The organism is Marinifilum caeruleilacunae, from assembly GCF_013141825.1.
Taxonomy (GTDB): Bacteria; Bacteroidota; Bacteroidia; order Bacteroidales; family Marinifilaceae; genus Marinifilum; species Marinifilum caeruleilacunae.
The window spans coordinates 1-57671 of the sequence record NZ_RZNH01000001.1 but is presented as its reverse complement, the minus strand read 5'-3'; the positions used below and the strand labels follow the sequence as shown (position 1 = coordinate 57671).

Sequence of the window (57671 nt, the reverse complement as noted above, 5' to 3'; positions counted from 1 at the left end):
TACGCCAGGTGTTCCTATTGAGGCTAATGTAGCTGTTACAACGATTAGAAGCTGATCGTAGATATCTAATGGAACTCCGAATACTTGCGCAATAAAAACTGCAGCAATTGCCTGGTAACAGCTTGTTCCGTCCATATTAATGGTAACTCCTACAGGGAGAACAAAGCTTGCCACTTCGTTGGATACTCCCATTTTCTTTTCGACACACTCTAGTGTGATCGGTAATGTAGCTGCACTCGAACTGGTAGAAAACGCGAGCAATTGAGCGGGAGAAATTGATTTGTAAAAATCGGTATATTTAATTGGTGTAAAAATTCGAAGAAATAATGGATAAATCAGGAAAATCATGATTAATAAGCCTGCTACAACAGTAAGTGCATACCACGCCAAGGCTGCAAAAAGATCAGCATCACCAGAAAAATCGACAATTAGACCAGCAATTAGTGCAAAAACGCCATAAGGAGCAAAGAGCATGATAATGTCAATGATCTTGAGAATGATAGCGTCTATCCCATCAAAGAACTCTTTTACCACCTTCACTTTCTTTTCTTCGAGTATTACCATAGCGATACCAAACAAAATCGCAAAAAAGATAATCTGCAACATTTTGCTATTGTCTGTAGCTGCTTTAAAGAAGTTGTCAGGCACTACCTCTACCAGAAACTGGAGAGGAGACTCTTCTTTGATGTGATCAGCCTGATCTTTTTTGAGACTTATTGCAGAGCCGAATCTTTCTTGTAGCTCTGCCTTCTTGTGTTCGGGAAAAGTGTTGCCTGGTTCGAAATTGTTTACCAGTAAAAGTCCAAAACTAACGGCAATTACAGTAGAAATCACGTAAAGTGAAATGGTTTTAATTCCAATACGCGAGAGTTTCGAGATATTGGAAAGGCTAGAGATCCCTTTAACAAGCGATACAAAAATTAATGGAACTGCAATAAGCTTCAGAAGGTTCAGGAAGATTGCTCCCCAAGGTTTGATCCAATCTATTGTGAACTGGTTAAAATCAAAATATACTGCTAACATTCCTGCGAAAATACCAAGGGCCATACCAATTAGTATTTTTGCATAAAGAGGTAATCTTTTCCACATACTCAAAATTTTTATTGAGCTTTAAAGGTAATTGTATGCATTAAAAAAACAAAACCCGAAAGCCAATTGACTTTCGGGTTTGATATGTTTTATATGATTTTGCTATTAGCAAGAACATCCGCTTCCGCAGCTTCCGCTATCGCATCCGCCTTGTGGAGCGTAAGCAGCCTGCTTTTCTTCTCCTGTAGCATCTCTAACTTCGATTACTTCACCTTTGAAATAAAGATCGTCGCCAGCTAATGGGTGATTGAAGTCCATTTTTACAGTTGCATCAGCAACTTCCAAAACGATACCGTTCATTCTACGACCTGAACTGTCTTGCATAGGAACAACGTTTCCTTCTTTAATCATTTCAGCATCGAATTCACCGTTTACTTCGAAAATGTTCTTTGGAAGATCGATAACAGCTTGTTCTGAAGCTTCTCCATATGCTTCTGCAGTTTCCAATTTAAAATCAAAAGTTTCACCTACTTTTAATCCCATTAGGTTTGCTTCGAATTTTTCTAGCATTTGACCTGCTCCACATAAGAAAGTTAATGGAGTTTCAGCAACTGCTTTTTCAATGATTTCACCAGCTGGATCAGTTTTCAATTCGTAAATTACTGATACCATTTTATCTTTTGCAATAGTCATAATATCTTTTTTTAATATTGTGTTTCTGTAGATTTTATTAATAATCCGATACAAAGAAAGTACATTTATTTCTTTATTCAAATAAAATCGGAGTTCTTAGTCTAATATTAACAGATTTTAGTATTTATTTGTAATGCGCAGGATTCAACGCATCCGGACGCCAATTGTATAGAAATGATTTTACTCGATCAAAATCATATCCTTTATCTTTCTCTAAATTTCCTGTACTTTGTGTATGCAATCTGTTTCCTTGTTCATCCAAGACCAGCATTACGGGAAAACCAAATCGTTGCGGAAAGCCCAAGTCTTTTAAAACCTCCTTGTTTTTATTCTCTTTACTATAGTTTACCTCCAGAAAAATATAGTTGTCGTTAAGAAGCTTTGTGATCTCCTCTTCGCCATGTAAATACTTGTGCATTTTAATGCACCATGGGCACCAATTCCCTCCTACCTGAATTAAAACATGTTTTCCCTCTTTTTTTGCTTTAGCAACAGCTTCAAGAATGTCTTTCTTGGCATCGGCCTGTGGGTTGTAAATTTTCTGTCCCATTACAATGTTGGTTAGAAATAACATCAGGCTAGCCACTAAAATCAATTTAATTGTCTTCATAATGTCAGATTTATAATTGTTCGAAATTAAGTAATAATTCATTTGCCTTGCTTAATCTGATCGTTTTTAACAGTGAAATAACACATGGGCCTATAAATTGTAGAATTAGTAGCTTGATACAGGGTTTATTAAGCTGATATGTTATAAAAATACTTACAAATCCTATTCTCTTAGCCTAAGAAATCATAGCTTTACGCAGAATATAATTGAAATTAATTGTATGAGCGAACAAGCTAAGATTGATCTTAATTTTGATAAAAATCATATTTGGCATCCATATACTTCAATGAAGGATCCGCTGCCCGTATACCCTGTTGTATCTGCAAATGGTGTGAAGTTGAAGCTGGAGAACGGGCAAGAGTTGATCGATGGTATGTCATCATGGTGGTGTGCTGTGCATGGCTACAATCACCCTGTATTAAATAGAGCTGTTGAAAATCAGCTGAAAAATATGTCTCATGTCATGTTTGGCGGAATTACGCATCAGCCTGCTGTTGATCTTGCCAAATTACTTGTAGATATTACACCTCCTTCATTGGAAAAAGTTTTTTATTGCGATTCGGGCTCCGTGGCCGTTGAAGTTGCCATGAAAATGGCTTTACAATATCGATTTGCTACAAAAAACTTCAAAAAGAATAAATTTCTGTCTATTCGTTCAGGTTATCATGGGGATACTTTCAATGCAATGTCGGTTTGTGATCCTGTTACTGGAATGCACGAAATTTTTAGTGGTGTATTGCCAATCAATTTTTTTGTAGAGGCTCCTTCTTGCAAATTTCATGATGCTTGGAAAGATGAATCATTTGTTCCTATGTTGGAAATGCTTAAAAAGCATCATGAAGAACTCACTGCCATAATTGTTGAACCAATTGTTCAAGGTGCAGGCGGAATGAGATTTTATCATCCTGAATACCTGAATAAATTAAGGTACTATTGCGACAAATATGATATTTTACTGATATTTGATGAGATTGCAACCGGATTTGGACGAACTGGGAAGATGTTTGCATGCGAACACACCAATATCGAGCCTGATATAATGACCGTCGGCAAGGCTATTACTGGTGGTTACATGTCTTTTGCAGCCACATTAACCAATTTAAAGGTAAGCGAAGGCATTTCAAATGGAACACCAGGGAACTTTATGCATGGTCCAACCTTTATGGGAAATCCGATGGCGTGCGCCGTCGGTATAGCCAGTGTTTCTCTGCTGTTGAGTGATAACTGGCAAGAGAAAGTTATGCGTATTGAAAGGATACTACAGCAGGAATTGCAAGCAGCTATTGACTTTGAGAAAGTTGCAGATGTTCGTATTTTAGGAGCCATTGGTGTTATTGAAATGAAAGAAGCTGTTGATTTGGCATCTCTGCAAAAGAGCTTTGTGGAAAAAGGGATTTGGGTACGTCCATTTGGTAAAAATGTATACCTAATGCCTCCGTTTATCATCAGTGACGAAGATTTGAATTTCTTATGCAAACAATTGATTTCTATCGTTAAAACTATCTAATTTTAAGATGAAGCCTTTATTGAGAAAATATTCGGAAGAATTAGAAAATTTAGAGAGATCTGGGAATTTACGATCACTAAAAAAACTCTCAGATCTTGACTGTAAAGTCAATTTGTCCTCGAATGATTATCTGGGTGTAAGCAAAAAAAATATACCAAGGCCAAAAGGAAATTCATTTGGTTCAGGTTCTTCCAGGCTTTTAACCGGAAATTTTTCTGAATACGACCTACTCGAAGAGGAATTGGAGAAACTCTATGAAAATTCTGCCCTCTTCTTCAACTCTGGTTATCATGCAAATATTGGAATTCTATCTGCGTTAAGTGGAAAATCGGACCTTATATTGTCCGATAAACTAAACCATGCCAGTATTATTGATGGAATCCGTTTGTCGAATGCAGAATATATACGTTTTAAACATTTGGACTACAGGCACCTGGAGGATATTCTTATAAATAAACGTGATCAATACGATCGTGTTTTTATTGTAAGTGAATCGGTTTTCAGCATGGACGGAGATGAAGCGGATTTAAGCAAACTGGTTGAATTAAAGAAGAAATACAATTGTTTTCTATACCTGGACGAAGCACATTCTCTTGGAGTTAGGGGTACAAAAGGACTCGGACTAGCCGAGGAACAAAACTTCATTCAAGACATTGATTTACTGGTAGGTACTTTTGGCAAAGCGATGAACTCTATTGGTGCTTTTGTCATCTGTGATCCAATTATTAAAAAATACTTGATTAACAAGATGAGATCATTAATTTTTACGACTGCCTTACCGCCTATCGTAATTAGTTGGAACTACATCATGTTACGCACCATAGTAAAAATGCGTATGGAACGGGAACATCTGACCTTTCTGGCAGATAAGCTCAGGAATAAACTGATAGAATTGGGTTTAAAGACTGATGGTAGCTCTAATATTGTTCCTGTTATTATTGGTGATAGCCAAAAATGTGTAAATTTAGCAGACCATCTGCAGAAAAAAGGCTTTTTGGTGTTTCCAATCAGACCACCTGCAGTTCCTGCTGGTACTTCCAGGTTACGCTTATCCTTATGCGCAGATATGGATTGGGAAGATATTCAGGATTTACCAATGCTTATAAAAGACTTTTGCCATGAAAACTAAATGGTTACACAAGAACTCAAAAGAGAAATGCATCCTTTTTTTTAATGGATGGAGTTGTGATGAAACGCCGTTTTCTCAACTACTTAGCAAGGAGTATGATGTCCTGATGTGCTATGACTACAGAGATATTCTACAGACGAAAGAAATCAAGCGACTTTTTGAGAACTATGAAGGGATCTATTTGCTTGCGTGGTCGTTAGGAGTTTATGTTGCGAATCTATTAATGAAGGATCGTAAAAATTTATTCACAGATGCAATTGCAATAAATGGGACTGTCCATCCAATCGATAATTTAAAGGGCATTCCACCCGCTGTTTTCCAGGGAACAATATCAGGTTTAAACGAGAAAAACCTTGAAAAATTTTGGATGAGAATGTGTGGTGGCAAATCGGCATATCAGCACTTTCACGCAAATTTACCGAAAAGAGATTTAGATGATCAATTGAAGGAATTACTTGAATTACAGTCGATAATTCAAAATCACTTTACCGATTGGTCGATTTATAATAAAGCATTAATTGGAAATAAAGATTTTATATTTTCCGCTGATAATCAAAGAAATGCATGGAGCAAGGATACTGTTTCGATAGAAAGAGATTACCCTCATTATTGCTTTGATAATTGGAATACGTGGGATGAGATTATTGAGGATTTAAGTTGTGGAAAATCAGAAGATAAATAAAGATAGTGTACAAAAAAGCTTTGTAAAAAGCATAGAAACTTATCGTAAGCACGCCATTGTTCAGGAAGCAATTGCCTCCAGGTTAATCAATGAACTTTTACGAATTAAAAGTGGTCATTTTCAGAATGTTCTGGAAATTGGTTGTGGACCGGCAGTTTTAACCGAGAAGTTTTTCAATCATTTTCAGGCAGATAAATATCATGCTAATGATATTGTTTTGGAATATCAGGAAGTGCTGCAAAGAATTGATTCCAGTATTCATTTTTTTGGTGGGGATATTGAAAATATGGAACTTCCAAGCAATTTGGATTTGGTGATTTCCAGTTCTACATTTCAATGGTTTAGCGACTTAGAAGCCTTTCTTTCCAAGGTTTATGATGTGTTGTCGTCGGAATCGCTGTTGGTTTTTAGCTCTTTTGGGCCTGACAATTACCGTGAAATCAGGGATGTTGAAGGTAAAGGCTTAAATTATTTATCCTTTGGTAAACACGAACGCTTACTTTCTGATAAGTTTGAAATTATATGGAGCGATAGGGAAACTATCACCAGGTATTTTTCAAATCCGCTTGGCGTTTTAAAGCATATGAAACAAACTGGTGTGAACGGCATACCTGGTAAAGCATGGACTAAGAGCGATTTAAAAAGATTCGAAGAAGATTATGCCGATTTGTTTGGAACAGAATTGGGAGTGCCTCTTACCTATCAACCAATTTACTTTATTGCGAAACCTAAAAAATAGAATTGATGTCGATATATTTTGTTGCCGGTATTGATACCGATGCTGGAAAATCCTTTGCAACTGGCCTAATGGCCAAGTATTTACACAGCAAGGGAGTTGATGTAGTTACCCAAAAATTTGCGCAAACTGGCTGTAAAGGCATATCAGAAGATATTCAAACTCATCGAAATTTGATGGGGATTGATTTAATGGATGTGGATCGTGATGGAACAACCTGTCCTTTTGTGTTTGATTATCCTGCCTCTCCTCATTTGGCAGCAGAAATGCAAAATAAAACCATTGATTTGGAAAAAATTGAACATTCAACTAAAACATTAAACGATAAGTTTGAACTTGTTTTATTAGAAGGAGTTGGAGGTTTAAATGTCCCGATCACTTTAGACTATTCTTTACTCGATTACCTGGAAGAAAAGAGGTACCCAACCATTTTGGTGAGCTCATCAAAATTAGGCAGCATTAATCATACATTGCTTAGCCTGGAAATTTTGCAAAAAAGAAATATTCCTTTGCATGGATTAATTTACAATCATTTTCCTGCAGATTCCGAATTTATTCTAAAAGATTCGGTCAAGGTATTTGAACACTATTTGAATAAAATGAATTTTGATTGTCCAATCGTTGAAATTCCGGTAATTGAAAATTTTGAAAGTGCAAGGGTGGATTTTTCAAAATTTTTCTAAGCGATCTTAAAAAAACACAAAGTGACATCGCTCACATGATTCGACTGAAAATTTAAAGCAAAATTCACAAAGTATTACAGCCATTCACTAAGAAACAATCCAAACACGAAATTCTCAGGAAGTTAAGCTTGGGCTATATTGCACGAAATGTCAAGATAATCAGAGATATATAGCAAAAATAAGCCGATCGAACCAGCTCACATTCTGTGCAAAATCAACTAATTTTTGCCGTTTTGGGAGCGCTTTGACAATTTTGACACCATAAAGAGACAAAAAGGTCTTATAATGCTTGTAAGTTCAAGTAATTTTGTATTTTTTTGTAATCCCTTATTTAAAAAGATTCCACATAGCGAATTTGAAGAAAATTTGGGCAAAATTAAAAAATACAATAATTGAAATGAGATCACATAAAGTTATCGAAATAAGAAATCTTACTCCATCGACCTATATCATTCGAATGGAGAAAAATGACTTTACATTTAAAACTGGTCAGTACATCACTTTGGGATTTTCTGGAAGTATCGATAGAAGAGAATATTCTATTTATAGTTCGGAAAATGATGAACATTTGGAAGTTCTGATTAAAGAAGTTGAAAATGGATTGGTATCAAAGAAATTAAAGCGTTGCAAACCTGGCGATAAGCTTGATATTGACGGACCTTTTGGGCATTTCTCCTTGCAAAATGATGAAATTAATAAGAAGAAATTTTTATTCATTGCAACCGGAACCGGAATCTCTCCTATTCATAGTTTTATTGCTACACATCCGGAAATGGACTACCGCTTGTTGCACGGCGTTCGTAAAGAAGAAGAAGCATATGAAAGAGATTCTTACGAAAATGGCAATTATATTTTGTGTACATCAAGAGAAAAAACTGGAGATTTTCATGGTCGCGTAACGGAATATTTAAAGCAGAACCCTGTTTCTTCGGATACAGTTTGCTACCTGTGTGGGAACTGCCATATGATTTATGAAGCTTATGATATCCTTGAAAAACAGGGGGTTCAGCTAGGCCCTATTCATACCGAAGTATATTTTTAAACTTAACAAATTTAGGTTGATAAGCGTTAGGCCTGTAGGCAACTCAAGTCTTATCACTAGTAATTGATAATTATTGAATAATGAAATATCACTTAGTATCATTAGGCTGCCAAATGAATGCTTCCGATGGCGAACGTGTTCGTTCGGTTATTGAAAAGATGGGATATCAGTGGACTGATCGTGAGGAAGAGGCAAACCTAATTGGAATACTGGCCTGTTCGGTACGCCAAAAAGCAATTGATAAAGTATATTCAAAAATACACAAATGGAATCTTTGGAAGAACAAACGAAACCTGGTGACTTTTGTTTCTGGTTGTATTTTACCTTCTGATTTAGAGAAATTTCTAAAACTGTTTGATATTATTTTTCAGATGAAGGATCTTCCAAAATTGCCTGAAATGATTCAGCAGTATGGAATCTCTACACCGGTTGGTTTGCAAAATGGCTTTGATTCGCAGAATGAAAACATTTCTGAATTTTGGAACGTGAAACCGCACTACACTTCAGAATTCGAGGCATTTGTGCCCATTCAAAATGGATGCGATAAATTTTGTTCATTCTGTGCTGTTCCTTACACACGTGGTCGTGAAGTGTCCCGCCCTTCGGCTGAGATTGTTGGAGAAGTGAAAAGTTTGGTGGAAAGAGGCTTTAAATCGATTACCCTATTAGGACAAAATGTGAATTCTTATGGACTTGACAAAAAGGGTGAAGAGGTTGATTTTCCTGAACTTCTAAGGCAAATTGGAAAATTGGGTAATGAATTGCAAAAGGAATTTTGGGTTTACTTTACTTCCCCTCACCCACGTGATATGACTGATGAAGTGATTGAAGTAATTGCAGAGTATGATTGTTTAGCCAAACAGATCCACCTGCCTATTCAATCGGGTGATGATAAGGTTTTGATTCATATGAACAGAAAACATGGATTGGAAAAATATCGTCAAATTGTAAACACCATTAGAAGATTAATTCCGCAGGCTACCCTGTTTACAGATATTATTGTTGGTTTTACCGGGGAAAACGATGAGCAGTTTGAAAACACCCGAAAAGCCATGGCAGAGTTTAAGTATAATATGGCATATATTGCCATGTACTCTCCTCGACCCGGAGCCTTAAGTCATCGTTGGTTCGACGACGTGAGCCTGGATGTTAAAAAGCAACGCCATCACCAGTTAACCGAGGACTTAAAAGTACATTCGAAGGCCTATAATGAGAGCATGTTAGGTAAAACTTATAGAGTTTTGGTGAAAGGAAATGCGCGTCATGATGGTTACCTTGCTGCATTAACCGAAGGGAAAATCAATGTTCGTTTCTTATCGGATGATAAGGCCTTAATTGGAGAATTTGTAGATATTAAAATTACATCGGCTGCTGATTTTTCTGTAGAAGGCGAATTGGTTGTTGTTAATGAAAAAGTAGCATGAAAAAAGTAGCTTTTAAAACATTGGGCTGTAGATTAAATCAGTATGAAACAGATGCCATTGCATCCCAGTTTCAGGATAATGATTTTCAATTGGTTCCATTTGACAAAGAGGCTGATGTATATGTTATCAACTCATGTACAGTAACTCATCAGAGTGACCATAAATCCAGAAATTTCATCAATCAGGCCAATCGAAAAAATCCAAATTCAATTTTGGTTGTGACCGGTTGTATGGCCAACAATGCTAAAAACGAACTCGAAAGTCGCGAGGAAATCAATTACGTGGTTGAGAACGATAGAAAAAGCTCTGTATTCTCTTTGGTTGAAGCACATTACAAAGGTGAGATTTTACACCCATCGAAATTAAATACTGATTTGTTTTCTTATGGTTCAACAGAGAAGGGTTTTCACACTCGAAGCATGGTTAAAATACAAGATGGTTGCGATAATTTTTGCACATTTTGCATCATTCCTTCGGTACGAGGAAGGGCTGTAAGCAGGCCAATTCAGGACATTTTGGATAATGTAAGAGATGTAATTTCCAATGGAGCAAAAGAGGTGGTTTTAACTGGAGTTAATATTGGTCGTTACGAATTCGAGAATTATAAATTTGATGATATTGTTGAGCAAATTCTGGAATTGGAAGGAGATTTTCGCCTTCGCATATCATCCATAGAACCTGATGGTTTTGGAGATAAATTTTTAGGCCTGCTAAATCATCCAAAAATGACTCCTCACCTTCATCTTTGTTTGCAAAGTGGATCAGATCCTGTTTTGTTGCAAATGAGAAGAATGTACACCATCAAAAGATTTAAGGAGATTGTTGATAGAGTGCGTTCGGTACGAAGCGATTTTAATATCACAACAGATGTTATTATCGGATTTCCTGGAGAGTCGGATCAGGATTTTGATGCAACATGTAACATTATTAAAGAGTTACAATTTGGCCATGTTCATGCTTTCAAATATTCCATAAGAAAAGGAACAAGAGCTGAAAGAATGACAGAGCAGGTAGATGAAAAAATAAAGACAAAACGAAGCGAATTGCTCAGAGGAATATCCGACCAGGTTAAAAAGCAATACCGAACAGAATTTATTGGTAAAGAGCAAATTGTTTTGGTAGAAAAAACAAATGGCAAAATAGCCAAAGGATACGGAGAGCACTATATCCCGGTAGAATTTTCAGGAGAAGAGCTCAAGAAAAATCACTTTTATAAGGTTAAAATCAAGAGTATGACGGCTGAAGATGAACCTGTATTAACCGGAGAGCAAATGATATAAAAAAAGACGCAATGCTGCGTCTTTTTTTTGTCTATATGCTTATGTTTTAATGAAATACCAGAATAGGCATGTGTGTTTTAATAAATAGTTTTCTTGACATCTGACCAAAGAATAACCTTTGCAATAAATTGTGTTTTCTTGCCAGAATCGCAATTAAACCAATATCATGATCATGAGTATACTTCTCAATCCCTTCCATTTTTTCGTCTTCATGAATAATTCTGCAACTCACATCAGAATCGCCAAGCGCTCTTTTTAAGTATTTGCGAATCACTTGCATGCGGTGCTCTTCCATCGGATCATCAGTCGATTTGTCATCAAAATGTACGCAATGGATTTTCATATCGTAAGGCTGAGTGATGTACTTCAGGTTGGCTATGGCTCTAAAATCGGCCTTATCAAAATCGGTAGCATACATGATATTGTGAATCTTGTCAAAATCTACTTCATCACCCTGGTCGGAGAGTATTAACATTGGAACATCGGTTTCCTCTATTACATTCGAAACCACACTACCCAATAAATTGGTTGTGCCAGCTGTCTCTCCTCTACTGCCCATAATCATTAAATCGGGTTGGTATTTTTTACAGATATTCAATATTTCTGATGACGCAGTGCCTCCACTTAATTCATAATCTACCTCAATCCCTTCTATTTTATCCTTTTCGAGTCGATTTCGAATATCATAGTACAATTCCTTAATTTTTGCTTTGGCATTCTTTTCCACTTCTGATAGTACTTCCACTACCGTTGAATTGTAGGTATAGCTATCGGAAAATGGCACTGTTTCTATTGCCGAAGCAAAATAAGTGTGGAACAGTAAAATGTCAGCATTAAATTTTTTGGCAATGCCAACTGCACAATCGCATAATTTTGGAGAAAAATCCGAGAAATCAACAGGAACCAAGATGCGGTTCACATCAATATTCTGATGTGGAAAAGCAGCATCTAAATCTTCCTGAGCATAGCTTAAATCGAGCTCTTCAATAATTTTTAAAGCACGATTTAGGTCTTCTTCTTTAATTCTAACCTTTACTCCGCCACCAATGGCAGATTGAATTAGATTTAAATTCTTCAAATAGCACTCTACTCCTTCTGATTCCAGACGAGTTTGAAGCAACTGGGCTCTTGAGTAACTATAGGTCGCTAATGTTATCATCCTGTCCTTCATAAGCCTGAGTTTAGTTATACTGTTACTAATAAGTTACAAAAAAATGGGTGTCTTGCCAAGCAATGCAAGGAATACAGACTGAATAAAAACAGTGATTATGCCGCTGATTAAGTTGCTTAGCATTTTGAAAAAATCAGTTCAAGCTCTTTTCTATTCATTTGGTATTGCTTACTTTTGCAATTCGTAGCCGAATAAAGGATTGATATTCTTGAAAAATCAAAAAAGAATAGTTAATTTTGCGGCTCGATAAAAACACTTAATTATTAAGTATTAATTAAATTATTTAAGTTATGTTGAATCATTATGAAACCGTTTTCATTGTAACTCCCGTTTTATCTGAGGCTCAGGTAAAGGAAGCGGTAGAAAAATTCAAGACTCTTATTACCGAAAATGGCGGTAAGATTGAAAATGAAGAGAACTGGGGACTGCGCAAGCTTGCTTATCCAATTCAGAAGAAAAGTACTGGTTTTTACCAACTACTTCAATTTGAAGCTCCAGGTGAATTAATTGAGAAATTGGAAGTAAACTACAGACGTGATGAAAGAATCATGCGTTTCTTAACTTTCAAGCTTGATAAATACGCTTATGAGTATTCAATTAAAAGAAAAGGAAACCTTAAAGAAACTAAAGAGGAGAAATAAGCTATGGCACAGAATCAATCAGAAATCAGATATTTGACCCCACCTTCAGTTGAGATCAAAAAGAAAAAATACTGTCGTTTCAAGAAAAACAAGATCAAGTATATCGATTACAAAGATCCTGAATTCTTGAAGAAATTCTTGAACGAGCAGGGTAAGATTTTACCTCGTCGTATCACAGGTACTTCTTTAAAATATCAAAGAAAGGTAGCTACTGCTGTTAAGCGTGCACGTCACCTAGCATTACTACCATACGTAACTGACATGATGAAATAATCTTTAAAGAAGGAGGAAACGAAATGGAAGTAATCTTAAAACAAGATATCCATACTTTAGGATATAAGAACGATATTGTAACTGTTAAGAACGGTTACGGAAGAAACTATTTAATTCCTAACGGTCTTGCAATTTTGGCTACAGAGTCAGCTAAAAAAATGCATGCTGAAAACATGAGACAAAGAGCTCATAAAGAGGAAAAAATCAAAAACGAAGCACTAGAAGTTGCTAAGAAATTAGAAGGTGTTACTTTAAGTTTAGGTGCTAAAACTAGTACTACTGGTAAGATCTTCGGTTCTGTTAACAACATCCAAATCGCTGAAGCATTAGTGGAAAAAGGATTTGAAATTGACAGAAAAGTGATTTCTATCAAAGACGCTGTAAAAGAGATCGGTAAATATACCGCTTCAATCAAACTTCACAAAGAAGTTAAGGTTGAGATCGAATTTGAAGTAGTGTCGGAATAATTCGCTTCACAACACAATTAATTTAAGTTTTTAACAGACAGACTTAAAGCTTTTCAAACAAACAGATATAAGCCACACCGATTAACGCTCGGTGTGGTTTTTTCATGCTCTTAATTCTAGCGTTGTGATCCAAAATTTTGGGTCCAGTAATTCCCAACTCTTCCAACACCCATTTCCTTATAATTGCCATTCATGATATTGGCACAATGCCCCTGACTGTTTAACCAGGCTTCTATTACCTGCTGTTCGCTGGTATAACCATAAGCAATGTTTTCACCGGCCGTAGAATAATTGTACTCCACCTCTTGCAAACGAGTTGTTAAGGTACTTCCATTTGGGGATTCATGCGCAAAAAAATCATTCTCATACATATCTGTACTATGATTAGTGGCTGCTTGCTCAAGTTTATTGTTCCAGGATACGGCATCAACCGGTGGATAGTAAGTGTCGCCACAAGTAGTTCCTGAAGCTCTGACATCGTTCACCAGATCCAGTAATAATTGTGCATCAATTTGAATCGGTTGGGATATTACTTCTTCTTCAATAATTTCAGTTTCATCGCTACTACACGCACTTAATCCTAATAAAATTGCAGCAAAACCTACACATAATAAATTTCTCATTCTCGAAATGTTTATCAATTAATAATGTAGGTTGATATTGTAAGGTTGGTAGCTCAAATATAATGGTTTTTAATAAAACTTAAACACTTTGCTTCTTATTTAGAATTCGATGAACTTCCTATGAATATTAGGCTTCAAAGTTTTTTGCTGAATCAAAATTTATGTAAATTTGGTCTAATTACGACTACTATTTTAAAGCATATTTAATGAAGCATTTTTACTCTACTCTATTACTATTAGCAATACCAATTCTTTGTTTTGGACAAAGAGATTACTCCTATATGCCTTCCAAAAGGAATTTTAAAGTAAAATATGTGAATTACGATCATAAAAATCGGAAAACCTATACCGAGGTGTGGCAATTGGCTGGAAAAACCAAAGATGACAGTGGAAAAATTCGTTATAATATCGAATCTGAGATTACTACGGTGAAACAAAACACTTTCTATCAATATTTTCATTTTACCTCGAAAGATTCTAATTTTTACATTGGAGCGGAAAGGTATCTGGATCCTATTAAATTAGACTCCTATCAAAAAATGGTGGTTAAAATAGATGCGGACAGCGTTGTATTGCCACTAAAACCAATCAAAGGCAAAATACTTCCGGAAGCCACTTGTCAGGCAGATATTTTGCGAGGTACTGGTTCTGTGCTGATGTCGATGACAGTATTACTTGTGAACCGAAAGGTTGATGCAATAGAGACCATAGAAACTCCAGCAGGGAAATTTAAGTGCTATAAAATATCTTCGGATAAAATATCCTATTCGGGAATTTCCAGGAATAAAACCAGGTTAATTGAATGGTACGCCATTAATGTTGGATTAATTAGGATGGAAGAATATCATAGAAAGGGTAAATTGCAAACTTACAAACAGATAGAAAGCATCGCTGAAGATTTCTTTATTCCTTAATAAGCAATACTTCTCAATTAATGTAGGTAGGACCATACCAGGCGAACTGCTTGTCCGTAATAGGAACTTCCAAAAAGGTTAAGATGATTTAATACGTGATACAAGAGATAAATGTTTTCGCGGTAATCGTAACCTTGAGGCAATGGTTTTTTCCTGCGATAAGCATGATAAAACTGCTCTGTGAAACCACCAAATAGTTTGGTCATGGCTAAATCAGCTTCTCTATGTCCGTAATACACGGCGGGGTCAATTAAAACTGGGTTCGATTCCATATCGCACAAGTAATTGCCTCCCCATAAATCTCCGTGTAAGAGACAAGGCTTTTCCTCGCTACCTTCCAGAATTTCCTCTATCCTATTTTCCAGTACGATGAATCCATTTTTCAACTCATTGCCAACAAGCTTTTTTTTCTCTGCTAGCTTATATTGAAAGAGTAATCTTTTATTGTAATAGAAATCCAACCAGCTTTCTTCTTCAGTTTTTGAAGGAATGTTGTGCTGTGGTGTCGATCCGATGTAGTTGTCTTCTTTAAAGCCAAATTTAAATGAAGTACGGCTGTGCAAATCGGCCAATTGATCACCAAACTTCGTGAAAAAATTCTGATCTTTTCTTCCTTCTTCGATGTGTTCCAATAGCAAAAATGTGTCATCGACTAATAGCACTTCGGGTACTCTTATGCAATTGGTTTTACGTATCTCGTTTAAACCATTTGCTTCTTTGGCAAAGGCATCAGGACGAATTGAACCTGTCTTAAGGAAACAGGTTCTTCCATCCTCTAATCTGATCAAATTAGTTTGAGCAATTGAGCCACCTCCAACCGATTTCTGTTTAGAAATGTTGCATTTGGCCCAATCTTGTATTTTCTCAATAATTTGAAATTCTATCATCTATCAATTTGCTTTAATAAACCTTCACATGCATCTTCCAGAATGTCTAAAACCAATTCAAATCCATCAGAACCTCCATAATACGGATCAGGAACAGAATTGTAATGAGTATATCTAATGCAGTAGTCTGTCATCGACGAAATTTTATTTAAATCTTCTTGATTTCTTGCCATTCCTTCCAGATCTGCTACATTTTGTGGATCCATACCAATGATTAAATCAAACTCATCAAAATCGGTTTTTGGATTAAACTGACGTGCTATACTAGTTAAATCGTAATCTCTTTTGGCAGCATGTGTTCTCATTCTGCTATCCGCTCTTTCTCCTGCATGCCACCCTCCTGTACCTGCCGAATCACATGTATAATCGTCGTCAAGCATATTTAGTTTTAAATAGCCATTCATAACAGCCTCTGCACTTGGCGAACGACATATATTTCCTAAACAAACAAAGAGTAATTTCTTTTTCATTTAATTGATTTTAGTTCGTTAAAAAATCAAAGATGTTGCCTAATTGACTGGTTGTTCCTTTATACAATTCGGTATAAGAACACCTGCTGCATGTAATTGTTGTAAACTTTTTATTCTGAACATCGAAAATTTTAGCAAATCGACCTCCTGTAGCTCTAAATTCATCGGTTTCAAAATTTCCATACCCACATTTAGGGCAAACATACTTTGATGTATCCATTTTTATATTCGTTTATTTTACCTCTATATTAAAAGTAATAAAAAAGATAATGATCTCGAATTTAAGATTTGCTAAATAAATAACATTTTTTTAACAGAAAAATTAAGACACAGGAGTCTTGTTTAATTAATTTTTCCTAAGTTTGCTTTTAGAAACTTCAAAAATGAAAAGGAATTACACACATAGCGAGGCTAAAAATACCAACCGAAACTCTTCGGTTGAAAGCAGCATGTGTACTACTTTAAAATCCTTTTTAACTTATTCCCAAGCATTTACAACTAACAACAATTCAAAATATTGTTGTTGTTGCTGTTGTTGTTAGTAGATTAAACAAATCACTGACAAATCCCTTTTAGGTTTACTTTAGAGTTTTCCTTAAATAACTGTATATCTATACATAATAAAATCAAAAAAACAATGAGTTACTTAAGTAAGGTTATGGATGACTTACAATCCGCCAGAAAAAACAATGAAATTGACATGCCATCTCGAGACTTGTCGCAAAGATTTGTGGAAGAAGCAATGAATACCTTGTTCCCGATTAGTGCAAGGAGAACTAAAAGTTGCTGTGCTGAAGAATCTTTGCTGTATCAGATGGAATCTACATTGAAATTGTTGCTTCTCCCGGTTAATTTTAAGTTGAACGATACCATTGAAAATATTACACAGGAATTTATGGTGCAATTGCCTTCGGTTTATCGCGCTTTATTAAAAGATGCTGAAGCGATTCAAAAGTTCGATCCGGCAGCAGATACCATTGGAGAAGTAATCATTGCATATCCGGGTTTCTTTGCCATTATGGTGTATCGATTAAGCAATGTATTATACAAACTTGGAGTGCCAACTGTTCCACGATTAATGAGTGAGTATGCGCATACAAAAACCGGTATTGATATTCATCCGGGTGCTACCATTGGCGAATCGTTCTTTATCGATCACGGAACAGGTGTAGTAATTGGAGAAACTGCCATTATTAAAAATAATGTAAAAATATATCAGGGAGTTACATTGGGTGCTTTGCAAGTGAAAAAAAGCCTTGCTAAAAAGAAACGCCATCCAACTGTAGAAGACAATGTTATTATATACTCCAGTGCCACAATTCTTGGTGGAGATACTGTAATTGGAAGAAATAGTATTATAGGAGGAAACGTATGGCTCACATCAAGTGTGGACTCAAACAGTGTGGTATATCACAAACACGAAACCAAGGTTAGAACTAACCTTGACGAAAGCAAGATTATTAATTTTCAAATTTAAATAAAGATGAGACTGAACAATATTTTGGAAGGAGTTGGTAATACTCCAGTATTAAAATTGAATAAGGTATTTAACGGTGCAGATGTATGGATGAAACTTGAAAGAGCAAATCCGGCAGGCAGTATTAAGGACCGTATTGCATTATCGATGGTTGAAACTGCTGAAAAAGATGGACTGTTAAAGGAAGGATCGATTATTATTGAACCAACTTCTGGAAATACAGGTGTTGGATTGGCAATGGTAGCTGCCGTAAAAGGCTATAAGTTAATTCTGGTTATGCCTGAATCCATGTCGGTAGAAAGAAGAAGTTTAATGGCTGCTTATGGTGCTGAATTTGTACTTACCCCAAGAGAATTAGGGATGAAAGGTGCAATCGAAAAGGCAGAAGAGCTTATCTCCAAAAATGAAAATTCATGGATGCCATCACAGTTTGACAATGAAGCAAATGTAGAAATACATAGAAAAACTACTGCAGAAGAAATAATAGCGGATTTTCCAGATGGAATTGATTATTTGATTACCGGTGTAGGAACAGGCGGACACATTACTGGTGTTGCCGAAATTTTAAAGCAGAAGTTTCCAAAACTTAAAGTGCTAGCTGTTGAACCTGAGGCTTCGCCAGTGATTAGTGGTGGTGAACCTGGACCGCACCCACTTCAAGGAATTGGAGCTGGTTTTATTCCAAAAAATCTGAATACAGACCTACTTGATGGTGCCATTCAGGTTAGTAAAGATGAAGCATTTTCGAAGGTTAAGGAATTGGCTATAAAAGAAGGTGTACTTGCTGGAATTTCAACAGGAGCTTCTTTAGCGGCTGTCAGTAAACAACTCAAATCGATAGATTCAGGAGCTACGGTATTAACATTTAACTATGATACTGGAGAAAGATACCTTTCAATTGAAGAGTTATTTTAAAAAAAAAGGCCGATTCTTTACTGAATCGGCCTTTCATTTTATGATTTATTCGGATGATCGTTTTGTTTTAATAGAAATAACGCCATTTCCTCCCCTTAAGCCATAAATGGCTGCATCGCTTCCTTTAATTACCTGAATACTTGCAACATTATTTGGCGAGAGGTTATCTAATGCCGAATAAGTGGTCATAACACCATCTATCTCAATTTGAGCAGCACTTGAGCCAACAAAAGACGATGGACCTCGAATAATAATTTCACCATTTACTATCTGCAAAGAAGGAAACTCATTGCGAAGAATCTCCATTACAGTTGTGTATTTGGAATAATCCTTAGCTCGAGAATTTTTCTTTGCTAAACTCTTAAAGGCATCTACTTGTAATATATGACCTTTATCAATTGCAATTTCTTGAGCATTTGGAATTTTTGCTATTTTTAAATTGATCATTTCATCAATTTTTTTGCCTTTCTTTACTTTCAGTGCTTTTTTGCTGAAACCATCGGCAGTAATGATAATTTTATCTTTGCTTTCGCAGACAATATTAAATACACCCTGATAATCAGTTTTAACATCAAGCTTACTACTTAGCACATGAATATTTGCTTGATTCACCGGAATGGAGTCGAATACAAGAACTCTTCCGCTAAGCTGAACATTTTGTGCATTTGCAAAAAGACCAGTAATTAGTATAAATACCAATGAGAGGATTAATTTTTTCAGTTTCATATTTTATTTAAAAGTTGCCAAATGGCAGTTAATATTCATTATTTGAATGTAGTTACCTTCACAACTCCATTCCCGCCGTTAGATCCATACAAAGCAGATTGTGATGTTGTAAGGATAGTGATTTTTTTAATGCTTGCAGTAGGAATACTTTTCAATGCATCAAAATCTACCAGAACACCATCTATTTCAATTGCTGCATAATTATTACCCATTAATGAACTTCCTCCACGAATTACCAATCCCTTTTCATCTGCTTTTACATTAGGGTGATGATCCTTTATGATTTGAATTGCGTTGCCATACCTGGAATAATCCTTTGGTTTTGAATTGGCTTTACTTTCCAGGTATTCATTCAACTCTTTTGTGTTAAGGATATGTCCATTTTGAATTGCAATTTTATCAGAACCTGCTTTCTTCAACAGTACCAAATGAGTTCTGCTTCCTTTTGATTTTACCTTTATTTTTTTTGAAGAAAAACCTTTTGCTTCAATTAGAAGTTTATCTTTCAAATTGCATGTTAGTTTATATTTACCAAGCGTATTCGTGTATGTGAATTCACCCGATTTTAAGTTTGTGACCTTGGCGTTCACCACTGGTATCAAATCATCTACTATCACTTTCCCTTCGAATTGAATCTGACCAAGTCCAACAAAGGAAATTATCATAACAGTGAAAACTGCAATGCTTTTTTTCAGTGAGACCATAGTTGAATTATAAATGGGTTAGAATTGATGATTAATTTTTGGTTTTAATAACCACCATACCATTAGCACCACGAGTTCCATAACGTGCAGTTTGACTGCCTTTAATTACCTCAATACTGGCAATGTTGTCTGGATTTAACGAACGTAACATCCCTAAGCCAACCAATATACCATCAACTTCGATACCTGCACTACTTGAAAGTGAAATTGAGTTAGGACCTCTAATAATAATTTCATTTGGTGTTATTTTTAATGACGGAAATTCGTTTTTAAGTGCTTCAATCAAAGTGCTGTATTTTGAATAATCTTTGTAATTAGGCCCCAATTTTACTAGTTCTCTGAACTTGTCTAATTCCAATATATGAGCTGCTTTAATTGCTTTTTCTTCAGATCCTGCTTTTGAAGATAGTTTTAAATCCACATTTACGATACCATCGTGCTTCTTCCTAATTTTATAAGTTTGTTTAATAAAGCCATTAGCAATAAATGTCAACTTGTCTTTTGCCTGGCAAGTACAGGTAAATTCTCCTTTTTCATCAGTTTTAACTGCTTGGGAACTGCTTTGAATAATTACATCAGCATTTACCACTGGTATTTGTCCGTAAGTAGTAATTTTCCCTTTAATCTCAATTTCCTGGGCACTCATTGTAAAACAAGAAAAGAGAATTAAAACGAATAAAGAAATTGTGTTTTTCATGATGGGTGTTTTAATGAGTTAAAGTATGGTTTTCAATTTAAGTAAAATATTTCGCACTTACATTAACCATTATATTTTGTCGTTAGAATTACTACAACAATGGCCACTTTCATTGCACTATATTTACCTAACCTTCTCCCCTTATAAATGTCTATGTGAGTTATTGTATTTGGATCTAATGTTTCAATAATATTATCATCTTCAAGTTTTCCATCAACTTCTATTGCAACATCATTTAATTGATTCTCTGCACTATACCCACTTAATCTTAATTCTCCTCCTTCATAAAAAATTCTTCTGTTACCTCTGGCAGTTTTGGTCTCATCAAGCAATAAATCAAAAACCGTTTCAAATCTACCATACTTGGTATTTCTGATCGATTTAGAGTATGACTTTAAAAAGTTATCAGTATCAAGAACATGACCTGATTTAATGGCAAGTTTTGTAGAGTGTTTTTTTATTCCAACTTCTAAGTTAATTGTCAAAGGACTTTTCACTTTAGCATTGATTTTTAACTTATGCTTTTGAAATCCATCTGCGATGATAGCTAGTTTATCTTTGGATTTACATATCAAAGTAAATTCTCCCTGTGCATTGGTGAAAACTTCTTTTTGAGATGAACTGATATGGATTTTTGCCTTATTTACAGCAATAGAATCATAGGTAACAACCTTACCTTTTAGTTCGATTTTTTGTGCAAAACACTGAAAAGAAAATAGTACAAAAAAAGTTAAGGTTAAAAGTTTTGCGGTAGTTTTCATAATAAATTTTGTTTAATGATTAATGAATATAAGAATTATTCTATCACAAAACAAAAATCAAGCCAAAAGCCCCCCTGGAATTCAATTAAAGATCATAAAAACAACCTATTAACACCATTATCCTTCATCCCTTATGGCTTCAATAGGCTTAACAGCCATTGCTTTTTTGGCAGGTATAATACCGGCAACTAATCCTGATATGATTAATATCACCAAAGCAATAATTGCGATATTAAAGTCTACCTCTGGGTTTGAGAACATACTTTCATCTCCGCCACCATTCTGAATCGCTTTTGTTATGACTTCCAGGAGAAATACACCAAAAACCAACCCGATCCAACCGGCAATGGCGGTAAGAACAACAGATTCCGTTAAAATAGAACTGATAATCACCGATGGAGATGCGCCCAGAGCACGTTGTATGCCAATTTCTTTTGTTCGCTTTTTCACGATAAATAGCATGATATTACTCACACCAATAATACCTGCGAGCAAGGTTCCTGTTCCTACAATCCATATCAAGCCTGCAATTCCGATAAAAAGATTATTAATCTGGATAAACTCTTTTTCAACATTATTACTTCCAAAAGCACGTTGATCTTCCGGATGAATCGTATGTCGCCTGCGAAGAAGACTCTTCACCTTCTCTTCTACATAGGTTGCAGAGTATTCCTTTTTTGATGTAATTGAATAATGACCAACCCGATTTCCATAATTGTAAGTTTTTTGTAATGTGGTAAAGGGAATGATAACGCATTGATTTTGCCAATCGCCCCATCCTTGATTGTGCATCGATTTAAAAGTGCCTACAATCTGAAAATAAACTCCATTAATCTTGATATATTCCCCCAATGGTTCTTCTCCTTCTTCAAACAGGACCTCAATTACTCTTTTACCAATTACGGCAGTTTTTCTTTTCTCTTTAATGTCTACTTCATTAATGAATCGTCCATCTAAAATAGTGACAGGATCAATCTTATTGACTTCCGGAACATCGCCAAGGATGCTAAAAGCACCCGTTTTCAAACCTCTTATTACATTATTTTCACCATCGCCACCACCCCAGGCTTGAATTCTTGGAGCAAGAATTTCAATTTCAGGAATGTTATCCAAAATAGCTTTTGTATCCTGATTGGTAAAATTGTATCTACGTCCCTGCTTATAACCTTTGTACGGCTTACTGGTAGGTTGTGCCCAAATAAACACCGAGTTGGTTGCAAAATCTCCCATTCCATGATATACACCATTTTCTAATCCACGACCTGATCCTAGCATGATAATTAACATGAATATTCCCCAAAAAACGCCAAAGGCAGTAAGAAAGGTTCTTAGTTTATTACTTTTCAATGCCATATATATTTCGGTCCATCGATCTCTGTCAAACATGATTGTGATTTTAAGTATAGATTAATGTAATTCGTTTTATCGTAAAAATTTATCTTCTTACTCATCGGCCAGTGCTTCGATTGGCTTAACATTTGCAGCTTTCCAGGCAGGGAAAAATCCGGCCAATAGTCCTGCAAATACTAGAACAGCAGTAGCTTGTATGCCCACACTCAAATCAACCGAAGGGTTCATAAAGAATTCAATTTGCGTATGAGGAGCCAGAATTTCAAGTAATACAACACCCCCAACCAAACCCATATAACCAGCCACCGAGGTGATCAATACAGATTCAAGCAATATGAGGGCAATAATTGATTTTGGACTTGCGCCAAGAGCTTTTCTAATACCTATTTCCCTTGTGCGTTCTCTAACTACAATAATCATGATATTGCTAACTCCTACAATTCCAGCAATTATGGTAAAAGCACCAATAATCCACACAAATATGCGAATGCCGGCAAACAAAGCCATTGTTCTCTGATAGCCTTCCATATTGTTATTGATCCACATGGCTCGCTTATCTTCCGGATCGAATTTGTGACGTGCCGCAAAACTCTTTCTCAAATGCTTTTCCATTTGCTGTAAGGCTTCAATGTCGGGTGTATTTGTGGTAAATGACATGTTGGAAATGCGATTAGCTCCGTTAAATACACGCTGAGCAGTCGATACGGGAACATAAACCCTTTGTAAATCTCTTTCGGAATGATCTGTAAACACACCGATTACCTGGAAAGGAATGCCATTAATTTTAATATACTTTCCCACAGGTTCTTCTCTTTTAAAGAGAGCTTCTTCCAAAATTGTGCTGATAGCCACTACTTTTCTGTAATTTTCAACATCAATATCATTTAAGAATCTTCCTTTGGTTGAACTGGTATTCTCCAGAATTTCTGTATCGGGATGAACTGCTATAATTTCATAAGAAACATATTCTGTTTTGTAGGAAATGATATTGTTTCTAAAAATTGAATAGCGCGAACTAATTTTATCTACATCCAGACCTGAGTCTTTTGTACGCGTATAATCTTCATTTGTGAATTGAATTCGTCTGCCAGGTTGCATGCCATCAAAAGCCATACTGGTTCTGCCGCTATATATCCACAGACTATTAACAGCATCTCGCTTAAATTGGTCCAAAACCCCATTCTGAAGTCCATTTCCTGAACCCAAAAGAATAATTAGCATGAAAATACCCCATGATACACTAAAACCAGTAAGAATTGTACGAAGTTTATTTTTTCGAATGGTTTCAAATATCTCTTGCCATTTATCAAGATCAAACATGAATTAATGAATTAGAATTACACAACATCCGCTGATTTGATTGTCAACGATAATACATGTGGTATCCTGATATTATGGTGGTAATAAGATAATTGGAAGGCTTTCTATATGCAATATAGATAAACTAGTTTGATATGTCAATTGAAAAATGAAAAAAGATGGCACTTGTAAATCTTAAATAATGTTTAATTCTTTACATTTTTCAACAATTGCATTTGCATTTTCACAAATACTTTCTACTTTTGCGCCCGATTAAAACTCATATCTATTTTATCTGCTGTTATATCCTATATATCAGTTAGATAAAATCAATGAAGATTGGGGGATTTTCATAAATTGAGTTTTTAGTTAGTTGGTTAATGGTTAGATGAAAATGGCTGAGTTCTTCAGCCATTTTTTAGTTTAATACATTTAATCTTTTTTAACTTTCCTTTGCAGCTCTTAACCGCGTATTGCCTTACCTTTGAAATGTATTCAATGAAGAAAAAGAATAGAGTAGTTTTATCATAGATTGAGATTAAGGTTAACATTTAGTGTTAGAAAAGGATCGGAGGAGTTCGATCCTTTTTTGCGTTAATAAAGTTGCTATTTAATCTGGAATTTCATTCCTTAGATAATATGATTGAAATTGATATCTATAAAGGAATTCCTATTGAAGAGGTACCATGGAAACGTGAAACTCCTCATAAAATACTTGTGGATACAATTGAACAATTAATATCCTCACCAGCGCATTTGCTTGATTTAGGCTGTGGTTTAGGGCATAATGCAGCATATTTTTCAGCCAGGGGATTTGAAATATCGGGAATTGACATTTCTGAAACGGCCATAAATTATACCAATAAACTGTTTAAAGAGCGGAACTTAAAAGGAAATTTCTTTGAATTAGATTTGTGCAAATTGTTGGCTTTGCCAAAGCATTCATATGATTTGGCTTATGACATTGAAGTGCTTCATCACATCTTTCCTTCCAACCGCGATACTTATCTTAGAAATGTTAGTGATTTGCTAAAAGCTAAATCTTATTACCTATCGATTTGTTTTAGTGAAGAAGATATAAACTTTGGTGGCGAGGGTAAATTTCGAGATACATCAATAGGTACCAAGTTGTATTTCTCATCAAAAGAAGAACTACAAAAGCTCATGAGTAAATACTTTGAAGTAATAGAAATAAAAGAGATTGAATTGGAAGGAAATCCAAGTCCACACCAGGCAATTTTCTGCCTGATGCAGAAAATGTAATTTTTATAACAGGTACTCTCTAAACAATTCGTCAAAAACCTCTCCTTTACTCAAACGGCCATTTACAAGACAAATCACAAATACCTTGCCTTTGGCACACAATTTATTATCTGATTTTCGGTATATATCCTCATTAAATACCAATTTTAAACCTTCACGTTCAATATTAAGGCGTACTTCAAATTCATCTCCACTGGTTAAAGAGGTTTTGTAATCGATCTCAATTCGTGCTACCATGGCATCAATTCCTTCCTCGTGTAATTTTTTAAAATTACTTCCAATAGATTCTAAAAACTCGTGACGTGCATGTTCTAAGTAGTTCTGATAAACCGAATTATTTACAACTCCCTGTATATCACATTCGTAATCGCGCACCTTTAGTGGCAATGTATAGATGTATTTGCTCATTTTGTTTTGCTTTTTAAGATCTTAAAACTAGAATAAATTATGGTAAGAAAAAACCTGACAAGCTTTATTGCCTGTCAGGTTTAGCATTTAATTACTCTTTATTACTTTTTTACCAATCTTGTTTTTGCTCTACGTAATCGCTAAAACTCTCTATTTTAAGATCGGTTTCCGACTTTTTGCAAATGGAATAGATGAATGCTGATGCCAAACGGGCATTGGTAACCAAGGGAACATTTAAGTCGATGGCAGAACGTCTGATCTGATAATCATTGTTCAATTCATCTTTGCTTAGGTTCTTTGGGATGTTAATTACCAAATCAACCTCGTGATCGCGAATCAAACTCACTGCCGTTTTCTTTTCATTTTCATCTGGCCATGCCACCGCTTCCACACTCACTCCATTTTCCTGAAGGAATTTTGCAGTACCTCGCGTTCCGTAAAGCTTGTATCCACGCTCTTCCAGCATTTTTGAACTCTTTAAAAGTTCAATCTTTGAGCGAATAGGACCACTACTAATTAATACAGCTTTCTTCGGCACTCTATAACCAACTGATATCATTGATTTTAATATCGCATCGTAATAATCTGAACCCAAACATCCAACTTCGCCTGTCGAAGACATGTCTACACCCAAAACTGGATCGGCTTTCGACAATCTCGAGAAGGAGAATTGGGATGCTTTTACTCCGATATGCTCCAACTCAAACATGGAAGGAAGATTGTTCGGAATCTGAACATCCAACATGGCCTGGGTTGCTGTTTCCACAAAATTAAAGTCCATAACTTTCGAAACAAACGGAAAACTACGACTGGCGCGAAGGTTACACTCAATTACCTTAATGTCGTTATCTTTTGCCAGAAGCTGCATATTAAAAGGTCCGGTAATATCAAGCGATTTTGCAATTTTACGAGCAATTTTCCTGATTCTGCGAATGGTTTCGAAGTACAATTTCTGTGGTGGGAATACCAAGGTTGCATCTCCGGAGTGTACACCGGCAAACTCAACATGCTCCGAAATGGCATCAATTACAATTTCGCCATTCTTGGCTACTCCATCGAACTCAATCTCTTTGGCTTCCTGTATAAATTCACTTACAACTACCGGGTATTGTTTTGATACTTGTGCTGCAAGATTCAGGAAGTGTCCTAACTCCTCGCGGTTCGAAACCACGTTCATGGCAGCACCAGAAAGAACATAGCTCGGACGAATCAAGACCGGAAATCCCACTTCATCAATAAATTCGTGAATAGCGTCTATACTAGTAAGCTCACTCCATCTTGGCTGATCTACACCCAACTCATCTAACATGGCAGAGAAAGTTTGTCTGTTCTCTGCCCTATCAATCGATTCTGGAGAAGTACCCAACACCTTTACATCTGCATTGTGCAAGCGCATAGCCAGGTTATTTGGTATCTGTCCTCCTACCGATACAATTACACCTCTTGGCGATTCCAAATCGATAATATCCAATACTCTTTCGAAGGACAACTCATCGAAATACAATCTGTCGCAAACATCGTAATCGGTACTTACCGTTTCCGGATTATAGTTGATCATTACCGATCGTAAACCTTCTTTATTTACTGCATTTAGTGCATTCACACTACACCAGTCAAACTCAACCGATGAACCAATTCGATAAGCGCCAGATCCCAAAACAATAACTGATTTGTTATCGGCTACATAGTCGATGTCATTTTCATCTCCACTATAAGTAAGATAAATGTAATTGGTTTGTGCAGGATACTCTGCTGCAAGGGTATCAATTTGCTTCACAACAGGAACAATTCCCTTTTGTTTACGATGCTTTCTTACCGCCAACAATTCCGATTCCATATTGGTATTTTCAGGCTTCAGTATGAATCTTGCCAACTGGAAATCAGAAAATCCATATACTTTAGCCGCTTTAAGCAATTCATTAGGTAGATGCTGTAAGTTATTATGCTTTTGAAGATCCCACTTTATTTTCGTAATATGCTCCAATTTGCTTAGGAACCATTTATCGATCTTAGTTAAGTCGTGTACCTGATCGATGCTGTAACCTTCTTCAAAAGCTTGTGCAATGGAGAAAATACGCATATCGGTTGGATGAGTAAGTTCCTTATCAACATCCTCAAATTTGGAATGGACATTGCCAACAAATCCATGCATTCCCTGTCCGATCATTCGAAGGCCTTTTTGAATCGCTTCCTCGAAATTACGACCAATTGCCATAACCTCACCTACCGATTTCATGCTTGAACCAATCTCTTTGGTTACCCCTTCGAATTTGTTCAAATCCCAACGTGGAATCTTACAAACCACATAGTCGAGCGCAGGCTCAAAACATGCTGTAGTGGTTTGAGTTACTGTATTTTTAAGCTCATGAAGCGCGTATCCCAAACCCAGTTTGGCGGCTACAAAGGCCAATGGATAACCGGTGGCTTTCGAAGCCAATGCCGACGATCTCGACAGACGTGCATTTACCTCAATCACACGATAATCTTCTGAATTTGGATCGAGCGCATACTGAACGTTACATTCACCAACAACACCCATATGACGGATGATTTTAATGGCCAGGGCTCTTAGCTTATGATACTCCGAATTGGTTAATGTTTGTGATGGAGCAATTACAATACTTTCTCCCGTATGGATACCAAGTGGATCGAAGTTTTCCATATTACATACCGTAATACAATTGTCATAAGCATCACGAACCACCTCGTACTCTACTTCTTTCCATCCTTTTAGTGACTCTTCAACCAAAATCTGGTTCGAATAGGATAAAGCGTTCTCAGCTAGTTTTTTCAGCTCTTCCGTATTGGAACAGAAGCCAGACCCTTGTCCACCTAGAGTAAAGGCCGCACGAACAATAATTGGAAAACCTACTTTCTCTGCTGCATCTAATGCTCCCTGAACGGTTGATACTGCATAAGATTGTGGTGTTTTTACATCGATTTTACGCAGCTCGTTTGCAAATATTTCTCTGTCCTCAGTCTTGATAATTGCTTCGATAGGCGTACCCAGAACCTTTAGCTTGTACTTTTCCAGAATACCCGATTCGAACAATTGAACCCCGCAATTTAGCGCAGTTTGTCCACCAAACGCCAACAGAATTCCATCAGGTTTTTCTTTTAAAATTACTTGCTCCACAAAAAAGGGAGTAACCGGCAAAAAGTAAATCTGATCGGCAACTCCCTTGGAAGTTTGAACGGTTGCAATATTCGGATTGATCAATACGGTATGAATACCTTCCTCTTTCATGGCTTTTAATGCCTGCGATCCGGAATAGTCAAATTCGCCAGCTTCACCAATTTTAAGGGCTCCTGAACCCAATACGAGTACCTTCTTTATCTTGTCTTTAATCATTTCTTTTACGCTCTATACTGTTAATTGATAATTTTAAATTACGAATTGTTAGTTGTCTTGATGTTTTTCCATCATTTCAATGAAATCATCAAAAAGGAATTCTGTATCGGTCGGACCACTTGATGCTTCAGGATGAAACTGAGAGGCGAAAAATGGCTTGCTCACATGCTTAATTCCTTCACAGGTATTGTCGTTAGCATTAATAAATAATGGTTCCCACTCTTGTGGTAAAGTTTCATTATTAATGGCATACCCATGATTCTGAGAGGTAATGAAACAACGTTTGGTTCCCTGGAGAACTACTGGTTGATTGTGACTTCTATGTCCGTACTTTAATTTGTAGGTATCGGCTCCTGCGGCCAAAGCCATTAATTGTGTACCCAGACAGATTCCCATAATTGGAGTTTTCTGTTGGAAAGCTTTCTTTAAATTCGCTATGGCAGCTGTATTTTGCTTTGGATCTCCAGGGCCATTTGAAATGAATAAGCCATCATAATCTTCCTGGCTGAAGTCGTAGTCATGTGGAACGCGAATAACGGTTGTATCTCGCTTTAAAAGACATCTGATGATGTTGTTTTTCACACCACAATCCAATAAAAGAACCTTGTGCTTTCCTTCACCATATACCTTCTTCTCTGGTGTGCTTACCTGCGCAACCAAATTTTCAAGGTTTGGATCTTTCCATTCTGGTTCCTTGCCTTCAAAAACAATTTTTGCAAGCATACTCCCCTGTTCTCTTAGTTTTTTGGTAAGTGCACGGGTATCAACCCCATAAATCCCTGGAATTTTGTGATCTTTCATCCAATCTGCCAGGCTTAAACTTGCATTCCAATGACTGAATTCTTCCGTGTAATCAGATACAATAAAGGCAGATACCTGTATCTTCTCTGATTCATAAAATCGGAACAATTCGTCTTCTTGCAAAGTTCCCGGAACACCATAATTCCCAATTAATGGGAAAGTACTCACCAAAATCTGCCCTTTGTAAGAAGGGTCAGTCAAACTTTCCGGATAACCGGTCATTGCAGTGTTAAACACCATCTCTCCTGCCACGGAGCCCTCATACCCAAAAGATGTACCGACGTATTCTGATCCATCTTGTAAAATTAGCTTTGCTTTTGTCTGTTGTGACATAAAAGTTCTATAAAATGGTTATTAAAATTCGATTAATAGTTACCTGTGTCGCTCTACGACACTTAAATTCTATTTAGTAAATTCATATATGCTTCTTTGGTTTTGTGGAAGTTAAAGGCAACGAATGTTTCGTTCATTTTACAAACAATTCTATCATTACATAAATTCCCAAGACTTCCTTCATGAACATGCTCAATTTCGCCTTCATGATTAAACTCACCTGCTTCGACAAGTTGCCCTACTTTTTTATATGCATCACGAAATGGTACTCCGTCTACCACCATCTTGTTTACTTCTTCAACAGTAAACAGGTATTTGTATCGCTCATCATTCAGTACTTCTTCGTTTATTTTAACTTCCGATAGCATAATCCTGGTCATTTCAAGACAAGAGAGCATCTTGTCAAACGAAGGCATAAAGAATTCCTTGGTCAATTGATAATCTCTGTGATATCCGGAAGGAAGATTTGATGTTACTGCCTGAATTTGTGCCGGTAACATTTGTAATGCATTGGCATGTGCTCTAATCACCTCAAAAACATCAGGATTTTTCTTGTGAGGCATAATACTGCTTCCTGTGGTTAGCTCATCAGGGAAACTCAGGAAGTTAAAGTTTTGGGAGTTGTATAAACAGGCATCCATGGCCAATTTTGCAATGGTCATTGCCATATTTGCTAAAGCAGATAGCACGGTAAATTCCATTTTTCCACGACCCATTTGAGCATACACAACATTATAGCTTAAGTTATCAAAACCCAACAATTCAGTTGTCATTTGCCTGTTTAATGGGAATGAAGAGCCATAACCTGCTCCCGATCCTAATGGGTTCTGATTGACCACTTTATAGGCCGACTGAAGCACCAAAAGGTCATCGGTTAAACTTTCGGCATAGGATCCAAACCACAAACCAAAAGATGAAGGCATCGCCACCTGTAAGTGTGTATATCCGGGAATCAGAACATTTTTATAGGTATTACTTTTTTCGATCAACTCATCGAACAGCAATCTTGCCTCTCGAACAATTTCCTCTAGTTTATTCCTTGTGAATAGCTTAAGATCAAGAAGAACCTGGTCATTTCTCGATCTCCCACTATGGATTTTCTTTCCAATATCGCCCAAGGCATTGGTCAGTAAATATTCAATCTGGGAGTGAACATCTTCAATTCCATCTTCGATTACAAAGGCATCGTTTTTTATAGATGAATAGATTTTTCGTAGTTCTTCCTGAATTAATTTCAATTCTTTCTTTTCCAACAGACCAATAGATTGTAGCATTTCGATGTGTGCAAGTGATCCAAGTACATCAAAAGCTGCCAATTCAAGGTCTAATTCACGGTCCATACCTACCGTAAACTGTTCAATTTTCTTGTCAACTTGTACGCCTTTGTCCCAAAGTTTCATATTCGATTATATTAGGTGTTTATTATTTCTTTTAAGCTTTTGTTTTAAGTGATAACATCTGGCTATTTCTTCATTAATCCATCAGGTACGAGCCATCAATTACCATCAGATTTCTAATCCGTTCAACAAGTTATAATATTTTTCGATGCCTTTCCCAATTTCTTTGATATAGATAAACTCATCTGCAGTATGTGATCTTGCTGAATCTCCGGGTCCTAATTTTAATGTTGGAAACCCTTTCATAATTGCCTGGTCGGATGTCGTTGGAGATCCGTAATACTTCATGCCCTGCTTAAGTCCTTTCTTTATTAAAGGATGTTCCAACGAAATCCCAGATGAATTCATTCTGAATGACCTTGCTCTTACCGTGCTCTCAACATGTTCCTCAATGATTTCAAAAGCTTTTTCGTTGCTGTAAAACTCATTGGTTCTTACATCAACAACATAGGTGCATGATGCTGGAATTACATTGTGCTGTTTCCCTGCATTAATTTGTGTTACAGTCATTTTAACCGGACCAAGCATTTCCGATTCATTTTCAAACTGGAAGGTATGAAACCATTCAATGTCATTCATTGCTACACCAATTGCATTCACACCCTCATTTCTGGCCGCATGTCCAGGAACTCCTTTGGCTTCACAATCTAATACCATCAATCCTTTTTCAGCAATGGCCATTTCCATTAAGGTAGGTTCACCAACAATTCCCACATCAATTCTCCCGATTTTATCCTGTACCAGCTCAAATCCGTTTTTACCAGATATTTCCTCCTCTGCAGAGGCACAAAACACCCTGTTGTAATCCTGTTGTGTTTCCTCCAAAGCCAGAAAAGTTGCCATTAAGGATACCAGGCATCCACCAGCATCGTTGCTTCCCAAACCAAAAAGTTTGCCTTCAATTTCCTCTGGGGTGAATGGATCTTTGCTCCATTTCTCATTCGGCTTAACTGTATCAAGGTGAGAGTTCATTAATAATACTGGTCGCCCTTCCTTAAAATCCTTATTGAACACCCATACATTATTTCCTACCCTGTTAACCTGGTATCCAAATTCATCCAATTTCTTTTCCATCAAATCAGCTACATGATTTTCTTCTTTGCTGAAGGACTGAATTGAAATCAGTTCTTTTAGTATGCTTAGGGCGATATCTTTGTATTTAGTTAGACTCATTTCTTTTCTATTGAATAATTTGCGTTCCAGATGAATGATTGTTCTCCATAGAGACGAAGTTGCCAATGATTACCTCTTCAACTCCTTGTTTCAATGCATAAAAAGCATTTTCAGTCTTCGGCATCATCCCTGTGTTAATCGTGCCATCTTTTATCATTTTGGCACATTTTTTCGAATCTAATACAGGCATTACACTGCTATCATCTTCTGAGTCCATTAATACACCTAACTTTTCGAAGCTATACACAAGTTTTACCTTATAGAAACGGCTTAAAGCAGCAGCTACCTCGGTTGCTATTGTGTCAGCATTTGTATTGAGCAATTGCCCTTTCCCATCGTGTGTTATTGGGGCAATAACCAATACAGAATTACACTCAATTTGCTTGCATAAGGCCAATGTGTTCACTTTCGTGATATCGCCCACATACCCAAAATCGATACTCGGATGATTTCGCTTTTCGGCCAGGATTAAATCCTGATCAGCGCCGCACATTCCCATGGCATTCACACCTCTGGCTTGTAATGAAGCCACAATATTCTTGTTCACCAAGCCGGCATATACCATGGTGACTAACTTTAGGTTTTCGGCATCGGTTATTCTTCTGCCATTTACCATTTTTGTTTGAATGCCTAGTTCTCCTGAAAGATCCGAAGCTAGTTTTCCTCCTCCGTGTACCAAAACAACTTTGCCGCTCAGTTTCGAAAATGCTTCCAAAAAATCACTCAACTTCTCTGGGTCATCTATTACATTTCCTCCAATTTTGACTACTGTTAGTTCGCTCATTTCTGTTTACAATTTGGGTTTTACGATTTCGTATCAGGCCACACATGTGCCAGCCAAAACACATTCTAATGATTCAATAAACTGGTCTGCCTCTTCTTTTGTTATCGAAAGTGGCGGTAACAAGCGAAGTGTATCCTTTCCCGAGGAACCGGTAAATATTCCATGCTCCTTAAGTAATTTCGTTCTGATTTCTGACATGTTTTCCATGTCAAGACCAATCATTAATCCTTTCCCCCTTATTGCTTTTATCTTCTTATTCTCTTTTAATTTATCCAGTAGGTAACTTCCAATTTCCAAAGCGTTTTTCATTAGTTGTTCCTCTTCAATGGTTTCTAAAACGGCCATTGCGGCAGCACAAGCCAAATGATTGCCACCGAAAGTTGTTCCCAGCATTCCTTTCCATGCTTTTATGTCAGGCGATATTAATACAGCAGCTATCGGAAAACCATTTCCCATGCCTTTGGCGCTTGTAATAATATCCGGTTGAATTCCTGTGTACTGATGTGCAAAGAACTTACCGCTTCTTCCATAGCCCGATTGAATCTCATCAAGTATCAATAAAGCTTCATTCTGCTCACAAGCCAATTTGATAGATTCTAGAAACTCAATTGTTGGCTCAATTACACCATTCACCCCTTGAATGCCTTCTACAATAACTGCAGAAACATCTCCTTTGCTAAGTTCTTCTATCACATGCTTAGTGTCATTCATTTCCACAAATACCACATTGTGTTCAGCATTAAAAGATGAAGACAAATTTGGGTTGTCTGTGATGGATAGTGCACCTCCAGTTCTACCATGGAATGCACCTTTTACCGATATTACTTTTTCTTTTTTGTTGTGAAAAGAGGCAATTTTCAAGGCATTCTCGTTTGCCTCTGCTCCCGAATTGCACAAGAACAGATTGTAATCATCATATCCACTTATTTTTCCCAGCTTACAAGCCAGTTTTTCCTGCAATTCGTTTCTTACTGCATTGGAATAAAATCCCAGGCAATGCAATTGGTTTTCAATTCTGAACATGTAATTGGGGTGTGAATGACCAATCGAGATCACACCATGACCACCATAAAAATCCAAATACTGATTTCCCTTATCATCGGAAAGTTTCATTCCCTTTCCGTTAACCAGATTGATATCGTAACAATTATATACGTCGAATAATTTCATTTTTCTTTCTTTTTAAAAACCAATAGGTTTCAGGCCTAATCCCTCTTTTTCATTCAATCCAAACATGACATTCATGTTCTGAACCGCTTGCCCCGATGCTCCTTTTAACAAATTATCAATCACCGAAATAATCATCAGTTTATTTCCATGCTTTTCGAGATACAACACACATTTATTTGTGTTAACTACTTGTTTTACATCGGGAATTGAATCCGATATAGAAACAAAAGAATGCTCTGAATAATAGTTCTGATACAGCTCTTTTGCTTCTTCCAGAGTCATATTACATTCCGTGTAGATTGTAGCCATAATCCCCCTGCTAAAATTTCCTCTTACCGGTATAAAGTTGATTGCTTTTTCGTATTCGGGCTGCAACTGAAGGATTGATTCAGTGATTTCAGCCAGATGCTGATGTGTAAAAGCTTTATACACCGCCACATTATTATTTTTCCAACTAAAATGAGAAGTTGTAGTGGGATTTTGTCCAGCTCCTGTAGACCCAGTAATGGCATTTACATGGATTTCTTCTTGCAATTTTTCACTTGCTGCCAAGGGAAGAATTCCCAACTCAATACAGCTTGCAAAACAACCCGGATTGGCAATTTTATCTGCTTTAGCGATTGATACCTTATTCAATTCGGGCAAACCATAAATAAATCCCTTATCATTATTTTTGGGTCTGTAATCTGTGCTTAAATCAATAATTTTAAGATTCTCTGGCAATTCGTTTTGCTCTAAAAATGCTTTGGTTTTGCCATGACCTGAGCATATGAATATCAAATCAACAAGTGTATAATCAGCTTTAGCAAATATTAAATCAGTATCCCCAAGCAAATCCTTGTGTACATTTGCGATTGGCTGTCCTGCATGACTTGTACTTTGTACAAATGCAATCTTTACCTCTGGATGCCAGATAAGAATCCGCAACAATTCACCTGCAGTATATCCTGCACCACCTATAATTCCAACATTTATCATCTTTACTGCTTATTTACTGTATGATAAATTTTAAGTGAATTGGCCAGTATATTTGTAAAGCCTTTTACATCGTCAGCGGTCCAACCCTCATTACTTTCACCGTATTGTCCAAATAAATCGGACATTAAGTCGTTTGGAGATTCAATCCCTTCCACCAAAAACTGCTCCGGACTCATTTTAATAAATACTTTGCCATTCACATTCTTTTGAGAATCAACAAGAAAAGTTTCCATATTTCTCATCACTGGCTCCAGGTATTGAGCTTCGTGAAGTAACATCCCATAAAAATTGGATATCTGTTCTTTCCAATACATTTGCCATTTGGTTAGCGTATGCTTTTCCAGTGTTTCGTGAGCTTTTATAATCATCAGAGGAGCAGCGGCCTCAAAAGCAACTCTCCCTTTGGTTCCAATAATGGTATCACCCACGTGCATATCTCTACCTATTCCAAAGGCAGCTCCGGCCTGTTCAATTTTTTGAATGGCCTCTAATGGGTGACTTACTTTTTCACCATTAACGGCAATCAATTCTCCTTCCTTAAATTCAATACTTAACTTTTCCGAATTGCTCTTCACAACTTGCTTTGGATATGCATCTTCTGGCAATGGCTGACTCGAAGTTAAGGTTTCCTTACCACCTATACTGGTTCCCCAAATTCCAGCATTAATCGAATACTTCATCTTTTCGAAGTTGGCATCAATACCATGATCCTTTAAATACTGAATTTCGCTTTCTCTACTTAATTCAAGATCTCTTGTAGGGGTTATAATTTCGGCATTAGGTGCCATGATTTTAAAAATCAGATCAAATCTAATCTGATCATTACCAGCGCCTGTACTACCGTGTGCAATATAATCTGCATTAATGGAGTGAGCATATTGAGCAATGGCCATGGCCTGGAATGCTCTTTCCGAACTAACTGACAATGGATAGGTGTTGTTTTTCAGAACATTACCCATGATCATATATTTGATACATTTTTCGTAGTACTCCTTTGTAATATCAAGCGATACGTGTTCTATTACTCCCAATTGCTTGGTTCTCTCTTCGATTTCACACAGTTCTTCATTGCTAAAACCGCCTGTATTTCCTAATGCTGTATACACTTCCATCCCCAACTCCTTAGAAAGATAAAGTGCACAATATGTTGTATCTAAACCTCCGCTATATGCTAATACTACTTTTTTCTTATTGCTTGTCATCGTTTTTTTCTTTTGATTGATTGAATTGCTTGATTGTTTCACTCAGATTGTTTGTACCATTCTTGTTTGGATCGAATAACATGCCAGTGCACAGGCACATTTTTCGGTCAGTTCTTTGCAGGATATCATAGTTAATACAACTACTACATCCTTTCCAAAAAGACTCATCTGTTGTTAATTCCGAGAATGTTACCGGTCGGTATCCGAGATCCGAATTGATTTTCATCACAGGAAGACTGGTTGTTAAACCGAAGATTTTCGCCTGAGGATAACGCTTTCTCGATAATTTAAATGCTTCTGCTTTAATTAGTTTTGCTAATCCCACAGCTCTGTATTCCGGATCAACAATTAAACCCGAATTGGCTACATATTTGCCATGTTCCCAGGTTTCTACATAACAGAATCCGATAACCTTTAAATCATCAAAAGCAATGACAGCTTTTCCTTCCTGTATCTTTTGTACGATGTACAAAGGATTTCTTTTTGCAATTCCAGTACCGCGTATTTTCGCAGCACTTTCAATCATTTCACAAATCTCCGAGGCATAATCAATATGTCTCAAATCTGCTACAATGACACTTATTTTTTGCTCAACTTCCATGAATGTATCTATCATTTTTTAGTCTCTAGGTTTCCCAAAATAATGCTACGCCAGTTAGGCATAACCATTTGTTATTGATATCGATAAAGAATGTTTCTTTTAAATTGTTGTTGTTTAAAATCCGAAACCATCGTCGTCGGAATTTTAAGGAGTTGTTTGTTTTCATCTTATTTTGTTTTAACTATTTCACACAAAAAAAGCCTACCGTAGGAACGGTAAGCTTAATACAATTTATAATATATCTGACAATCAGATACAGCAAGCTCATCCGTCCCTCCAGGGTAACAGTTACTTCGCAAATGGCGGCGGCTTTCTGTAAAGATTATACTTTTCATTTTTTGTATTCTTAATTCAATGTTTTTTCAATGTTTCAAAAAAAAGGCTTACCGGGAAAACGGTAAGCCTTCTAAATATTGTTCTTAATCATTGATTACAAGACAATAAGACTAAATCCGCTTTCCCCAGGGGTGCGCTCATTCGTCGTCGTCGTATGTAAAACAATTGAATCATTTGGTTCTTTTTATAAATTAAACTTCAAAAAAAAACTTTCCGAATGGGAAAGCTTGGAAATAAATCATACCAATACTTGTCCTTATCGTTACAATAAAGATCTGAACATGCATCGTCGAATGATTATTACTTTTTCCATACTTTTTTTGATTTGTTGCTTACAAAGATAAGGGCAAAAAAAATTAAATTCCTAACGAAAAAGTATTTTTTTTACAATCCCTATCATTTCAAACCTTTGCGTGGCAATTTTGTAATTTTTTTAGAAGAAAACCGCTACTTATATCATGTTAGCAAGATAAAAACAGGCATTTATAATTTTCACCTTTGTATGAGCAACAAATTTATTCTTGTTTAAATAAGATACAATTGTCTTTTTTATGTTCGCAACTACTTCTAAATTAATGATTTTTAACACTTAAAATGTTGATTTTTAGATAACCATTTATAAATTGCGTCGTAGAATTGGTTTAAATGTCAAAATTTAAATAGTTGAAATCATTATGGAGTGGAAAAAAATTGTTGGGTTTGTGTTGTTTGGTTTAGCTGTTGTTACTTTTATTCTTACTTTCTCCTTTCCTTTTATTCTTGCCGGAACTAAAAAAGTTGTTTTCTTAACTGCATCAGTTTATGTCCTAAATAAGGTTTTCTTTTATTCTTCCTTATATATTTTAGGTCAGCAGTTCATTACAAAGATTGGAAAATACCTTCCAAGATGGGTTGAGAAGAAACTTCTGAAAATTCTAAGAGTTCAACCAGTTGTTGAAACAACAAAATAAATACAATATCCTTTTTAGGATATTTTTTTTGGTCTCTTGTCAAAATATTTAACATTAATCCAAATTAACTCAGCACCCTCACTAGAGAGTGATTTCAATCGGTAAAAATCGTAAACCACTGATATTCACGAAAACCTTTTCGTGAAAAAAATATGACTTTTTTCAGGTTTTAAAACGTTTTCGAAATTCTACTGAACAATAATGCTTGTTTTAAAGCATTTTTTTATTCTATATTTGTTGCAACGGATTAGACAAGCTAAAATATTTATCTCTACATTTTTAGAATGTTTTCTTAAAGGACAGCGACAATCGGATTCATAGTGTCGCTTCTGAATTACAGAAAAAGTTGGGGACTTATTCTGAATTTCGACGTCTTCATTAAAAAGAAAATCATGGCCTGGCTTCGCACTTAATTTTATGCCTATGCGAAACCTAAGACCAAGCCAACAGGGTCTTTACGACCCAATGAATGAACATGACAATTGTGGAATTGGCTTTGTAGCCAATATTAAAGGAAAGAAATCGTACGAAATTATTACGCGCGGTCTGGAAGTTCTATGCAATATGGAACACAGGGGTGCTCGTGGTGCTGATAATGTGAGTGGTGATGGTGCCGGTATCTTAATGCAAGTGCCTCATGGTTTTTACAAAAAAATCGGCATTAAACTTCCACTTCCCAAAAAGTATGGAACAGGATTGGTATTCCTTCCTCAAGATGAATCTGAAGAGAAATTCTGTATCGAAGTTTTAATACAAATTCTGGAAGAAGAAGGATTGGAATTTCTTCACTTGCGTGATGTCCCGACGGACACCAATGCAATTGGGGAAATTGCAAGACAATCCGAACCAGTTATCAAACAAATTTTTGTTGGAGGAAACTACGAACAGGATGAACTTGAACGAAGGCTATACCTGGCCAGAAAACAAGCTGAAAGTTATGTAAGAGCAACAAAAATGAAAGAAAAGGAAATGTTCTACATTCCAAGTCTTTCATCAAAAGTATTGGTTTATAAAGGCATGTTTGCAAGCGATCAGCTTGGCAGATATTTTGGCGATCTGCAAGACGCTCGTATGGAATCAGCCATTGCTATGGTCCATTCACGATTTAGCACCAACACATTTCCTTCCTGGGATTTGGCCCAACCATTTCGTATCGTTGCCCATAATGGTGAGATCAATACCATTAAAGGGAACCGTTTATGGATGCAAGCTCGAGAGTCACTGCTTAAATCGGAGATGTATGGAGAGGATATTAAAAAATTATTCCCTGTAGTAGAACCTAACAAAAGTGATTCAGCCTCCTTCGATAATGTTCTGGAGTTCCTTTTCTTAACCGGTAGAAGTTTACCACACGCTTTAAGTATGATGGTGCCTGAATCCTGGAACGAAAAGAACCCTATTCCAGACAGTTTAAAAGCTTTTTACGAGTACCATTCTACCTTTATGGAGCCATGGGATGGCCCGGCTTCTCTGGTATTTTCTGATGGAAGATATATTGGTGGAACACTCGATAGAAACGGATTGCGTCCATCTCGTTACGTAATAACCCAGGATGATATGATCGTTATGGGATCAGAAGTTGGAATTCAAAATTTTAAAGCCGAGGAAATTAAGGAGAAAGGTAGGCTACGTCCTGGTAAACTTTTGTTGGTCGATACTCAGTTAGGAATCATCATACCCGATCAGGAAGTAAAATCTCAACTGACTTACAGGAACCCATATCAGAACTGGCTAAAAGAGAATCGTTTGGATCTTAAAGCAATTCCTGTAGAAAGAAGAGTGCCTTCAGATATTGGAGAACACTTTGAAGTTTGTAAGGATGTATTTGGTTATTCTAAAGAGGATTTTGAGCGTATTATTTTACCTATGGCAACCGGTGGTCAGGAACCAGTAGGATCGATGGGTAATGACTCCCCTATTCCAGCTTTATCGGAAAAGCCACATTTGTTGTTTAATTACTTCAGACAGTTATTTGCACAGGTTACCAATCCACCTATCGATTCGATTCGTGAAAATTTGGTGATGGATTTGACCAATTATATTGGAGCAGTTCAGAAAAATCTTCTTGATGAAACACCGCAGCACTGTAAATTGATAAGATTTAAAAGTCCATTAATTACCAATACAGATCTTGGCAAAATTAAAAAATTACGACATGAGGAATTTAGACATGCTACCCTTGATATGTTGTTTAAGGCAGCCGATAATGGGAAAGGTTTGGAGGAAGCATTGGACTCGCTTTGCACATTAGCTGAGCAGGCTGTAGATAACCAAAAGAATTATATCATTCTTACAGATAGAAATGTGAGTAAAACCATGGCTCCTATTCCTGTTTTGTTGGCTGTAGCAGCTGTTCATCATCACCTTATCAAGAAAAGGAAGAGAATGCAAATTGGTTTGGTGGTTGAAACCGGTGAAGCCCGTGAAGTAAATCACTTTGCCCTTTTAATTGCCTATGGAGCCAGCGTTATCAATCCTTATATGAGTTACGCGGTAATCGATAAATTGGTAAAGGAAGGACGGATCAGTCTTGAATATAAAACAGCGCGTAAAAACTATATAAAATCGGTTGATAAAGGCCTGTTGAAAGTGATGTCAAAGATGGGAATTTCAACCATAGGAAGTTACCTGGGCGCCCAGATATATGAAGCTCTAGGGATTAGCGAGGAGGTTATTAATAAATACTTTACAGGCACAACATCCAGAATTGGAGGTGTTGGTTTAAAAGAGATTTCGGAAGAAATTCTGTGTCATCACAATAAGGCCTTTACAGAGAAAGATCCATTTGAAAACCAAGATCTATTGAATACCAATGGAAGTATTCACTATCGAAAAAATGGTGAAAAACACAGTTGGAATCCTGAATCAATTGGATTGTTACAATGGTCGACAAGAACTGGCAACTATAAAAAATACAAGGAATATTCTTCCTTGGTTGATTCTGAAACACGAAATCCAAATTTTTTACGTGGATATTTCGATTTCAAATCAAACCCTATCGATATTTCAGAGGTTGAGCCTGTTGAGAATATCATGAAACGTTTCTGTACGGGAGCAATGTCTTATGGATCTATTTCCAAAGAAGCTCACGAAGCTTTGGCAATTGCGATGAATAAGATCGGTGGCAGAAGCAATACAGGTGAAGGTGGTGAGAATTCGAAAAGATTTTTCTCAAGTGCCAGAAGTTCTATTAAGCAAATTGCATCGGGGCGATTTGGTGTAAATACCGAGTACCTGGTAAACGCAGATGAGTTGCAAATAAAAGTTGCACAAGGAGCAAAACCTGGAGAAGGTGGACAGTTACCTGGATTTAAGGTGGATAAAATTATTGCAAAATTAAGAAATTCCACTCCAGGAATTACCTTAATCTCTCCTCCTCCACATCATGATATTTACTCGATAGAGGATTTGGCCCAATTGATTTACGACTTAAAAAATGTAAATCCTACTGCATGTGTAAGTGTGAAATTGGTATCGGAAAACGGGGTTGGTACAGTTGCCGCTGGTGTTGCCAAAGCAAATGCCGATTTAATTGTGATTAGTGGTGCAGAAGGTGGAACTGGTGCAAGCCCTTTAAGCTCTATAAAAAATGCAGGTTTGCCAGTGGAATTGGGTTTGGCCGAAGCACAACAAACTCTTGTTCTGAATGATTTGAGAGGTAGAATAAAGCTACAAACCGACGGGCAGCTAAAAACCGGGAGAGATATTATTTCGATGGCCCTGCTGGGAGCTGAAGAATTCGGCTTTGCAACCAGTGCTTTGGTTGTTTTAGGATGTGTTATGATGCGTAAATGTCATTTGAATACATGCCCGGTAGGTATTGCTACACAAAACAAAGAGTTGCGTGAAAAATTTCTTGGTCGATCGGAATGGTTGGTGAACTATTTCACATTTATGGCAGAAGAATGTCGTGAATTAATGGCAGAGCTAGGAATTCGCAAATTTGATGATCTTGTTGGAAGATCGGATTTATTGGTAAAGCGTAAAGACATCAGAAAATGGAAAGCTGATACAATTGACATTCAAAACCTATTACACTTGCCTGAAACCAATGGTCACGAACTTTGTGGCATGAATGCAAGTATAAAATCTATCGGTGAAGTTTTGGATCATGATTTGATTGCGCAAGCAGAAAAAGCCCTTCACGATGGAGAAAAAGTATGGATTGATTCAAAAATAAAGAATACAGATCGTACAACGGGTGCCATGTTATCTGGCAAAGTTGCGGCTTTAAAACCAAAACGCCAGTTGGCTGAAGATACCATCTATTGCAGATTTAGAGGGTCTGCAGGGCAAAGTTTTGGAGCGTTCCTGGAAAAAGGCATCACATTTAAACTGGAAGGTGATTCTAATGACTATTTCGGAAAAGGTTTATCTGGTGGTAAAATTGTTGTTCAGCCTCCAAATAAAACAACTTTTAAACCCGAAAAGCAAATTATTATTGGTAATACGGCAATGTATGGTGCTACCAACGGAGAAGCATACATAAGGGGTATGGCTGGTGAACGTTTTTGCGTGAGGAATTCAGGTGCCAGAGCTGTTGTTGAAGGTGTTGGTGATCATGGATGTGAATACATGACTGGAGGACGTGTTGTTATACTTGGTCCAACAGGTAGGAATTTCGCCGCAGGTATGAGTGGTGGTATCGCCTATGTTTTGAATATGGAAGGCCAGTTGGATTACTTCTGTAATCAGAGTCTTGTTTCACTAGAGCCTGTTGAAAACCTTCAGGATATTCACGAATTGCAAGGCATGATCCACCAGCACTTGTTACTGACACAAAGTAGTGTAGCCTCTAAAGTATTAACTCATTGGGATGAATATCTCCCACACTTTGTAAAAGTGATTCCATATGAATACAAAAAAGTATTGGAAGAGAAGAAACTTAAAAAGATACGCCGCAAACTAAAGCAGGCGCAATCGCAGACTGAGGTACACGAGTAAAACAATTGGCAATTATCAATTGGTAAGTGTTGATTGATCACTGTAAAATGAAAGATTATGGGAAATCCGAAAGGTTTTTTAGAAATAAAGAGAAAAGAAGCCGGTTATCGCCCGGTTAGAGATAGAATTGGAGATTTTGGAGAGGTTGAACAAACATTAAATTTAGAAGATAGAATTGATCAGGCAGCCAGATGTATGGATTGCGGTATTCCTTTCTGTCACTGGGCCTGTCCGACTGCCAGTAAAATTCCCGAATGGCAAGACGCCATTTACAGGGAGAACTGGGAAGAAGCAGCTCAAATTCTTCAATCCACCAATAGCTTTCCTGAATTTACAGGAAGGGTATGTCCGGCTCCTTGTGAGAAATCGTGTGTTTTGTCACTGCACAATTCACCGGTAACAATTCGTGAAAATGAGGCATCAGTAATCGAAAAATCTTTTGATTACGGGTACATCAAGGCAAGACCTGTGAGTAATAGAACAGGAAAAAAAGTTGCTGTCATTGGATCTGGCCCCGCTGGATTATCGGTAGCAGACCTTCTGAACCAGGCGGGGCATAAAGTAACGGTGTTTGAACGAGATGATGCAATTGGTGGATTGCTTCGTTATGGTATACCTGATTTTAAACTGGACAAGCATGTTATTGACCGCAGATTGGAATTATTCGTTGAAGAAGGAATTGAGTTTAGAACCAAACAGGACGTGGGTGTCAATGTTTCTTTTTCTGATCTTGAGAAAGAGTATGATGCAATTTGTTTAGCCATTGGTGCCATGAAACCACGCGATTTACCTATAGAAGGAAGAGATTTAAACGGCATTTACTTTGCAATGGATTTTTTGAAACAACAAAACAAAGTTGTTCGGGGCGATGAGTTCAGCAAAGAAGAAAGAATCTCTGCCAAAGGAAAAAATGTTGTTGTAATTGGAGGTGGAGATACTGGTTCCGATTGTGTTGGTACATCGGTGCGTCAGAAGGCAAAATCGGTACTACAAATTGAATTGTTGCCAAAGCCACCGGAAGAACGTGAAGAAAACAATCCATGGCCTTATTGGCCCGATACCTTAAGAACTTCCAGTTCTCATTTGGAAGGCTGTAAAAGACGTTGGTCTTTAAGTTCGAAGCAGTTTAATGGTGTAGATGGCAATGTTTCAGAACTAGAAATTGTACAGGTTGAATGGAAAAGGGACAGTCAAGCTGAATTCAAAATGAAGGAAGTACCTGGAAGCGAGGAGAAAATTGAAGCCGATTTGGTATTGCTGGCAATGGGCTTTGTACACCCAATTCATGAAGGGCTTGTTACAGAGTTAGGATTGGAATTGGATCCCCGTGGCAATATTAAAACCAATAAACAGGGACAAACCTCTAACCCTAAAGTATTTTGTTGTGGAGATGCTACAAGTGGTGCTAGTTTAGTAGTACGCGCCATTGATAGCGGTCGAAAAACGGCAAGTTCCATACATAAACAATTAATGAAATAATATTACACTAAACATAGGCAGTTAAGTGGGAGAACCGATGGATATTTTAATAGCTATCGGTTCTTTTTAATGCAAAGGAAAGGAGCGTTAACCAAGTTAACGCTCCCTATTTTAATTAAAACCTAAATTCACTTCCGATATTCACAACCACTACAAATATCGAAATCCATTAAAATTTGCACTTATTAATTCGTTGTAATTAAATGCGATTAAGGTGTAGGAGTATTCAACTGAGTAACAGTAGCAGTATTACCGTTTCCAAATTGAGTAACTGTACTAAAGTGACCAAAACCATCTTGTTCAACTGTAGCAGTGTTATCAGAACCTACCTGTAGAATTCCAGAGAAGTTGAAATCACCAGTTTGAGTAACTTCTGCAACATTGTTATCACCGTTGTATTGGTAAATGATTGACTCATTAAACATACCTTCCTGAGCTACGTCAGCAACAGAGTTGGTAACGTTACTTTGAAGAATACCCGAGTAGTTATAATCTCCAAACTGATCAACTAAAGCAACTGTACCTGCTCCACCAAATTGGTAAGTTTCAGACATGTTATGCATACCTTCTTGTACTACATAAATTTCGTTTGCTTCGCCACCAATTTGCTCTGTGTAAGCCATATTACCATGACCTAACTGAAGAACGTTAGAAAGATTGTACATACCATCTTCTTGATACATTCCTGCGTAGTTGTGATCACCATCTTGCTCAGCATAAATTGTGTTGTCTTCTCCACCAATCTGAAGAGCTTCAGCTTTGTTGAAGTAACCATATTGAACTAAACCAGCCCAGTTGCCATAACCGCCTAATTGAGTTGCTTCTGCACGGTTGAAATCACCCATTTGAGCGATACCTGCATAGTTGAACATACCAAACTCCTGGTAAGTTTCAGCTAAGTTCCAAGCGCCTAATTGTCCGATGTAAGCAGTATTGAAGAATCCATCAAATTGAGTAGCATAAGCTGTGTTGATGTCATAATATTGCTCAATTTCGATATGGTTTAGAATACCATAAACCTGAGTTGCAAATGCCCAGTTGTCATAACCCATTTGGTTAATATTTGTGCTATTGTACAAACCACCAAATTGATAAACATCAGCTAAGTTCCAAGATCCATCCTGCACAACAGTAGCTCTTGCTCTTTCGTTGTAATCCTGAGTAATATATGAAGAATTGTAATCGCCAAATTGTGTTACCATAGCTAAATCACGATATCCCATCATTTGGTCAATCATAGAGAAGTTGTCATAACCCAATTGGAAAACGTCAGCAATTGAATAGAAGTTGTCATACTGAGTAATATATGATGTATTGAAATCACCATACTGGAATACATAAGCAATATCCCAAACACTCATTTGATCAATCATAGAATAGTTAAAGTAACCAATCTGATCAACGTAAGCTTCAACCCAAGTACTGAACCACTGGTAAATGAAAGATGTATTCATTCCATTCTGATATACAGAAGCGATATTATCTACTCCCCAGAACTGATCGATAACAGATAAATTAGCTCCTCTTTGCATAACATACGCTTTATTACTTTCAGTAAAGAACTGAGAAATAATAGATGTGTTTGTACCTAGTTGGTCTACCATTGCAAGGTTATCCCAACCTACTTGTACAATTGAAGAATAGTTCAAGAAACCATCCTGAGTAACGTCTGCTACGTTATAATCTCCAATCTGAAGCACGTCGCTCATATTCCATAAGCCAGTTTGTAATACTGTAGCTTCGTTGTCCATTCCACTTTGATCAATATTTGACCAGTTTTCCTGTGCGAATGAAATACCTGCAGATAATACTACAGCCATCAATGTAAACATGAATTTTTTCATCGTCGAATTTTTAGGTAAAAGTGAATACTGAGATAAAGAAAACATTGGTATGTGGTTGTTTGGTTTTTATCCTTTTCTTTATCTTTTACTATTAAACTTTATTTGTTTAAATATTTTAAGCAGTAAAATATCTCTATCGCCAATTGGTTGACAAAACAGTTGCGATAAATACATTTTCAAAAAAGAGAGTATTGTAATAGATTCGATTTGGCAATAATTAGAAGAACTACAAACCTTATTGTGTATATTTGGTGACAAAGACTGCTCCATTGAATTGGTCATCATGGAACACATTAAATCATGTAGATTAGAGTAATTTCGTTCTGTCACTTTTTGTGGTTTTATTAGCATATTTATCAATACACAAACACTAGGTTTTAAGCTTGTTGTACGTAAAACTACATCCTTATTTCAACTAATAACATAAATCAATAAGACTTGTAATTTTTTTTACACAAATAAAGCTAGTGAACTATTCTATCAATACTTATGTGTATTACATGAAATGACTCATTTAAATGACAAATGATTTCATTAAATAGATTAACGTGTTCGAAACAGTTTAAATTGTTAAGCAATCTTAAACAAGTAATTTTGTACATACAAGTTTTGAACGCTAGGTTTAAATATTTTATATTAACAATATAAACAATAGAATATTGCTAAAACCCTTTAAAAATCTACTTAAATAATGTTTTATCCCTGTTAAATTTCAATCTTATTATATCTTTGCAGTAACTGAATCGAACAACATGAGTAAAAAAGATTTAAAAGAATACATTCATCACCTTTCGAAGGAACATTTGGAAGATCAAATTCTTGATTTATACACCCGATTTAAAGAAGTAAAAGAGTTTTACGATTTCGCGTTCAATCCGAAAGAAAATAAACTAATGGAAGAGTGTAAGTTTAAAATTTCGAAAGAGTATTTTCCTGTAAATGGCCGAAAAGCAAAAATGAGACGCTCGGTTGCCCAGGGATACATCAGGCATTTTAAAAGGTTGGGTGTAGAGTCTTCCTTAATCGCCGATATCATGCTATATAATATTGAAGTAGCTCAAACCTATACAACTGAGTTATACATTAAGCAAGAATCTTTTTACAAAAGCATGTTAAAATCTTTTCAGGAAGCGGTAAAATACATCCGAGAGAATGGAATTGAGGCAGAGTTCAAAGCAAGATTAAATCGTATTGTTGATGAATCCATTGATCAAAGATGGATGAACAGAGAAGGTTTTCAAAAGAGCTATCATTAAGAATTAATCAGCCCTTTTATAATCTCTTTTACCGGCCTGATTTCCCGAATTGAATCAATCGCCGGACCAGCACACCAAACATTGTCATAAGCTGCTTTAAATGCTGATTTTTTAACCTTAGCCATACCTCTCCATGCCAATAGCATTTTTGCATATTTCTTTAGTTGTGGACTATGATTAATTAACCATTCCAAAATATTCGACCTGGTCCCAATTTTCTGAACGTATGGTGTATTGATAACGGTTAATGGTGATCCTGTTAGCTTTGTAGTTTTTACGATATCCTTGGCCCCATAACGTATTAATGCTGCTTTGTATTCCTCACTAACAGGGGATTCTATACTTGCGATAAATATGGTTCCTACAGATACTCCTGCGGCACCAAGATTCATTGCCATTTCAATATCTTTCGAATTTGTAACCCCTCCAGCTGAAATTATAGGAATGTTGATTTCCTTCTGTAAATTCTCCAATAATTGTTTGGAACCAAATCCTCCACAATGTCCTCCAGCTTGCGAATTTACTGCAATCACGGCATCCGCTCCCAAATCTTCCACAATTCTTGCGTATTTGACATCTACAACATCACAAAACACTTTAATTCCGAGTGGTTTACACTCTTTAATTACCTCTTTTGGGTTTCCTAATGATGTAATGATATAATCGACTTGCATATCGAGTAATACCTGAAGTTGTTTGCGGTATTTCGGATTAGAGCGATTCACAATTAAATTAATTCCAAAAGGTTTATTGCTTGCCTCTTTAATGCATTGTATGGCCTTTCGCAAGTCTTCTTCGGTGCGATAATTGTGTGCAGGAATTGCTCCTGTACAGCCCATTTCCAATGCGGACAGAATCATTTCAGTATTAGAGACCAAAAACATTGGTGCCAGTAAAATGGGATGTTCAATATTCAGAATTTGCGATAAGGTTTTTATTGCCATATCATCAAGATATAAATTAACCTTAAGATTGTAAAATTAAAAAAGCTCCCGTTTGGAAGCTTTTTGTTTTTATTTTTTCATGATAAATGTAAGAGGAATGTGCAATCTTTTGCACCAGGAATCTTCGGAGTGATTTTCTCCAACAAACTCCTTTGTTACCCAATTCTCGCTGGTAAATCCTTTTTGTCGCATAATTTCGTCCACTTTCAACTGTAATGGTTTGTACAAACTATCTAAAGTTTCTGTTCCATAATCGAAATATATTTTGTGATTCTTAGGCGAAGGCAGGTTGTCTTTTAGATAAGAATAAAAAGCTTCTGGAATTAGATTATTAACAATTCTGGTATCTCCTGGCCAATGGGTTGAAATGCATGCAGCACCTTCAAAAACATTAGGATACTCACATATTGCATACATAGAGATCAATCCGCCCATGCTAGAACCTGCTATAAATGTATGTTCCTTATCGGTTTTAACAGAAAATGTTTTGTCGATAAAAGGCTTCAATTCTTTGGTAAGGAATTTTAGATATTCATCGGCTCTTAAATCACCCATTAAACTGTCTCTTAATTGACTTTGCAGTGATTTCGGCAAATAATTGGCTGCCTTTTCGGGAAAATAGTCGCTGTGGCGATATGCACCTCCATTCCATACCCCTACCACTATACATTCATCAATTGTCTTTTCATTGATCAATTTACTCACCACTTCATCAACCATCCATTCCTGTTTATTCCAGGATTTGTTGGCATCGTACAACATTTGTCCATCATGCATATACAATACGGAGTATTCTTTCTCTTTAGAATATCCATCGGGCAACCAAACATCAACATTTCGTGGAACTATATATTTTGATTCAAAATTTTCGAACCTTTTGATCGTGCCACTAGCTACATCTGGAAGTTGGGCATATGCGCTTAAAGAAAAACTCAACAGTAAAAGCAGTAATAATCTCATATCGTTTCAGTTAATTGGTATATATCCAACTAAATTGAGCAGATTTAAGTGCTTTTGCAAATTTTATGTACAGATGGGTGTTTTTAAGGTACAAACTACATGATATGAATTGCAATTTATTTTAAACAAAAAAAGGATCAACATTAGTTGATCCTTTGTGCGGATGAAGGGACTCGAACCCCCACGCCCGAAGGCACTAGATCCTAAGTCTAGCGCGGCTACCAATTACGCCACATCCGCGTTGCGTTGATTGCGATGCAAATATGGTGGATTTTTTTTTACTACCAAAATATTCTGATAAAAAAATTCTTCTGCACAAGCCTATTTTAGGGCAATTCGCAACAAAACTATCTGATAAACAAGTTCATTAACTTCATTCTTTTTTTTGAAAAAAAATGCCGAAGCTTTCACTCCGGCTTGTTAATTAAACTATGAAAATTATGAAGAAATTATTGTTCCTTAATACAAAACAGTTTTAAAATTAGGAATCCTATTACTCCAGACATTAATGATGCAATTAAAACTGCAAATTTGGCCAGGCTTAACACTTCCGGATCTGCAAAAGCCAGTTGTGAAACAAAGAATGACATGGTAAATCCAATTCCTCCAAGGAAACCAATACCAAGGATTTGTGACCAACAAATTTCACTTGGTTTCTGAGCAATTTTAAGCTTAACGCCAATCCAGGAGAAAAAGAAGATTCCCAATGGTTTTCCGACAAATAAACCTAAAATAATTCCGATTGAAACAGGCTCGAATACCCTGCTGGTTAAATCTGTATCGATAATTACACCAGCATTAGCAAAAGCAAATAGTGGCACAATCATGTATGCTACCCATGGATGAAAATCATGTTCTAATCGTTGTAATGGCGACAGTACTTTTAAACAGTTGCTTTCGATGGAACTTACCGATGCCTGAATGAATTTCTCATTTGGTTTTAATTGTAAATCAGGAGTTTTATCTTCAAGATTTTTGAGTAATTCCTGATTTGAACCAATGAATTCAAAGATATTTCGACTTGCACGTGCCGGAATGGTTAAAGCCAATAACACACCTGCCAGTGTTGCATGAACACCCGATTTTAGCACCACGTACCAAAGGAATAACCCAAATATAAGGTAAACTGATATGTTTCGGATTTTTAAGAAATTGAATAACCACAGCAAAGCATAAATTCCACCACCATACAATAAATAAATCCAATCGATCTCACTGGTGTAATACAATGCAATCACCATTACAGCTCCAATATCATCAACAATTGCAATTGATGTTAGCAATAGTTTAAGAGAGGTTGGTATTCTCTTTCCCAGCAATATCAAAATACCAAGTGCAAAAGCAATATCTGTAGCCATTGGAATTCCCCAACCGTGTGTTCCTTCACCCTGAGTATTTAAACTGACATAAACTAAGGCAGGAACGAGCATACCACCTATAGCACCAAAAATTGGCAAACTTGCCTTTTTAACCGAAGAAAGTCCGCCGGTAAGCAATTCTCGTTTAATTTCCAATCCAACTACAAAAAAGAAGATGGCCATTAAACCATCGTTGATCCAATGCAATAGTGACTTTTTTAAAGTCCAGTCACCAAACTGAAATCCAAAATAATTGGTCCAATATGCAATAAAGTTTTCTCCTAGTATCGAATTTGAGATGGCGAGTGCCAAAAGGGTAAAAAACATCAAAACAATACCACTAAACGCCTCTAATCGAACGAATTCTACCAACGGATCCTTAATCCTGTGGAACAACTTTTGCTTTTTAATAAATTGAATCATCACCTAAAATTTCTGTATAACTATTTTGTTATTGTTTTTAATCTTACTGCGAAAATACAATGCTGCGATAGTATGTACAATGGGGATTTCCCTACTTCGGTCAGCAATCAGCGAAATAACAATTACAGCATCATAATTGTTCGATATGATCGATAGGTGTTTTACTAATATTTAATAATTTGGTGTTTAAAGGCATAAATAACCAGGTTCACAGTATTAAAAGTTCCTGTTTTCTGAAACAGGCTACTTTTATGCTTCTCTACGGTCTTAATACTCAAAAATGTTGCTTCTGCAATCTGTTTGTTTCCAAAACCTTTGCAGATGTATTCGAGCACTTCCTTTTCTCTATCGGTAAATTCGGGTAACTCATCCTTGCGCTTTCTCTTTTTGCGAAGCATATTAAGTTTATCTGATAATAAACTTACTATTTCATCGGAAAAGTAATTGCCACCTTCGTATACTTTTAAAATGGCCTTCTCGAATTCCTCAATTTCTGCGCTTTTCAGCATATATCCTTCTACTCCAGCCATTAGCATTTGCTCCAGGTAATCATCATCAAGGAAAGTGGTTAAGGCAATAATTTTTAGATCGGGGTTTAATTCCAAGGCTTTCTGGCTCGCTTCTACTCCATCTACCTGTGGCATATTAATATCCATGAAAATGATATCGGCCTGGTGGTTGGGAATTAAGTCCAAAAACTCTTTGCCATTAGAAGCTTCTGCAATAATTTCAACAAATGAAAAAGTTTGAAGAAGCAAACGAAATCCATCTCTGAAAATCTTATGATCGTCTACCAATATTACCTTAATCTTATCCATTTAATTCCTATTTATTTTGCTGAGTGCAAACTGAATTTTTATTTGAAATCCCTTGTTCTCTGCTGTTTGAACATGATAGGACCCATTTATAGATTCAACCCTCTCGATGATGTTCTGCAAGCCCATACCACTTCCTGCTTTGGTTTTGTTCACATCAAAATCGAACCCGATACCATTATCGGAATAATGCAAAATCAAAACATTTACACCAGATAATTTGATCGTGATATTTGAAGCCCCTGCATGCTTTAGTGTGTTATTAATCAGTTCACTACAAATTCGATATATGATAACCTGCGTACTTTGTTGAGGCTGACCCTGAAAGTTATCGAGATCGACTTGTACATTTACATGATCGAGTTTGTTAATTTTAATGGCTAAACGCTCTAAGGATTCTTTTAAAGTATAACGATTCAGAACCGATGGGTTCAAATTGTTAATTACCTCAGAAACTGTATCTAATGCTTGTTTGGAGAGTTGATTAATTTGCTTCACTTTCTCAAGTGATTTTTCTTGTGTTTGCAACTCCTTGCCCAACATTTTACCATAAAGACCAATGCTTGAAAGAAGCGCACCCAATCCGTCGTGTAATTCCCTGGCAATTCTCTTTCTCTCTCGCTGTTCTACCGTCATGGTATTTCTAACCAGTTGCACATGCGCTTGTGTTAGAGAATTCATTAATCTGATTACGATTACCAAGCTCACAATTAGCAAAAGAAGCAAAGAAGCAAGCAGAAAAAAGATGTTTCTTTTGAATTTCTGATTGGTTTGATTGATGTATAAATGCAGTGCTTTCTCATATTGTGTAAATGTATCATCGAATGACCTAAATGCCTTATCGAGTTCACTCGTACTGATATCAGGTATCGAATTTTTCAGAATGGGCTCAATTTCGGATATAGATTCCCTAAGCAGCATTAAGTCTTTGGTAAATTCTTTGTTCTCCTGTGATTTAAAGCTGAATTCTCTGGATGCAATCTCAGCAATGATTTCAATATTCAGAAAAGCTCTTACAAAAAGTGAATCGATTGACTCTATCAGAGCTGGCTTTGGCTCAGAACGATAATTGCCATATTTAATTCGGGCATCGAAGATTTTAATTTCTATTTTCTCGGAATTTTCGACCAATTGAATGTGCTCTCTATCCAATTCGATACTTCGATTTAGTGTATAGAAAATAGCAGCAATCGCTATTAAACTAAAGCCGATAAGGATAAGAGCAATTTTCTGCTTTACGAAAAATCTTCTATTCATTGCTATGTATGTCCTGAATTATTTATATCAAATCTACTAATAATTTTCTAGTGTTATGTTATTATTTAACGTGAGTTTGATGTAAAATTCCGCCTCGGTTTGATCTGATTTGATCAGAGTGGAAAGCTCCCAAAAACTAACTATGGTTTCACTATCTCAATATTCTATTGGAAGCTTTCCGAAGAAAATCAATCGTTTATCCCCTAAATAATCAATTAAATTGTATGATTTTCTTTTCTGATCATCAATGGTTGGTTTGTTGTTTACGGATTAACTACCATCTTAATGCTTTGCTTGAAATTCTGTCACTAATATTCACTTGTTTTTTACTCATCGTCAGTAAATTGGCTACAAATCCTTCATCTTTCACTCCCAGACTAAAAATGGGTCTACTCGAATTCTGTAAAAATTCTACCAGTAAGCGCTCGCTTTGCGAATGACTGAACATCAAATCCTGGAAACCTTGAATCAGGAGAATATCGGCTGGCGTTTTCTTAGCGCCTTCTACCAAAGCATCGTTTTTTCCAAAATTCTCTTTTTCTACAATGCTTACCGTACAGTCTATTCCTTCCCGCTCAATATAATGTTTCATGATCTGAGATTTTTTGTATGCTAAACTTCGTTTCAGCTCTATATTTACAGTTAGTGCTGCCAAAAGTTTAATTTTTGCATTAAATGCCTTCCCTAGTATTATAGACCAGTTTAATAAATCTCGCGATTGTCTGGAAATATCCACCGGCACCAAAATATTTCGAATTCCACTGCCCGTCCATCTATCGTTTACACTAATTACCGGACATCTCGACTCACGAATAATCTGATCGATGCTATTTGTTTTAAACCTCTCACTTAAGCCTTCTATCCTATTGCTTCGGTTAAGAATTACCAAATCGAAATTTTCAGAACTGCTAATCGAATTGATGATATTCAAATAATTCCCCACTTCGACTCTTAACTTTACATCATCAGGAATTCGCCCCCTAAAATGCATTTTCGTGAACCTTATCAGTCGAACCATACCTCTTCCTTGAAGACTATCTTTAAGTTTAGGTTGAAAAACGTTCGAAATGCCTCCTATTTTCTGAACCACATGCAATAAAACGATCTCTGCCCCAAACTTTTTTCTGAAATAGAGCGCTTGTTTAAATGCTGTAGTACTCTCAACTGCCAGACTTACTGGCACCAATATCCTCTTAAATCTGTACGTTTTCATCTTAAAAAGCTTTAAAAGTTTCTAACGGTAATTCCTTTACTTTTGACAAACCACTTGTCGAAGTAGGATAGTAAATCACGTTCCTTATCTGGCAACTTATCGCTATGATAAATCGTTAGTAATGAATCTACATTCAGCGGTTTCTGAACACTTTCAGATAATTTCTCGAATCGCACATTTGATCCAATGCAAGCGTTTGCATAAGTCTTCACGATTTCTGCTTTTTCGCTAATTGTAATGTGATTGATATTAAGACCGACATGAACATTACATTTTTGTTTTGCACATACTTTCTGCAATGAACTTAGAATAGGCAATGACAAACTGGAATTTGAATTCCTGACATATATATTATCAATGCTTTGATTGGCTTTACAATTGTTCAACACATACAATGGCTGATTTACATTTTGTACAATTTCTTTAAAACGCGGATTGTATTGCAAATCACTATTCGTCTCGTTCAGACCCAGCACTACTTGCCAATTGTGATTTTGATACCATTCCGATTGAAAAAACCTGCTCAATTCACCCTCGAATGACAACATTTCTACTTCTTGTTCCTGAAGGTCATATTTTGTAAGAAGATCTGCCTTGAGTGCTTTTAATTCTCTTTTAGAGATATCCTGTAAAATTGGAGCTAAATCTCTCACCATAGAAGCTCCATAAGAAGGTTTTTGCCAGGTTTGCACAAGAAAAACCTTTGTTGTATCATTATAGAGATATTTTATTGCAAAATCGATCGCTGATTGATTCCCCTCTGAGAAATCTGCAAGAATCAGTATTCTGTTTGTGTAATTGTTCCTGTTCTCCATGCCTTTATTTTTTATTACAAAAGTAGCGCAGAGCCTATTATTGGAAAACAGGAGGAATCCTAAATCATATGGGGGATTTCCCTACTTGTTAAAGTTTCCTAATTTTCCTTATTAATCACTTTGTGATATATCTATTTTTAATACATTTGCCGAATATAATTTTCAAGTATGAACGAGAAGTCGCTACACATTATCATTATTTCATTGCTATTGATTTGCAGCACTGTTTTCAATCTTGCTAGCATGCAGGATGATTTTGCAAATGATCAATTGGTTGAAAATTGTGGCGATTCTATGGAACTACCGGGCGATTTAGAGGAAGCCGACAGCGAAGAGTGCTATGATTACAGAAAGCAGCTGGATTCGCTTTACTCAGGTTTAGTTTCAGATCAGTTCTACTACCATGAGCCTGAGTGTGGAAAGCCCATATTCAATTTTATAACACCACCTCCACAGGCATAATTATTACCCTCATTTTTTTCGTCTGATTTAAACCTTTATTGCAAGGGGTTTAATTCAAATTATTACCGATTTCTTGTCCTAGCAAAACAAGTTCAAAGTTTATTTATGAAGTTACAACCAAGCAAAAAGAGCAAAAAACCAAGAATTTTATTGTTGCATCAATATTATTCGTATACCGGATTTTATAATTTCATTGTTTCCAACCTAAAAAAGGCCATTGTTCCCTTATTACTGATAGGTGGGCTGGTTTTCTTTTTGGAATACTATGTGCTCGATTTCGAGAACCTTTTTTATACAACCACCAAAGATTTGCCAACCTTTGGCTTGTTAACGGTGTTCTTTATCTCTGAGTCGTTTTTAGGCCTGATTCCACCCGAATTGTTCATTGCCTGGGTAAAAACCTTACCGTCGCCATTGGTTTATCTTACCATTCTGGCCATTCTTTCCTACCTGGGAGGATGTGTATCCTATTTTATAGGGCGCTTAGTGGTGAGAATACCACGATTAAAAAAGTGGATAGAGGTGAAAATTGGAAAACACATCCAAAACATCCGAAAATGGGGTGGCTTTCTGATTATTGTAGGAGCCCTTTTGCCAATCCCATTCTCTATTGTGAGCATTGCATCTGGAATTATTCATTTTAGCTTTAGAAAGTACTTATTCTATGGGTTATTCCGATTCTTGAGATTCTATTTGTTTGCCCTTGCAATTTTTAGATTGATGGAGTAAGCTATTGCTGAAATACAATCCGATAAAGAAACTGCGCTAAGTCATCCACTTGGCGTTTTTTTTGCACTTATGTTTGAGCAAGATGGGTGAGTCGTCCTAAAATAGGTTGACACATTTATAAATTAATTATATGATCCAGTGAGGCTAGCCTCACTGGATTTTTGATGTATAAAATTAGGTGTTTTATAATTCAAACTCAAATGAGGTCTCTTGTTATTATAGATCCAAACAGAT

General features: G+C 36.5%; 54 protein-coding genes and 1 tRNA gene (1 of these 55 running past the window's edge). 21 read left to right on the top strand and 34 right to left on the bottom strand.

The window, feature by feature from the left end:
- The 3 genes from ELS83_RS00275 to ELS83_RS00265 all read right to left on the bottom strand — a co-directional run.
- A protein-coding gene (locus ELS83_RS00275; RefSeq protein ID WP_171593496.1) for a dicarboxylate/amino acid:cation symporter crosses the window boundary here: on the bottom strand, positions 1 to 1089 show its 5' portion. 216 nt of this gene lie to the left of the window's left edge; 1089 of the gene's 1305 nt are visible here — the first part of the coding sequence; the start codon lies at positions 1087 to 1089; the stop codon falls past the left edge of the window.
- Positions 1090 to 1194: 105 nt separating this feature from the next.
- Positions 1195 to 1722, bottom strand: a complete 528-nt coding sequence (locus ELS83_RS00270; protein WP_171593495.1) for an FKBP-type peptidyl-prolyl cis-trans isomerase — start codon at positions 1720 to 1722, stop codon at positions 1195 to 1197.
- 124 nt (positions 1723 to 1846) lie between these two features.
- Positions 1847 to 2332 (bottom strand): thioredoxin family protein, encoded by a 486-nt coding sequence (locus tag ELS83_RS00265; RefSeq protein WP_171593494.1) that lies wholly within the window; start codon positions 2330 to 2332, stop codon positions 1847 to 1849.
- A gap of 220 nt (positions 2333 to 2552) precedes the next feature.
- Between ELS83_RS00265 and bioA the strand changes: the two genes are divergently transcribed.
- The 8 genes from bioA to mtaB all read left to right on the top strand — a co-directional run bounded on the left by bioA (position 2553) and on the right by mtaB (position 10815).
- Positions 2553 to 3839 carry an adenosylmethionine--8-amino-7-oxononanoate transaminase gene (gene bioA / locus ELS83_RS00260; protein WP_171593493.1) on the top strand — a complete coding sequence of 429 codons (1287 nt, stop codon included), beginning with the start codon at positions 2553 to 2555 and terminating at the stop codon, positions 3837 to 3839.
- 7 nt (positions 3840 to 3846) lie between these two features.
- Entirely contained in the window at positions 3847 to 4968 is a 1122-nt protein-coding gene (locus tag ELS83_RS00255) for an aminotransferase class I/II-fold pyridoxal phosphate-dependent enzyme (protein ID WP_171593492.1), read from the top strand.
- A complete protein-coding gene (locus ELS83_RS00250; RefSeq protein WP_171593491.1) occupies positions 4958 to 5650 on the top strand; it encodes a DUF452 family protein in 693 nt (230 codons plus the stop codon). Before ELS83_RS00255 ends, ELS83_RS00250 begins: the two co-directional genes overlap by 11 nt.
- Entirely contained in the window at positions 5628 to 6389 is a 762-nt protein-coding gene (bioC, locus tag ELS83_RS00245; protein WP_171593490.1) for a malonyl-ACP O-methyltransferase BioC, read from the top strand. Before ELS83_RS00250 ends, bioC begins: the two co-directional genes overlap by 23 nt.
- Positions 6390 to 6394: 5 nt before the next feature.
- Positions 6395 to 7069, top strand: a complete 675-nt coding sequence (gene bioD / locus ELS83_RS00240) for a dethiobiotin synthase (protein ID WP_171593489.1) — start codon at positions 6395 to 6397, stop codon at positions 7067 to 7069.
- A 397-nt stretch (positions 7070 to 7466) separates the two neighbouring features.
- Complete coding sequence (locus ELS83_RS00235; protein ID WP_171593488.1) at positions 7467 to 8111, top strand: ferredoxin--NADP reductase; 645 nt, start codon at positions 7467 to 7469, stop codon at positions 8109 to 8111.
- Positions 8112 to 8191: 80 nt separating this feature from the next.
- A complete protein-coding gene (gene miaB, locus ELS83_RS00230; protein ID WP_171593487.1) occupies positions 8192 to 9535 on the top strand; it encodes a tRNA (N6-isopentenyl adenosine(37)-C2)-methylthiotransferase MiaB in 1344 nt (447 codons plus the stop codon).
- A complete protein-coding gene (mtaB, locus tag ELS83_RS00225) occupies positions 9532 to 10815 on the top strand; it encodes a tRNA (N(6)-L-threonylcarbamoyladenosine(37)-C(2))-methylthiotransferase MtaB (protein ID WP_171593486.1) in 1284 nt (427 codons plus the stop codon). The genes miaB and mtaB overlap by 4 nt, the downstream gene beginning before the upstream one ends.
- A 46-nt stretch (positions 10816 to 10861) precedes the next feature.
- Here the strand turns inward: mtaB and ELS83_RS00220 are convergent, their stop codons facing one another.
- On the bottom strand, positions 10862 to 11986 hold the full coding sequence (locus ELS83_RS00220) for a universal stress protein (RefSeq protein WP_171593485.1): 1125 nt from the start codon (positions 11984 to 11986) through the stop codon (positions 10862 to 10864).
- A 290-nt stretch (positions 11987 to 12276) separates the two neighbouring features.
- On the opposite strand from ELS83_RS00220, the gene rpsF reads away from it, so the two are divergent.
- From rpsF to rplI, 3 genes are read left to right on the top strand one after another with little or no spacing between them, the layout of a single operon-like run.
- Positions 12277 to 12627: a 30S ribosomal protein S6 gene (rpsF, locus tag ELS83_RS00215; RefSeq protein ID WP_216616269.1), complete on the top strand. Its 351-nt coding sequence runs from the start codon at positions 12277 to 12279 to the stop codon at positions 12625 to 12627.
- Positions 12628 to 12630: 3 nt separating this feature from the next.
- Entirely contained in the window at positions 12631 to 12900 is a 270-nt protein-coding gene (rpsR, locus tag ELS83_RS00210; protein WP_054721204.1) for a 30S ribosomal protein S18, read from the top strand.
- Positions 12901 to 12923: 23 nt separating this feature from the next.
- A complete protein-coding gene (gene rplI, locus ELS83_RS00205) occupies positions 12924 to 13367 on the top strand; it encodes a 50S ribosomal protein L9 (protein ID WP_110359544.1) in 444 nt (147 codons plus the stop codon).
- A gap of 116 nt (positions 13368 to 13483) precedes the next feature.
- Here the strand turns inward: rplI and ELS83_RS00200 are convergent, their stop codons facing one another.
- Positions 13484 to 13990: a CAP domain-containing protein gene (locus tag ELS83_RS00200; RefSeq protein ID WP_171593484.1), complete on the bottom strand. Its 507-nt coding sequence runs from the start codon at positions 13988 to 13990 to the stop codon at positions 13484 to 13486.
- A 206-nt stretch (positions 13991 to 14196) separates the two neighbouring features.
- Between ELS83_RS00200 and ELS83_RS00195 the strand changes: the two genes are divergently transcribed.
- On the top strand, positions 14197 to 14904 hold the full coding sequence (locus tag ELS83_RS00195; RefSeq protein WP_171593483.1) for a TapB family protein: 708 nt from the start codon (positions 14197 to 14199) through the stop codon (positions 14902 to 14904).
- A gap of 17 nt (positions 14905 to 14921) precedes the next feature.
- Here the strand turns inward: ELS83_RS00195 and ELS83_RS00190 are convergent, their stop codons facing one another.
- The 3 genes from ELS83_RS00190 to ELS83_RS00180 are packed head-to-tail and all read right to left on the bottom strand — an operon-like array spanning position 14922 to position 16481.
- A complete protein-coding gene (locus tag ELS83_RS00190; RefSeq protein WP_171593482.1) occupies positions 14922 to 15791 on the bottom strand; it encodes a fructosamine kinase family protein in 870 nt (289 codons plus the stop codon).
- Positions 15788 to 16261: a low molecular weight protein-tyrosine-phosphatase gene (locus tag ELS83_RS00185; protein ID WP_171593481.1), complete on the bottom strand. Its 474-nt coding sequence runs from the start codon at positions 16259 to 16261 to the stop codon at positions 15788 to 15790. The genes ELS83_RS00190 and ELS83_RS00185 overlap by 4 nt, the downstream gene beginning before the upstream one ends.
- Before the next feature lie 10 nt (positions 16262 to 16271).
- Complete coding sequence (locus tag ELS83_RS00180; RefSeq protein WP_171593480.1) at positions 16272 to 16481, bottom strand: zinc ribbon domain-containing protein; 210 nt, start codon at positions 16479 to 16481, stop codon at positions 16272 to 16274.
- Between the two features lie 417 nt (positions 16482 to 16898).
- On the opposite strand from ELS83_RS00180, the gene epsC reads away from it, so the two are divergent.
- Positions 16899 to 17738: a serine O-acetyltransferase EpsC gene (gene epsC, locus ELS83_RS00175; protein WP_249414383.1), complete on the top strand. Its 840-nt coding sequence runs from the start codon at positions 16899 to 16901 to the stop codon at positions 17736 to 17738.
- Between the two features lie 6 nt (positions 17739 to 17744).
- Complete coding sequence (gene cysK / locus ELS83_RS00170; RefSeq protein WP_171593479.1) at positions 17745 to 18653, top strand: cysteine synthase A; 909 nt, start codon at positions 17745 to 17747, stop codon at positions 18651 to 18653.
- Between the two features lie 45 nt (positions 18654 to 18698).
- On the opposite strand, the gene ELS83_RS00165 is transcribed toward cysK, so the two are convergent.
- From ELS83_RS00165 to ELS83_RS00140, 6 genes are all read right to left on the bottom strand, one after another.
- Positions 18699 to 19379, bottom strand: coding sequence for a TonB-dependent receptor plug domain-containing protein (locus ELS83_RS00165; RefSeq protein WP_171593478.1), 681 nt, complete (start codon positions 19377 to 19379; stop codon positions 18699 to 18701).
- A 38-nt stretch (positions 19380 to 19417) separates the two neighbouring features.
- Complete coding sequence (locus ELS83_RS00160) at positions 19418 to 20083, bottom strand: TonB-dependent receptor plug domain-containing protein (protein ID WP_171593477.1); 666 nt, start codon at positions 20081 to 20083, stop codon at positions 19418 to 19420.
- A 31-nt stretch (positions 20084 to 20114) separates the two neighbouring features.
- On the bottom strand, positions 20115 to 20780 hold the full coding sequence (locus tag ELS83_RS00155) for a TonB-dependent receptor plug domain-containing protein (protein WP_171593476.1): 666 nt from the start codon (positions 20778 to 20780) through the stop codon (positions 20115 to 20117).
- Between the two features lie 62 nt (positions 20781 to 20842).
- Positions 20843 to 21541 carry a hypothetical protein gene (locus ELS83_RS00150; RefSeq protein ID WP_171593475.1) on the bottom strand — a complete coding sequence of 233 codons (699 nt, stop codon included), beginning with the start codon at positions 21539 to 21541 and terminating at the stop codon, positions 20843 to 20845.
- 117 nt (positions 21542 to 21658) lie between these two features.
- Positions 21659 to 22927: an ABC transporter permease gene (locus ELS83_RS00145; RefSeq protein ID WP_171593474.1), complete on the bottom strand. Its 1269-nt coding sequence runs from the start codon at positions 22925 to 22927 to the stop codon at positions 21659 to 21661.
- A 57-nt stretch (positions 22928 to 22984) separates the two neighbouring features.
- Complete coding sequence (locus ELS83_RS00140) at positions 22985 to 24211, bottom strand: ABC transporter permease (RefSeq protein ID WP_171593473.1); 1227 nt, start codon at positions 24209 to 24211, stop codon at positions 22985 to 22987.
- Between the two features lie 618 nt (positions 24212 to 24829).
- Here ELS83_RS00140 and ELS83_RS00135 point away from each other — a divergent pair.
- Positions 24830 to 25453 (top strand): class I SAM-dependent methyltransferase, encoded by a 624-nt coding sequence (locus ELS83_RS00135; protein WP_171593472.1) that lies wholly within the window; start codon positions 24830 to 24832, stop codon positions 25451 to 25453.
- Positions 25454 to 25456: 3 nt separating this feature from the next.
- On the opposite strand, the gene ELS83_RS00130 is transcribed toward ELS83_RS00135, so the two are convergent.
- The 11 genes from ELS83_RS00130 to ELS83_RS00080 all read right to left on the bottom strand — a co-directional run bounded on the left by ELS83_RS00130 (position 25457) and on the right by ELS83_RS00080 (position 37818).
- The gene (locus tag ELS83_RS00130) at positions 25457 to 25861 is read right to left on the bottom strand and encodes an acyl-CoA thioesterase (RefSeq protein ID WP_171593471.1); all 405 of its coding nucleotides are present in this window, start codon (positions 25859 to 25861) and stop codon (positions 25457 to 25459) included.
- Between the two features lie 109 nt (positions 25862 to 25970).
- Entirely contained in the window at positions 25971 to 29213 is a 3243-nt protein-coding gene (gene carB, locus ELS83_RS00125) for a carbamoyl-phosphate synthase (glutamine-hydrolyzing) large subunit (RefSeq protein WP_216616267.1), read from the bottom strand.
- Between the two features lie 48 nt (positions 29214 to 29261).
- Complete coding sequence (gene carA / locus ELS83_RS00120; protein WP_171593470.1) at positions 29262 to 30347, bottom strand: glutamine-hydrolyzing carbamoyl-phosphate synthase small subunit; 1086 nt, start codon at positions 30345 to 30347, stop codon at positions 29262 to 29264.
- 62 nt (positions 30348 to 30409) lie between these two features.
- The gene (gene argH, locus ELS83_RS00115; RefSeq protein ID WP_171593469.1) at positions 30410 to 31747 is read right to left on the bottom strand and encodes an argininosuccinate lyase; all 1338 of its coding nucleotides are present in this window, start codon (positions 31745 to 31747) and stop codon (positions 30410 to 30412) included.
- A gap of 105 nt (positions 31748 to 31852) precedes the next feature.
- The gene (locus tag ELS83_RS00110; RefSeq protein WP_171593468.1) at positions 31853 to 32917 is read right to left on the bottom strand and encodes a M20 family metallo-hydrolase; all 1065 of its coding nucleotides are present in this window, start codon (positions 32915 to 32917) and stop codon (positions 31853 to 31855) included.
- Positions 32918 to 32924: 7 nt separating this feature from the next.
- The gene (argB, locus tag ELS83_RS00105; RefSeq protein WP_171593467.1) at positions 32925 to 33701 is read right to left on the bottom strand and encodes an acetylglutamate kinase; all 777 of its coding nucleotides are present in this window, start codon (positions 33699 to 33701) and stop codon (positions 32925 to 32927) included.
- Positions 33702 to 33734: 33 nt separating this feature from the next.
- A complete protein-coding gene (locus ELS83_RS00100; RefSeq protein ID WP_171593466.1) occupies positions 33735 to 34871 on the bottom strand; it encodes an aspartate aminotransferase family protein in 1137 nt (378 codons plus the stop codon).
- Positions 34872 to 34883: 12 nt separating this feature from the next.
- Positions 34884 to 35849, bottom strand: a complete 966-nt coding sequence (argC, locus tag ELS83_RS00095) for an N-acetyl-gamma-glutamyl-phosphate reductase (RefSeq protein ID WP_171593465.1) — start codon at positions 35847 to 35849, stop codon at positions 34884 to 34886.
- Between the two features lie 2 nt (positions 35850 to 35851).
- Entirely contained in the window at positions 35852 to 37051 is a 1200-nt protein-coding gene (locus ELS83_RS00090; RefSeq protein ID WP_171593464.1) for an argininosuccinate synthase, read from the bottom strand.
- Entirely contained in the window at positions 37038 to 37667 is a 630-nt protein-coding gene (locus ELS83_RS00085; protein WP_171593463.1) for a GNAT family N-acetyltransferase, read from the bottom strand. The genes ELS83_RS00090 and ELS83_RS00085 overlap by 14 nt, the downstream gene beginning before the upstream one ends.
- Positions 37668 to 37677: 10 nt before the next feature.
- Positions 37678 to 37818 (bottom strand): hypothetical protein, encoded by a 141-nt coding sequence (locus ELS83_RS00080; protein ID WP_171593462.1) that lies wholly within the window; start codon positions 37816 to 37818, stop codon positions 37678 to 37680.
- Positions 37819 to 38662: 844 nt separating this feature from the next.
- Between ELS83_RS00080 and ELS83_RS00075 the strand changes: the two genes are divergently transcribed.
- From ELS83_RS00075 to ELS83_RS00065, 3 genes are all read left to right on the top strand, one after another.
- Complete coding sequence (locus ELS83_RS00075; RefSeq protein ID WP_171593461.1) at positions 38663 to 38938, top strand: hypothetical protein; 276 nt, start codon at positions 38663 to 38665, stop codon at positions 38936 to 38938.
- Positions 38939 to 39361: 423 nt separating this feature from the next.
- The gene (gene gltB, locus ELS83_RS00070) at positions 39362 to 43882 is read left to right on the top strand and encodes a glutamate synthase large subunit (protein ID WP_171593460.1); all 4521 of its coding nucleotides are present in this window, start codon (positions 39362 to 39364) and stop codon (positions 43880 to 43882) included.
- Between the two features lie 57 nt (positions 43883 to 43939).
- Complete coding sequence (locus ELS83_RS00065) at positions 43940 to 45361, top strand: glutamate synthase subunit beta (protein WP_171593459.1); 1422 nt, start codon at positions 43940 to 43942, stop codon at positions 45359 to 45361.
- A gap of 209 nt (positions 45362 to 45570) precedes the next feature.
- On the opposite strand, the gene ELS83_RS00060 is transcribed toward ELS83_RS00065, so the two are convergent.
- Positions 45571 to 47205, bottom strand: a complete 1635-nt coding sequence (locus ELS83_RS00060) for a hypothetical protein (protein WP_171593458.1) — start codon at positions 47203 to 47205, stop codon at positions 45571 to 45573.
- A 752-nt stretch (positions 47206 to 47957) separates the two neighbouring features.
- On the opposite strand from ELS83_RS00060, the gene ELS83_RS00055 reads away from it, so the two are divergent.
- A complete protein-coding gene (locus ELS83_RS00055) occupies positions 47958 to 48461 on the top strand; it encodes a DUF6155 family protein (protein WP_171593457.1) in 504 nt (167 codons plus the stop codon).
- On the opposite strand, the gene ELS83_RS00050 is transcribed toward ELS83_RS00055, so the two are convergent.
- The 8 genes from ELS83_RS00050 to ELS83_RS00015 all read right to left on the bottom strand — a co-directional run bounded on the left by ELS83_RS00050 (position 48458) and on the right by ELS83_RS00015 (position 56246).
- Positions 48458 to 49405, bottom strand: coding sequence for an NAD(P)H-dependent flavin oxidoreductase (locus ELS83_RS00050; RefSeq protein ID WP_171593456.1), 948 nt, complete (start codon positions 49403 to 49405; stop codon positions 48458 to 48460). The genes ELS83_RS00055 and ELS83_RS00050 overlap by 4 nt on opposite strands.
- A 69-nt stretch (positions 49406 to 49474) precedes the next feature.
- On the bottom strand, positions 49475 to 50365 hold the full coding sequence (locus ELS83_RS00045) for an alpha/beta hydrolase (RefSeq protein ID WP_171593455.1): 891 nt from the start codon (positions 50363 to 50365) through the stop codon (positions 49475 to 49477).
- 158 nt (positions 50366 to 50523) lie between these two features.
- Positions 50524 to 50605: transfer RNA gene (locus ELS83_RS00040), tRNA-Leu, on the bottom strand.
- A 209-nt stretch (positions 50606 to 50814) separates the two neighbouring features.
- Positions 50815 to 52146 carry a Na+/H+ antiporter NhaA gene (nhaA, locus tag ELS83_RS00035; protein WP_171593454.1) on the bottom strand — a complete coding sequence of 444 codons (1332 nt, stop codon included), beginning with the start codon at positions 52144 to 52146 and terminating at the stop codon, positions 50815 to 50817.
- 164 nt (positions 52147 to 52310) lie between these two features.
- Positions 52311 to 52964: a response regulator transcription factor gene (locus tag ELS83_RS00030; RefSeq protein WP_171593453.1), complete on the bottom strand. Its 654-nt coding sequence runs from the start codon at positions 52962 to 52964 to the stop codon at positions 52311 to 52313.
- Positions 52965 to 54218 carry a sensor histidine kinase gene (locus tag ELS83_RS00025; RefSeq protein ID WP_171593452.1) on the bottom strand — a complete coding sequence of 418 codons (1254 nt, stop codon included), beginning with the start codon at positions 54216 to 54218 and terminating at the stop codon, positions 52965 to 52967. It lies immediately after the preceding gene.
- Positions 54219 to 54492: 274 nt separating this feature from the next.
- Positions 54493 to 55431, bottom strand: coding sequence for a universal stress protein (locus ELS83_RS00020; protein ID WP_171593451.1), 939 nt, complete (start codon positions 55429 to 55431; stop codon positions 54493 to 54495).
- An 11-nt stretch (positions 55432 to 55442) separates the two neighbouring features.
- Positions 55443 to 56246: an adenine nucleotide alpha hydrolase family protein gene (locus tag ELS83_RS00015; RefSeq protein ID WP_171593450.1), complete on the bottom strand. Its 804-nt coding sequence runs from the start codon at positions 56244 to 56246 to the stop codon at positions 55443 to 55445.
- A gap of 168 nt (positions 56247 to 56414) precedes the next feature.
- On the opposite strand from ELS83_RS00015, the gene ELS83_RS00010 reads away from it, so the two are divergent.
- Entirely contained in the window at positions 56415 to 56708 is a 294-nt protein-coding gene (locus ELS83_RS00010) for a hypothetical protein (RefSeq protein ID WP_171593449.1), read from the top strand.
- A gap of 105 nt (positions 56709 to 56813) precedes the next feature.
- On the top strand, positions 56814 to 57437 hold the full coding sequence (locus ELS83_RS00005; RefSeq protein WP_171593448.1) for a YqaA family protein: 624 nt from the start codon (positions 56814 to 56816) through the stop codon (positions 57435 to 57437).
- Positions 57438 to 57671 lie beyond the last annotated feature (234 nt).

Excerpts from the sequence above, each read along its gene's own strand:
- ELS83_RS00025 (WP_171593452.1), bottom strand. The coding sequence starts at position 54,218 with ATGAATAGAAGATTTTTCGTAAAGCAGAAAATTGCTCTTATCCTTATC.
- ELS83_RS00075 (WP_171593461.1), top strand. The coding sequence starts at position 38,663 with ATGGAGTGGAAAAAAATTGTTGGGTTTGTGTTGTTTGGTTTAGCTGTT.
- ELS83_RS00255 (WP_171593492.1), top strand. The coding sequence starts at position 3,847 with ATGAAGCCTTTATTGAGAAAATATTCGGAAGAATTAGAAAATTTAGAG.
- ELS83_RS00200 (WP_171593484.1), bottom strand. The coding sequence starts at position 13,990 with ATGAGAAATTTATTATGTGTAGGTTTTGCTGCAATTTTATTAGGATTA.
- ELS83_RS00265 (WP_171593494.1), bottom strand. The coding sequence starts at position 2,332 with ATGAAGACAATTAAATTGATTTTAGTGGCTAGCCTGATGTTATTTCTA.
- ELS83_RS00085 (WP_171593463.1), bottom strand. The coding sequence starts at position 37,667 with ATGATAGATACATTCATGGAAGTTGAGCAAAAAATAAGTGTCATTGTA.
- cysK (WP_171593479.1), top strand. The coding sequence starts at position 17,745 with ATGAGACTGAACAATATTTTGGAAGGAGTTGGTAATACTCCAGTATTA.
- ELS83_RS00155 (WP_171593476.1), bottom strand. The coding sequence starts at position 20,780 with ATGAAAAACACAATTTCTTTATTCGTTTTAATTCTCTTTTCTTGTTTT.
- ELS83_RS00045 (WP_171593455.1), bottom strand. The coding sequence starts at position 50,365 with ATGAGATTATTACTGCTTTTACTGTTGAGTTTTTCTTTAAGCGCATAT.
- ELS83_RS00195 (WP_171593483.1), top strand. The coding sequence starts at position 14,197 with ATGAAGCATTTTTACTCTACTCTATTACTATTAGCAATACCAATTCTT.
- ELS83_RS00150 (WP_171593475.1), bottom strand. The coding sequence starts at position 21,541 with ATGAAAACTACCGCAAAACTTTTAACCTTAACTTTTTTTGTACTATTT.
- argH (WP_171593469.1), bottom strand. The coding sequence starts at position 31,747 with ATGAAACTTTGGGACAAAGGCGTACAAGTTGACAAGAAAATTGAACAG.
- gltB (WP_171593460.1), top strand. The coding sequence starts at position 39,362 with ATGCGAAACCTAAGACCAAGCCAACAGGGTCTTTACGACCCAATGAAT.
- ELS83_RS00010 (WP_171593449.1), top strand. The coding sequence starts at position 56,415 with ATGAACGAGAAGTCGCTACACATTATCATTATTTCATTGCTATTGATT.
- ELS83_RS00005 (WP_171593448.1), top strand. The coding sequence starts at position 56,814 with ATGAAGTTACAACCAAGCAAAAAGAGCAAAAAACCAAGAATTTTATTG.
- ELS83_RS00250 (WP_171593491.1), top strand. The coding sequence starts at position 4,958 with ATGAAAACTAAATGGTTACACAAGAACTCAAAAGAGAAATGCATCCTT.
- ELS83_RS00235 (WP_171593488.1), top strand. The coding sequence starts at position 7,467 with ATGAGATCACATAAAGTTATCGAAATAAGAAATCTTACTCCATCGACC.
- epsC (WP_249414383.1), top strand. The coding sequence starts at position 16,899 with ATGAGTTACTTAAGTAAGGTTATGGATGACTTACAATCCGCCAGAAAA.
- rplI (WP_110359544.1), top strand. The coding sequence starts at position 12,924 with ATGGAAGTAATCTTAAAACAAGATATCCATACTTTAGGATATAAGAAC.
- bioD (WP_171593489.1), top strand. The coding sequence starts at position 6,395 with ATGTCGATATATTTTGTTGCCGGTATTGATACCGATGCTGGAAAATCC.
- ELS83_RS00080 (WP_171593462.1), bottom strand. The coding sequence starts at position 37,818 with ATGAAAACAAACAACTCCTTAAAATTCCGACGACGATGGTTTCGGATT.
- carA (WP_171593470.1), bottom strand. The coding sequence starts at position 30,347 with ATGTCACAACAGACAAAAGCAAAGCTAATTTTACAAGATGGATCAGAA.
- rpsR (WP_054721204.1), top strand. The coding sequence starts at position 12,631 with ATGGCACAGAATCAATCAGAAATCAGATATTTGACCCCACCTTCAGTT.
- ELS83_RS00015 (WP_171593450.1), bottom strand. The coding sequence starts at position 56,246 with ATGGAGAACAGGAACAATTACACAAACAGAATACTGATTCTTGCAGAT.
- argB (WP_171593467.1), bottom strand. The coding sequence starts at position 33,701 with ATGAGCGAACTAACAGTAGTCAAAATTGGAGGAAATGTAATAGATGAC.
- ELS83_RS00060 (WP_171593458.1), bottom strand. The coding sequence starts at position 47,205 with ATGAAAAAATTCATGTTTACATTGATGGCTGTAGTATTATCTGCAGGT.
- ELS83_RS00145 (WP_171593474.1), bottom strand. The coding sequence starts at position 22,927 with ATGTTTGACAGAGATCGATGGACCGAAATATATATGGCATTGAAAAGT.
- ELS83_RS00180 (WP_171593480.1), bottom strand. The coding sequence starts at position 16,481 with ATGGATACATCAAAGTATGTTTGCCCTAAATGTGGGTATGGAAATTTT.
- ELS83_RS00160 (WP_171593477.1), bottom strand. The coding sequence starts at position 20,083 with ATGGTCTCACTGAAAAAAAGCATTGCAGTTTTCACTGTTATGATAATT.
- ELS83_RS00090 (WP_171593464.1), bottom strand. The coding sequence starts at position 37,051 with ATGACAAGCAATAAGAAAAAAGTAGTATTAGCATATAGCGGAGGTTTA.
- ELS83_RS00185 (WP_171593481.1), bottom strand. The coding sequence starts at position 16,261 with ATGAAAAAGAAATTACTCTTTGTTTGTTTAGGAAATATATGTCGTTCG.
- miaB (WP_171593487.1), top strand. The coding sequence starts at position 8,192 with ATGAAATATCACTTAGTATCATTAGGCTGCCAAATGAATGCTTCCGAT.
- rpsF (WP_216616269.1), top strand. The coding sequence starts at position 12,277 with ATGTTGAATCATTATGAAACCGTTTTCATTGTAACTCCCGTTTTATCT.
- ELS83_RS00065 (WP_171593459.1), top strand. The coding sequence starts at position 43,940 with ATGGGAAATCCGAAAGGTTTTTTAGAAATAAAGAGAAAAGAAGCCGGT.
- ELS83_RS00050 (WP_171593456.1), bottom strand. The coding sequence starts at position 49,405 with ATGGCAATAAAAACCTTATCGCAAATTCTGAATATTGAACATCCCATT.
- ELS83_RS00140 (WP_171593473.1), bottom strand. The coding sequence starts at position 24,211 with ATGTTTGATCTTGATAAATGGCAAGAGATATTTGAAACCATTCGAAAA.
- argC (WP_171593465.1), bottom strand. The coding sequence starts at position 35,849 with ATGATAAATGTTGGAATTATAGGTGGTGCAGGATATACTGCAGGTGAA.
- ELS83_RS00270 (WP_171593495.1), bottom strand. The coding sequence starts at position 1,722 with ATGACTATTGCAAAAGATAAAATGGTATCAGTAATTTACGAATTGAAA.
- ELS83_RS00020 (WP_171593451.1), bottom strand. The coding sequence starts at position 55,431 with ATGAAAACGTACAGATTTAAGAGGATATTGGTGCCAGTAAGTCTGGCA.
- ELS83_RS00190 (WP_171593482.1), bottom strand. The coding sequence starts at position 15,791 with ATGATAGAATTTCAAATTATTGAGAAAATACAAGATTGGGCCAAATGC.
- nhaA (WP_171593454.1), bottom strand. The coding sequence starts at position 52,146 with ATGATTCAATTTATTAAAAAGCAAAAGTTGTTCCACAGGATTAAGGAT.
- ELS83_RS00100 (WP_171593466.1), bottom strand. The coding sequence starts at position 34,871 with ATGAAATTATTCGACGTATATAATTGTTACGATATCAATCTGGTTAAC.
- ELS83_RS00055 (WP_171593457.1), top strand. The coding sequence starts at position 47,958 with ATGAGTAAAAAAGATTTAAAAGAATACATTCATCACCTTTCGAAGGAA.
- ELS83_RS00135 (WP_171593472.1), top strand. The coding sequence starts at position 24,830 with ATGATTGAAATTGATATCTATAAAGGAATTCCTATTGAAGAGGTACCA.
- ELS83_RS00030 (WP_171593453.1), bottom strand. The coding sequence starts at position 52,964 with ATGGATAAGATTAAGGTAATATTGGTAGACGATCATAAGATTTTCAGA.
- ELS83_RS00220 (WP_171593485.1), bottom strand. The coding sequence starts at position 11,986 with ATGAAGGACAGGATGATAACATTAGCGACCTATAGTTACTCAAGAGCC.
- ELS83_RS00165 (WP_171593478.1), bottom strand. The coding sequence starts at position 19,379 with ATGAAACTGAAAAAATTAATCCTCTCATTGGTATTTATACTAATTACT.
- bioA (WP_171593493.1), top strand. The coding sequence starts at position 2,553 with ATGAGCGAACAAGCTAAGATTGATCTTAATTTTGATAAAAATCATATT.
- carB (WP_216616267.1), bottom strand. The coding sequence starts at position 29,213 with ATGATTAAAGACAAGATAAAGAAGGTACTCGTATTGGGTTCAGGAGCC.
- ELS83_RS00110 (WP_171593468.1), bottom strand. The coding sequence starts at position 32,917 with ATGAGTCTAACTAAATACAAAGATATCGCCCTAAGCATACTAAAAGAA.
- ELS83_RS00130 (WP_171593471.1), bottom strand. The coding sequence starts at position 25,861 with ATGAGCAAATACATCTATACATTGCCACTAAAGGTGCGCGATTACGAA.
- mtaB (WP_171593486.1), top strand. The coding sequence starts at position 9,532 with ATGAAAAAAGTAGCTTTTAAAACATTGGGCTGTAGATTAAATCAGTAT.